Source organism: Paenibacillus macerans, from assembly GCF_050565405.1.
GTDB lineage: Bacteria > Bacillota > Bacilli > Paenibacillales > Paenibacillaceae > Fontibacillus > Fontibacillus macerans_B.
The window spans coordinates 112,863-170,533 of record NZ_JBNYYG010000004.1 but is presented as its reverse complement, the minus strand read 5'-3'; the positions used below and the strand labels follow the sequence as shown (position 1 = coordinate 170,533).

The following is a 57,671-nucleotide window of genomic DNA, read 5'->3' as shown; positions in this document are numbered from 1 at the left end:
GTATATATCATTTATTTCTTTTCATCCCGGGCTGATTCCGACCGAATTGGCCATCACGATTATCGAAGCGCGCCATCGGGTTCCGTTCCCGTCATTCATCGAAATTTTGATCCTGGAAATCTCGATCGAGATTTTGCGCGAAGCAGGGGTCCGGCTGCCCAGGCCGATCGGCTCCGCGATGGGCATCGTCGGCGGGCTGATCATCGGGGAAGCGGCCGTACAGGCAGGCATTGTCAGTCCGTTTCTGGTCATTGTCGTTTCAGTCACCGCGATCGCCTCTTTTTCGATCCCGATGTACAGCGCAGGAATTACGCTGCGTATGTTGCGATTCGTAGGTATGTTTTTTGCAGCAGCACTGGGCATATTCGGAACGATCCTGTTCTTTCTGCTGATTTGCAGCCATCTGACCAAGCTGGAAAGCTTCGGGGTGCCTTATGTCACGCCTATCTCGCCGATCCGCATCCGCGACTGGAAGGACTTGTTCGTCCGCGCGCCCCTGACGTTAATGAGACGCAGGCCCGAGATGCTGAAGACGATGCGCAAACAACGCAGATCCTAAACCGGAAGCCAGGAGGGGCTCAATTGTTTATTCGCACTAACGACAAAATTACCTCATCGCAAGCGGTCATCTTTATGACCGACAGCGTCCTGGGGGCCGGCATTCTGACGTTGCCCCGGGACATCACCGAAAAAGTGCATACCCCGGATGGATGGTTGTCCGTATTACTGGGAGGAACCGTCGTGATGCTCGCGGTGCTGCTTATGGTAAAACTAAGCCAGCAATTTCCTGGGAGCACGATCTTTGAGTTCTCCCAAAAAATCGCCGGGAAGGTGCCGGGCAGCGTGATGTCTCTGCTGCTGATCGTTTATTTTCTCCTGTTGGCCGGATTTGAGATCCGTGCCTTGGCGGAGGTAAATATCCTTTTTTTGCTGGAGGGCACTCCCATATGGGCCGTCATTATTCCGTTCATCTGGACGGCAGCTTATTTGGCGTCCGGAGGAATCAACTGCATCGCCCGATTGTTTCAAATTATTTTTCCCGTGAGCATCCTGATCCTGCTGCTCAGCCTGTTGTTCAGCATGAGGACGTTTGATATCGATCATCTGCGACCTTTTCTCGGCGAAGGCTTGCCTCCCGTGTTCAAAGGCTTGAAATCGTCGCTGCTCATCTTTACGGGCAGTGAAGTCGTCCTGTATTTGGTTGGCCATTTGCAGCATCCCGAGAAAGCGGTCAAAGCGTTATTGGCCGGCATGAGCATTCCGTTTGTTCTATATTTTTGCACCACCGTAATCGTGATCGGAAGCATGTCAGTCGACGCCGTGCTAAGAAGCACCTGGCCGACGCTCGATCTTTTGCGAAGCTTTGAAGTCACCGGTTTATTTTTTGAACGTCTTGAATTTCCGTTTTTGGTGATCTGGATGATGCAGATGTTTTGCAATTTCACCATCTATTTTTTCAGCACAACCTTGGGCGTATCGAAAATACTGCGCATCAAATTCCCTACCGCGCTCTTTGCGCTAATGCCGGTGGTTTTTATCGTCGCCCTTATCTCCAAAACCGTAAACGACGTATTTACGCTAGGCAGCGCCGTCGGGAACATCGGCGTTTCAATATTCATTTTGGTGACGGTGCCGTTAACCGTTGTTTACCTTATTCGGAAGAAAGGACTCAAACCGCATGCGTAGACGCCGTATCCTGTCCCTGTTCCTGGCCGCCGGATTGCTTGCGGTGCAAACGGGCTGTTGGAGCAGCAAAGAAATCGAAGATTTAAGCATGTACATCGGATTGGCTTTGGACGAGGGAAAACCGACGGCCGTTGAACGGGAGTTGGAGAAACAAGAAGGAGACTATCCCAAACGAAATCTGATTACGGCTACCATCCAGATCGTTCCGATGAGAACGGCAGGCGGCGACAATCAACAATCCGAAAAAGGAAAAGCGATCGAATTTCTGAACACGTCGGAAACCGGGGATTCGCTGCTTGAGATCATGCGGCAGTATTCGCTGCGCCGGGAGCGGACGGTCATCGGCCACCATCTGAAGGTAATCATCGTAGCCACCGAACTGGCCCGAAAGCAAAGCGTCGACAAACTGATGGATTTCGTGCTTCGCGATAACGATATTCGCCCGAGCTGCATCGTGCTTTTGAGCAGAGGGCTAGCGCGGGATACGCTGGAAACGGCACATCCCGGTGAAACCCCCGCCTTCAAGCTGAGGGACATGCTGCGAGGCCGCTTCAGAACCAGCAAAATCATGAAAGAGGTTAATCTAACCATGTTGGATGAGAGGCTGGGCTCCAAGCAAAGTTTTCTTCTGCAGGAGGTTGCCGCGGGCGCCAGCGAGACGAAATTTTCGGGAGCGGGGATTATCAAGGGGGAGACCGGCAAATGGATCGGTTCGCTGGACGAAACGGACGTGGAGAGCATTGCCTGGATTCAAGGCGATGTCGATGGCGGGGCTATCAAAAGCTACGATTGGCGAAACGAACCGATCACTTATGAGATTGAAGACGTAAAGAGCCAAATAACCCCCAGGATTCAGGAAGATCGGCTATCGTTTCATGTAAACATCGAATCGGAGGGGCGGCTAATCGAAAACTGGGATGCCCAGGAAGATCCGTCCAAAACCGATTTTTTGGAGAAGGCAGAGAAGGTATTCGAAAAAAGGCTAAACCAAATGCTGGAGACGGCGATGCATAAAATGCAGTCGAAGTATAGAACCGATGTGGCCGGTTTCGGCGACCGGTTAAACATCGTTCACCCTAAATACTGGAAAAAGGTTGAGGATCATTGGGACGATGTTTTCAGCAATACGCCGGTGACCTTCGACATCAAGTTTACGATAACGGATTACGGCGCATCCCGAAAATAAGCCCGGCTCTCGCGGGCCGTTAAAGCTTGTTGTTCCCTGACGAAAAGCCCCTCCTTCATCCCTTATGAACGGATAAAGAAAGGGCTCTGACGTATATGAACGACTAATCGATTTCTTCCGATTGCGTGATTTCGCTATCGTTTTCTTCTTGCGTATGCGGCTTGACGGACAACCCGCCCGCTTCGCGGATAAGGGAGAAATAATGGTCTGCCCGGACGACTTCATATTCCGGCCCAAGCGTTTCGGTCATGGCCACGACGTCCGATGGCGTCAGGCTCCAGGCCAACAAGCCCAGGGAAACGAACAGCGGCGAGTTCCCGTCCCAGTTCGCTTTGGCTTCCTCCAGAATGCGCGTGCCATCTTGGACGGTGCTAATGCCCTGGATCGTAGAGACGGGAAGCGAATCATGCAGGATTTCTACGCCATAGCGATCCTCCCAGCTCAGGAATAAACCAGGTGCTTTGTAATAACGCTCATAGGCCTTGGCATAGGATTCGCCTAGCGGTACGTTGTCGCCGTTTACCCGGTTAAGGACGTAAGGGATGCCCATGCCTGACTTTTGCATGTATTTGTAGGTTTGCTTCAGGAAATCGGCAAACGTCGATTCCGGCCAGGCCTCCGGGTAGAAATAGCCGGCTCCGGAAGGTCCGGCGATGATCAGGTCATTATCGGTAGCGGTCTGGCGGTAATAGCCCAGCATGGCCGGGGCTGCATCGTACAATAACGGGCTGGAGGTCCAGTTGATCGGAACCTGCCCGCGTGCCGGATCATCCCACAAATTCCGCATGCGATGCTGATTGTATTGGAAGTTGTCGCCTTCGCTGAAGGTGTAGGTTACATAGATTTTATTCTCCAGCTTAGGCGCGCGCGGCGTTTTTGTTCTGACCGGCTGCGCCTTAGTCCCGGAGAAAACGGTCAAGTTGCTGAACCAGTCGGCGGCCAGTACGTATACGCTGTGGTTGGACGTTACCTCCACGGAGCCGAATTCGCCGGCCACGTCGTTGCTGAACCACCCCAGGTAAGGCGTGCCCGGCTCGACGTCTTGCATGATTTTCTCGAATAAAACTTTTTGTTCCGGATCATTTACCTCCAGCCAGAACACCATCGCTTTATTGGCGACGGCATAGTCGCGCAGGTAGCCGTAAGGCTCCTTCTTCTCGGAGGACGGCGGCTGGACGTTGCCTGCAGAGACTTTATATTGGTTCCACATGACGACGGTAGCCGTCAGTTCCTGCGTACCGGCCGGCGGCGTGAACCGGTAGACGAAATACCGTCCATTATCCGCAAAGCGGTGACCGCCATCTCCGGAGGATACCTGCGAGTCCTGCCGATCGTACAAGAACGGTTCCTCTTCCGGCGTTCCGGGAATAAACTGGGCGATCGTTTGGCCGTCCGCCTTAACGACGATCTCGTGAACGGCCGAGCCCCAGCCGTCCTGCGTAAAGGCGTCATCGAAACGCAAAAATACGGAATCCCCGCCCAGATAGCGGGTCAAATCCAGATCGTAGGCCGCCTTGTTGCTTGCGTCGCGGATCTGCTCGGTTTCTTCCGCGATCACCCCAAACGATTCGGGCAATCCAGGTGGAAGGCTAACCGAGGTATTGGGACTTAATCCGATGAGCATCCGGTGCGTGGTTTGCTTCCAGAGATGCTCGTATTGCCACGTATAAGCATCCAAACGGTCCTGGAACCGGCTGCGCAGGTCGTCGAGCACTTTCAGCTTATAAGGGGCCGCCTGCAACTGGGCCGCCAGCTCCGGACCGGCAACGACCGCACTTTTTAGTCCGGCCAAGGTGGTTGCCACGTTGATCGAGTCGGGAACCTCCGGGTCGTAGATGATGATGCCTTTGACTTCACTTTTGTATTTTTTCACAAGATCCCAAACATCGTCGTGAACCGTATAGGGAACCCGCAGGTCGTTCAGCCAGGTCGTTTTGCCTTCTTCCTGGCTCTCCAGCAGATAGATTCGGGGTTCGGCCCGGTTTACGACGCCTTGCAGCGTCGCCAGCATCAGCCGGATGTCTCCGGGCGCTTCATAAACATCGGCAACATCCAGCCGCTTCACCTTAGCGAAGCTTGGAAGCGCTTGCGATTTCGGCCAGCTGATGGAATTTTTCGGCGTTGCTGCCGTTGAGGATTGTGCAGTAGCTGAGGTGGTGCCAAGGGATAAGGACAACGTGCATAACAAAACGAAACAAGTCATCGTCAGTTTTCGAATCAAGCTCGTTCACCTCGTATCCTCAAAATGGGTGCCATCGTTTTAAAGCCTGACGCGAATTCCCTCCTTTGTCGGCCGTTTGCTCGGATATAACGATAACACCTGTATAATATGTTTAATATATCCAATAATGATTGTCAAGCAAGCGAATGACATTTTCTCTAATTGACTAAATGACATAAATGATATAACGTAAATGGTATAAGAGGATAAAGATAGGAGAGCCCATATGCAAAACGAACGAAAACCGTTATATATGCAGATTCAGCAGCATTTCAAGGATTCGATCCTGCGGGGTGAGCTGAAGGAGAACGATAAAATCCCTTCGGAAAAAGAGCTGATGGAGCAATTCGACGTCAGTCGGATTACGGTGGCCAACGCGTTGATGCAGCTTGCGAAGGACGGATGGATTTACCGTATTCCCGGCAGGGGCAGCTTCGTCAGCGAAGGGATCGGAGAATTGCTTCGTCATCAAGGGCTGCCTTCGCCTGAATCTCCGTCGCGGACTCCGCTCGACGGAAGTGCGGCGCATGGAGCCGGGGCGTACGGGGGCGGTCCCGGCGATCTCTTGCCGGCGGCCGGCGAAGCGGCCTTACAGAGCGAAGCTCGGAAAACGATCGGATTGGTCATGCCGATGCTAGTCGATTATTTCGCTATTCGCCTGCTGCAGGGGATCAACAACGTCATCGAAAACAGCCCATACCGCCTGCAGATCGTGCTGACCAACAATTCCATCGAACGGGAAAAGGAAGCGATAGGCGACCTGATCCGCAAAGGCGCGGCCGGGTTGATCATTTTTCCGTGCGATGCGGAAACGTACAACGAGGAAATTTTGTCCCTCAAGCTGCGCGGCTTTCCGTTCGTCCTGATCGACCGGTACCTGCCCGGGGTGGCTACGAACGTGGCGCGCAGCGACGGTCTGATCGGAGGGCAGCTTGCCGTCGATTACCTCTGGGGCTTGGGGCACCGCGACATCGCCATTTGTTCGGATTCCCCGCTTCCGACGATTACGGTGGAGGACCGGATCAACGGGTATATGGAGGCGCTCAAGCAAAAAGAAGCGATGATTAATCCGGCGCTGATTTTAACCGATTTTAACGTGGATTACAGCGGAATCGACAAGAAGCATCCCTTGTACCGGTTCATCAAGAACCAAATCGCAACCGCCTATATTACGCTCAACGGACGGCTTGGCTTGCACATTTACTCGATATGCAAGGAGCTCGGGCTGAAGGTTCCTGAGGACGTCTCGATCCTGACGTTCGACGACCCGTCGCCGGGGCTGCACGAGTGGGGATATTTCTCGCATATCTCGCAATCGGAGATCGAAATGGGGGAAGCGGCGGCCAATATTTTGCTGCAGCTTTTCGAAAGCACCGACATTAAGGAGCCGGGATATACGAAGGTAATCCTCCAGCCCAAATTGATCGAGAGCCAATCCACAGGGCCGCTGCGCAAATAGGCAACTTAGAATCGGAGCGGAAATTTCGACGGATAAGGACGCCTGCTTGCTGACGCGGCAGGTGTCTTTTTTTGCGATATATTAGCGATAAATGATATATCCAATATCTTGACTTAAATGACATAATGCAATATAGTTAATAATACAATTTGAATTGTAACTCATCACAGTCTTGAATGGCGGAAATTAGTAAGGAGGTTGTTTGGGTTATGGAGAAAACGGCAGAACGGGAGGGAAGGGTTTCTTTCAACCGGGGGCTGGGCAGGCATAAAGACGCCATCATCGCCGCCGTCATCCTGGTACCGATGTTTTTGTTTTGGCTTGTGGTATCGGGGTTCCCGACATTGTTTGGTTTTGCTCTCGGTTTTTTCGAATGGGTAGGGCTGGCGGACACGCCCAACTTTATCGGGTTCGACAATTTTGTCAGCTTCTTTCAAAATCCGGTTTACACGGACGCCTTATGGAGATCGATCTGGCTTGGCGGACTCGTGACGTCCATCACGCTGGCTTCGGGGTTTGGGGCGGCGCTGCTGATGAACATGCCGCTCTTCGGCAAAGGTTTTTACCGTTCGATTTGGTACATCCCCGCCGTTACGGCGACGGTTGCCACCACGCAGGTCTTTAACATTTTTCTCGACACGAATAACGGGGTCATCAACAACATCTTAAAAGCGATGGGCAAAGAACCGATCGTATGGCAGTATTCCGTAGGCTGGGGCATTTTCTGGATCGTGGTTTATTCGGTTTGGAAAGGCGTGGGGGGAGCGGCGCTGATCTGGCTGGCAGGGCTGCAATCCGTAGACGTGTCGCTCTATGAGGCGGCGGAAATTGACGGGGCGGGACGGCTTGGCAAGCTGCGTTACGTGACGTTACCGGGTCTGAAACCGATTGCGACTTATATCGTGATCACCAGTCTGATCGGCGCGATCCAGATTTACGAGCAGGTGCTGTTTATCACGAACGGCGGGCCATACGGGCAGACGGAAGTGCTTGTCTTCCGCATTTACCGCGACGGCTTCTGGGATTTCAACCTCGGCATGGCCGGGGCATCCTCCCTGATCATGGCGCTGATCGTCATTGTAGCCACCGTGCTTTATTACAACCGGTCAACCAAAACCGACAGGCAAACCACGATACCGATCAAACCGGTAAAACGGGCAGGAAAGGAGAGCGGAAACCATGTCAAAGACAACAACCGCCAATTTTAAAAAGCAGTTCAAACCCGCATATCTTATTGCCCATATCTTGCTGCTTGGCATCGGTTTGATATTGCTCTACCCCCTGATCTTTATGGTGCTTGCCGGCTTCTTCACCAAAACGGAATTTACGGCCACCGTGCTGGGCATATTCCCGATTCCCAAACAACCGACATTGGAGAACTTCAAAGAGCTGATTGTAGGAACCGTGAATTCTTCGGTTGCGATGTATTTTAGAAATTCGCTTATCCGGACTCTGTATAACACGTTTTGGGCGATTTTGACTTCGTTCCTGGCCGGTTACGTTTTTGCCCGCTTGAAGTTCAAAGGCCGGGACGCGCTTTTCCTGATTTTACTCGCGACGCAAATGATTCCCGGTACGCTGGCCATCATCCCGACCTATCTGGAATTCGCCAGATTTCCGTTTGCCGGCGGAAACAACGTGTTTACCGGAGGAACGGGGATTCTGAACTCGTGGTGGGTTTATTTGATCGGCGGACCCAGCATCAATATTATGGGTACCTTCCTGGTGAAGCAGTCGCTGGAAAAAGTGCCGCTGGAAATCGACGAGGCCGCGATCGTGGACGGGGCCGGAACGTTCCGGCTGATCTTTCAGATTTTATTCCCGCTGCAGCTGCCGATTATGGCTTATGTCGCGATTACGACGGCGCTGGGGACGTGGAATGACTTTATCACGCCTTTCTTCTACACGACCAGCGACTATTTGCAAACGCTTCCGGCGGCGATCACGCGAATATCTTCCGTTGGAACAAGTCCGGGCGCTGTGATCAACTACCCGATGATCATCACGTTAAGCCTTGGCATCACGATTCCGGCACTGCTCATCTTTGCTTTTTTCCAGAAATACATTGTTCAAGGCCTAGCCAACACCGGCATCAAAGGGTAGATAAGGTAGTCAAAAAGTCATCTTTCCATCACGAAGCAACAATAAGGAGCTTAATCGACGTCGAATCTTGAATTCAGCCGGGACTTCCGTTGCTCACGTAGCCTCCAGCTACGCTCCGCTACTCAGTCCCTAAGCTTCATCCAACCTTCTCGGTGCTGCAAACCTGACTTTTTGAACCTTCATTGAAACGGTAGTTCAAAACGGTAGTTCAAATAAAATTTGATATGGAGGGGTTCACGTATGTTGTTGAAAAAAATGACTGTCCTCACTCTCTCGCTCCTGCTCACCATCGGTTTGGCCGCTTGCGGAGGCGGCAATGCAAGCAATTCGGGCAATGCCGGAGGCAATAATCAGGCTGCGGGCGATTCGGGAACAAACACGTCGACAGGAAACGATGCAGGTGAACCTGCGCCTGCGGGGGGCACGACCATTACCGTACTGAACGAAGGCGCCGTTGGCGTTGGCGTCGGTGTGCTGAATGACCTGCTGGAGAAAAAGAAACAAGCGCTGATTGCCGACGAAGCGCAAAATCCGCGGCTCGTCGCCGAAGACTTCAGCTATACCTCAGGAAGCCCATTAAAGGCCGGCGTCTTCCCGTACTTTTATCAATCGATTATGCTTGAGAAAATGCAAGCTGAAAACATCACGGTGAAAATGGAGGATTGGGGCTGGGGCGAACCGCTCATTCAAAAACAAACGGCCGGCTTCCTGGCGAGAAACATGCCCGATATCATCGTCGGGGAAACGCAAATGCCGGGCTTCGCCCAGCAGGGATTGCTCGAGCCGTTCCCGGACGACATGGCGCAAGAAATTCGCGATAATGTAGCGCCTGCGGCCTGGAAGCCGATGGAATATGACGGTAAAATCTACGGTTTTGCTTCCCAGCCGGGCGTAAGCAGCTTGTTCTGGAACAAGAAGCTGGTGCAGGAAGCCGGACTCGATCCGGACAAAGCCCCGGCGACATGGGATGAGTTGCTGGCGAACGTGCAAAAGGTAACGGAAGCGGGCAAAGGCAAGTTTTACGGCGGCGGCGTATATGCCGGACCAAACGCAGGCGGCTATTTGCGGTATGGTACGCTTATGGTTATCAATGGCGGGGGATTTGCCGATGATCAAGGTCAACCGGTCTTCAACTCCGACGCCAACGTAGAAACCGTGCAATTTATGAAACAACTGAACGGCGCTCACCCGGCCGGCCTGATGGCCAATACGAATGAAGGATCGTACTTCGACGCCTTCAAAAAAGGGCAAATCGCTTACCTGATCGACGGACCTTGGCGGGCTATCGAAAGTTCGCAAATCGGCATCGATTACGGGATGTCGCAAATTCCGTTGTCCTCGGACGGCAAGGCAGGCAACATTACGATCGGCGCAGCGTTCCATTCGGTACCGAAGGATGCGAAGAACAAGGAAGCCGCATTTGCTTACATCCGCGCCATGTACAGCGAGGAAATTCAGCAACTGATCGCCGATACGGGCGTCCGCTCGCCGGTGTTGAAAGCGATCGCCGAAACGGAAGACTATAAATCCGCGCATCCGGAAATGTATCAGCACTTTTTGGCGATGGCCGGGAACGTGCAAGGATTGCCGACGTTTGCCAAGGAAGACTCGAAGATCTGGCAAATGTTTGGCGATGCGGTAACCAAATCATTGATGACAAACGGAGATATCAAGTCGATTCTGGACGATGCGCAGAAGAAGGCGGAGGCCATAACGAAGTAAATTACATTGAAAGAGTGATGCAGCATGCCTTATGAAACAAATCCGATCATGACCCAAAAAGCGAAGGGGCGGCTTTCCAAGCTGCAAAATTACATTTATGAACCGGTATCCTCTCTTACCGTTACCGCTTGGGTAACAAAAGAGCCGGTAACCTATGCGAATCGGGAGTCCGGCAGTCGGGTCGAACTGAAGCCCCGCGACAAGTGGGGAGAGCTATGGGACTGCGCCTGGTTTCATTTTCAGGGGGAGGTGCCCGCACTTGCCGCAGGACGCAAAGTGGTGCTCTTGATCGACATTAACGGGGAATTGTGCCTGGTGGACGAAGCCGGAACCCCGCATCAAGGCCTGACGAATGTGAGCTCCGAATTCGATTACAGTTTGGGAATGCCCGGCAAACGCGTAGTGGATGTCAGCGCCGCGGCCCAGGGCGGCGAAGTCATCGATTTGTGGGGAGACGGCGGCTGCAACGATTTGTTTGGCCACTTCCGCAGCGGAACGCTTAAGGAAGCGTGCATCGCCGTATGCCATGAAGAAGCGCGCCAATTGTATTATGACCTGGAGGTGCTGATCGAGCTGGCCGAACAACTGCCGGACGCAAGCGCCAGAAAGGCGCGGGTGCTGCGAAGCGTCTATGAGGCGGCCAATTTGCTCTCCGAAATCAACGACGAAACGGTGCGGACGGCCAAGGCGAAACTCGCCCCGGAACTGGCCCGGCAAGGCGGCGATTCGGTAATAACGGTCAGCGCAATCGGACACGCGCATATCGATCTTGCCTGGTTGTGGCCGATTCGCGAAACGATCCGCAAGGGCGCCCGTACCTTTTCCACTGCGCTGCGCAACATGGAGAAATATCCGGATTACGTGTTTGGCGCCAGCCAGCCGCAGCTATACGCGTGGATGAAGGAGCATTATCCGCAGCTTTATGCGGAGGTGCAGGAGCGCGTACGGGAAGGGCGCTGGGAGGTACAGGGCGCGATGTGGGTTGAGCCGGACACGAACATATCCGGCGGCGAAGCGCTCGTACGGCAAATCATGTACGGCAAGCGGTTTTTCAAGCAGGAATTCGGCCAAGACATCAAGGTGTTATGGCTGCCCGATGTCTTCGGATATACGGGTAGCCTGCCGCAGCTGCTCAAGAAATCCGGAGTCGACTATATGATGACGCAAAAGCTGTCGTGGAGCGTCTATAATACGCATCCGCATCACAGCTTCATGTGGGAAGGCATCGACGGGACGAAGGTGCTGACGCATCTGCCGCCGGAGGACACTTACAATAGTCCGGCGGCCCCGCGGTCGCTCGCCAAAATCGAGCGGAGCTATCTGGACCGCGGCGTTTCGGAGCACGCATTGATGTTGTTCGGGATTGGCGACGGCGGCGGCGGTCCGGGGGAAGAGCATTTGGAACGTCTGGCCCGGGAGAAAAATTTGCTGGGGCTGCTGCCGGTTGTCCAGGAACCCGCGATTGCGTTCTTCCATCGGCTGGAGCGGGAGGCTTCCCGCTTCCAGACCTATCGCGGGGAGCTGTATCTCGAGAAACATCAGGGGACGCTGACCACGCAAGCGCGCAACAAACGGTACAACCGCAAGCTGGAAAAAGCGTTGCGCGAACTGGAATTCGCCGCTTCGCTGCTTTGGTCGCTGGACGGCGGGGGAAGCGCCTATCCGGCCGAACGGCTTGATTCGATCTGGAAGGAAGTGCTCTTGTACCAATTCCACGACATTTTGCCCGGCTCCTCGATTACAAGAGTGTACGACGAGTCGCTTGAGCGTTACGGCAAGCTGCTGGATGAATTGCAGTCGATGATTGCCGATACTTACGGGCGGTTAGCCGGTTTGTCCGGCGGCGCGGCCGGAGCTCCCATCCTGTTCAACTCCTTGCCATGGGGCCGGCGGGAGTGGGTGGAATACGGCGGCGTCTGGCATTTCGTGCAAGTGCCGGCGATGGGGTGGCGCTCTCTTGCGGAAGCGGAAGCAGAGCGGCCCGAAGGCCCGCTGATCGCGGAGGACTTCAAGCTGGAGAACGAACGGCTTGCGGTCCGGTTTGCCGAAGACGGCGGCATCGTATCGCTGTACGATAAGGCGGCCGGACGGGAAACGTTGCGGCCGGGAACGAAAGCCAACGTATTTACGGTCTACCATGATGACGGGGATGCCTGGGATTTCCCGCGCGACTACCGCGAGACGATCGCCGGCACGATGAAGCTGGTGCGGATGCGCGCCTATGCCTTTGGGCCGCGCGTCATCGTCGAGCAGGAGTACCGGTTCGGGGAGTCGACCCTGAAGCAAACCGTCAGCCTGGAGCAAGGCGGGGAACTGCTGCGGTTCGATACCGAGGCCGATTGGCGGGAAGCGGGCAAAATGCTGCGGGTCGCTTTTCCGGTGAATGTGGCAACCGATCAGGTCAACTGCGAAATTCAGTTCGGGGTGCTGAAGCGGCCCACGACCCGCAACAATGCCATCGAGTTCGCGCGCGACGAAATTTGCGCTCATCATTACATCGATCTGTCGCAACCGGATTACGGCGTGGCGCTGCTGAACGACTGCAAGTACGGGCACAGTGCGGAGAACGGCGTCCTGGACCTGAATTTGCTGCGAAGTCCGGCCTACCCGGATCCGAAAGCCGACCAGGCCGAGCACAAGTTCACTTATGCCCTGTATCCGCATGCCGGCGATTTCATTCAGGCCGGCGTATACCGCAAAGGGTACGAGTTGAACGTTCCGGTGACTCTGGCGGAAGCGCTCGTGCCAAGCGGCGGCGGGAAGAAAATGATTCAGCCGGCCTGTTTGGCGCAAATCGATCACCCGCACGTTATGGTAGAGGCCGTGAAAAAAGCCGAGGACAGCGATCATCTGATCTTGCGGCTCTATGAGACGGCAGGCGCCGGAGCCGAGGCCCGGCTGTCGCTCGGACTGGATTGCCGGACGATCGAAGAAGCCGATTTGCTGGAGAACCCGACGGGAATGCTGGCGGAACGGACGAATGAAGTAAGCTTGTCCTTTACGCCGTTTGAAATTAAGACGATTCGCGTGGCGTTGGCCTAGACGGAAGAAGGAGGAGTTCAATCGTGACTGGGAGATCACGGGCGGAAGAGCGGACCGGATTTCAGGAGGGCAGCGCCTTCGGGCCGGCGTACGATCTGCAGGCGGATTTCGTGATGGTATACGGCATTAACGAATCGATGCCGCGGCGGATCCGCGAATGGGCGGAGCAAGGCTACCGGGTGCACTTGATGACCGGCGTATCCTGGGGCGGTTATCAGGATTACTTGAACGGCAAGGTGGACGGCCGTTCCCACTGGGATGAAGCGCAGAAATACCACGACGGGGAAACGATCATTCACGGCACTTCGGCGGACATTCCTTACATGGTGCCCACAGTGAGCTATGCCGATTTCCTGGTAGAGCGGATTCGTCCCGCCGTGGATGCGGGCGTGGAAGCGATCCATCTGGAGGAGCCGGAGTTTTGGGTGGAAGGCGGTTATTCCGAGGCATTCAAACGCGAATGGCAAAATTACTATAACGAGCCGTGGATTCCGCCGCATGCTTCGGAGGACGCGCAATACCGCGCCTCAAAGCTCAAGGCTTACTTGTATACCCGCTGCCTGGACCGCATCTGCTCGGCGCTGAAGGAATATTCGCTGGTCCGCTATAACCGGCCGCTGCGCTTTTTCGTGCCGACGCATAGCCTGATCAACTATACCCAATGGCGGATCGTCAGCCCGGAATCACGGCTGCTCGATTTGCCCGGGGTGGGCGGCTATATCGCCCAAATCTGGACGGGGACGTCACGTACGGCCAATGTCTATGAGGGGAAACGGGCGGAACGGACGTTTGAGACGGCGTTTCTGGAGTACGGCATCATGCAGGAACTGGTACGGGGAACCGACCGGAAAATGTGGTTTCTCCACGACCCGATCGAAGACGACCCGAAACGGACGTGGGCGGATTATCGCGAAAACTACGTCAAGACGTTGATCGCCTCGCTGCTGCATCCGGCGGTATCGCGTTACGAGGTAGCCCCTTGGCCAAGAAGAATTTTTGAAGGGCAATATCCTGCGGAGGACGGTAACGGCAAAGAGGGCATCCCGGCCGATTACGCGAGCGTGCTCTTGACCGTCATGCACACCCTGGGGAACATGGAGCATGAAGATGTTCAGGTGTACGGCAATCCCGCCGTTACCGGCGTGTTCCTGGCCGATTCGGCGATGTTTCAGCGCAAGCGGATCGGGACGGAAACGGCCGGATTCATGATGAAATACGACGGCACGGGCGAAGTGGAGCTGAAGGATGAGGCCGCCGTGGAACTGTTGAGTCTTTCGGAGCTTTACGGCTTGACATTGCCGCTGGTGAAACACGGTCTTCCGGTTCGGCCGGTGCAGCTTGACAACGTGCGGAGGTTTCCGGGGTATTTGGACGCTTATCGCGTGCTCGTGTTAAGCTACGAATTTATGAAGCCGGAATATCCGGATCTGCACAACGCGCTGGCCGGGTGGGTGCGGGATGGCGGTGCGCTAGTATACGTCGGGGACGACAGCGACCCGTATCACGAAGTCCGGGAATGGTGGAACCAGGGGAAACGCCGGTACGCCACGCCAAGAGAGCATTTGTTCGAATGCCTCGGCGTAAGTCCGGGCGGGGCGCCGGAAGGCATCACCCGAGTGGGGAACGGACTTCTCGCCTATTTGCGGGTGCGGCCGGAACGGCTGGCGCAAAGCGCCGAAGCGGCGGAACGGTTCCGGGCTGCGGTGCGGGAAGCGATGGCGGCCTTGGGAAGCGTCACCGATGCGGAAGCGGCGGCTGAAACCGAGCAGTCCCAGAAGCTTCGCTGGGAAGCTTCGAACTATTACCAAATCCGCCGCGGGCCTTACGTGATTGCCTCGGTGATGACCGAGTCGGTCAGCGAAAAGCCGCTCACGCTGCAAGGTCGGTATGTGGATTTGCTTGAAGCGGGATTGCCCGTGAAAGCGCAGGTTACTGTCCTGCCCGGGAAGCAGGCGCTTCTCTATGATTTGGAATACGCCGGGCGTCAAGGCGGCGGGTTGATTGCCGCCTCGTCCCGGATCGAGGACTTTAACGAGGACGAACGCCGGATTTCGTTTACGGCCAAAGGGCCGCGTCCGATGCAGGCGGCCGCCCGTATTCGCTGTGGAGCAAGGCCGGCGGCCGTAACGGCAGGAGCGGCTGCGTTGCAATATGACTTTGATCCGGCGTCGCAAACTTTGTTGATTTTTTACGAGCATGACGACGAAGGTACGCGCATTACGATTACTAAATAAGTCCTTGGCCCGGTATATGGCCGGGTCTATATCTTTGGATCTGGAGGCAGATAACCTATGACAACGGCATTACGTCCACCGGCGGTTCCTTTGGTAACGATCGATCCTTATTTCAGCGTCTGGTCGATGGCGGACCGCCTGACTGACGACTTTACGCGGCATTGGACAGGCAAACGGAACGCGTTGACCGGATTGATCCGCATCGACGGAACCCCTTGGCGGTTCGCCGGATTAACCGAGCCTAATCCGGAAAATTACTACGCAGAGCCGGAGGCAATGCATCAAACCGGACTTCAGGTTACGCCGCTGTCCAGCATTTACAGCTTTGAAGCGGGAGGCATTGCGCTGGACGTTGCATTTACAAGCCCGCTGCTGCCGGATCGTCTGGAGCTGCTGTCGCGGCCGGCGTCCTACGTGTCCTTCCGGGTGCGTTCCATCGACGGCAAGCCGCATGACGTGCGGGTTTATTTTGACGTAACCGGGGAATGGTGCGTTAATACCAGCGAGCAAAAAGTCGTTTTGCGGCAGGAGCAAGCCGAGGGTTTGGCGATTTTGCAGGCGAGCCATGCCGAGCAAAATATTCTGAACGCCTCGGGAGACGATTTGCGAATCGACTGGGGCACCTTTATGCTGGCGGTGGAGCAGGCTCCCGATACGCAAACGTGGATGGGACCGGCGGAGGTCCGCAAGTCGTTCGTCCGGACCGGGGAGATCCGTTATGACGGCGGCGAGGCCGAGCTCAACGAGGCGCAACCGGTTCGCGATACGCAGCCGGTGCTGGCAACCGTTTGGGATTGCGGCAAGGTAGACGGAGCAGCGGAGAAATCGCATCTGATCGTACTTGCTTATGATGACGTTTATGCGATCGAATATTTTGGCCGAAAGCTGGAGGCCTATTGGAAAAAAGACGGCAAGACTACGCTGGAGATGGTAGCGGGCGCACTTCGGGAATACCCGGACATCGCGTTGCGTTGCGAAGCGTTTGACCGGCAGCTGCAGGCGGACGCGGTGCGTGCCGGCGGGGAGAAATACGCCGATATTTTGGCCTTGTCTTACCGGCAGGCGATCGCTGCTCATAAGCTCGTAATCGATTCGGAAGGCCAGCCGCTGTTCATGTCCAAAGAATGCTTTAGCAACGGCTGCATCGCTACGGTCGATGTCAGCTATCCTTCGATCCCGCTGTTTTTGCTGTACCAGCCTGAGCTGGTCCGCGGGATGATGCGGCCGATCTTCAAATACGCGTCCAGCGAAGCATGGCCTTTCGAGTTTGCGCCGCACGACGTCGGCCAATACCCGCTCGCCAACGGACAGGTGTACGGAGAGAACGCGCGGGAGGCGCAAATGCCGGTCGAGGAATGCGGCAATATGCTCGTGATGGCGGCGGCGGTCACTCTGGCCGACGGACAAAAGGAGTTTGCGGCGGTGCACCGCGAGCTGTTGTCCGGGTGGGCGGATTACTTGCTGGAGTATGGGCTCGATCCGGAGAATCAGCTATGCACGGACGACTTTGCCGGGCATTTGGCCCGCAACGCCAACCTGTCGGCTAAAGCGATCATGGGCGTAGCCAGCTACTCGATTTTGTGCGGATTGCTGGGCGATTCCGCCGAGGCGGACCGTTACCTGCAGGCGGCCAAGGAGATGGCCGGACAGTGGGCGGAACTCGCGGCGGAGCCAAGCGAGGGGAGCGCTCATACCAAACTGGCGTTTGGCGGGGAAGGCACCTGGAGCTTGAAATACAATTTGATTTGGGACCTCATTTTCGGAACGCATGTCTTCGACGAGGCGATCATTCGCCGGGAAACCGCCTGGTATCAGGAACAGCAAAACCGCTATGGCGTACCGCTGGATAACCGGAAGTCTTACACCAAAGGCGACTGGCTCGTTTGGGCCGCCGCGTTGGCGGAGGAGCAAGGGGACTTCGAGCGGATCATCGCGCCGCTGTGGGACTTCCTGAATGAAACCCGCGACCGCGTTCCGTTCTCGGATTGGTACGATACGCATACCGCCAGACAGATCGGGTTCCAGCACCGCAGCGTGGTGGGCGGGATGTTTATCAAGCTGTTGAAGGACCGGGGATTGAGTCAAGCTAAGCCGCAGTAATATTCAAAGGTCGTCCCTTCGCGGGCCCGTTGGTTCAGGGCCACGCGATGCGGTCGGCCTGTTTTTATTCATTTGCGGTGCGGAGGAGGGGGGAACCGTATCACGGCGGCGCTAACGAATCTGAGAAACGCTAAGTAGCTTCAAATGACGACTCCCCAATTGCAACGAACCTTGGCAACCTTATTGGCCGCTAAACTGCTCCAAAGCGCCGCATTTTAGCCAAATAGCGATATCTGGATTCTTTACATCGAGAAACGCCCTAATACGAGGGGATTAGCATGATCAGGGTTCGTTGCGAACACCGTTACATGCCGCAGTATCCGGGTCCTTTGCTACCTTCGGACAAATGCAGGTCGACGCTCTGGAAGATCCGTCACGGTCTTGTCCCAGACCCCGATATGAAATCTTTTCCGAATGTGATACCCTGAAAATAATACCGAAAGGAGTGTTGAGGTTTGGGGCAAATCATTCCGGAAATTACGCTAAATGACGGGCTTAAGCTGCCTGCGGTCGGTTTGGGCACCTATACGCTTCGCGGCAGCGAAGGCGTGCAGTCGATCGTCGGCGCGATCGGCTCCGGTTACCGACTGATCGATTCCGCTTATAACTACGAAAACGAAGGGACGGTCGGCGAAGCCGTAAGACGTTGCGCAGTACCGAGAGAGGAGCTGATCGTCGCTTCGAAGCTGCCGGGCCGCTACCACACGTACGACAAAGCGGTGAAAGCGATCCAGGAGTCGTTGTACCGGGCCCAGCTGGATTATTATGATTTGTACCTGATCCATTGGCCCAATCCGATCCAAGGGCATTACGTGGAAGCCTGGCAGGCGTTGATCGACGCGAGAAAATGGGGGCTTATCCGCTCGATCGGCGTCAGCAATTTCCTGCCGGAGCATCTGGAGCGCCTGGAACGGGAAACCGGCGTGACGCCAAGCGTGAACCAAATCGAGCTGCACCCGTTCTTCAACCAGGCCGAGCAGCGGAAATGGCACGAGGAACACGGGATCGTCACGGAATCGTGGAGCCCGCTAGCCCATGGCAACGATGTGTTGAACGACGAGACGGTCCGTCAAATCGCCGAACGTTACGGGAAGTCGGCGTCCCAGGTTATTTTGCGCTGGCATTATCAGCTGGGGGCCGTTTCCATCCCCAAATCAGCGTCCGCCGCACGGCAGCTGGAGAACCTCTCGATTTTCGATTTCGCTTTGGACGAAACGGAAATGGGCCGGATCTCCGGTTTATCCCGCCCGGACGGCCGGTTAAGAAACCAGGATCCGGCGGTGTACGAGGAGTTTTGATGAAGTTTCCATAAGCTTAATGAAAGCCAACCTGCCAAGGTTGGCTTTTTAGCATAGGTAGCCGCCAACCCGAATAAGGGCATGAAGTGCCTGTTATTTTACACGCCCGGAAAGGCGCAGCGTATGCCGTCGAACGTCGCCGTACAGGTTGGCAGGAGAGGTGGAGCAGGAATAGGCGAGCTTGCCGCTCAAATCAAGCAGGGTCAGGCGCTGGCCGTGCTTGGCTCCGGTGTCGATGCCGAGGCGGCCGGCGGCGGACCAGACGTCTCCGGGCCCGGCACCCAGCTTGAAGGTGGGCGTATGGCCAAACACGACGGCATAGCCGCAATCCGGCACCGCAGACCAGAACTCGTCGCGGATTCCGGTGAGGTCATCGGGCGTTTGGCGGTCTAACGGTACTCCCGGGCGGAGTCCGGCATGCACGAACAGCCAGTCGTCTACGATGGCGTAATAAGGCAGCGCGCTTAACCAATCCAGCCGGTCCGCCGGAACAAGCCGCTCGGCGGTGCCATTCGTTTTCCGAAGAAGGCTTACCTCGAGATTCCCCAGTAAGGCGGTGGCTCCCCCCTCCGTCAACCGCTGAATCAAATCCAGCGTGCCCCAGGTATAAGGATCGGCGTTGATATAGTCGCCCAGCAGGACCAGCCGGTCTCGCTGAGGGCTGTATCCTGCTTCGGCCAGCAAGAGCTCTAGCCCCCCGCTATGGCCGTGGATATCGGAAACCGCCAGTAAGCGCGGCGGATTGTGGGTGATGTTCATGTGGCAGTACCCTTTCGCTCTTCAATGTCTCTTGCCGCGTAAATGAAGGCAGAGGCCGTAGGCAAAACGACCGTATGCCGGGAGTTCGCCGGGAGCGGCCCCGAAGCCAGCAGATGCAGCGTGCGTCCTTCGTCCGTTTCGGCCATCGCACGCCAGCGCGTGCCTTCGAAGGTGCAGTAGACGATGCGGACGGATAAGCGGTTCGCCTGCGCCTCCGGAGACGAAGCGGCATCGGACGAAGCGGCATCGGACGAAGCGGCGAGTTGCAGCTGTTCGGGCCGAAACAGCAGCTCGGCTTCGGCGCCGTCCGGCAGTCCGGCCAAGTCCGCTCCGCCGACGCCGCAAACGCGCTCGGCCCCGATGCGGATCGCCGCGGAGCCGCTGCCGCGAGCCCGCTCCAGGCGGCCGGGTAGCCGGTTGATCGCACCGAGCAGCGACGCGACCCAACGGCTGGCCGGCCGGGTGAAGCATTCCTGCGGCGTTCCGATCTGATCGACCGCACCGTTCCGTAAGATGAGCAGCCGGTCCGCCATCGAGAACGCCTCCTCGGGGTCGTGCGTGACATGGAACACGCTCATGCCCAGCTTGCGGAACAGATAGGCCATCTCCGTGCGCATCTCGATCCGCAGGCGCATGTCCAGATTGGACATAGGCTCATCCAGCAGGATCAGCCCCGGCCGGGTCGCCAAAGCGCGGGCGATGGCCACGCGCTGCTGCTGTCCGCCCGACAATTGCGGCGGCAAGCGGTGCTCCAGGCCGCTCAGTTGCAGGAGATCGAGCAGTTCCCGCACGCGGGCGGCTTTTTCCTCGCGTCCGATCCTTTTCAGTCCGTAAGCGACATTATCGAACACGGTCATATGCGGCCATAGCGCATAATCCTGGAACACCATGTTTACGTTTCTTTTCTCGGGCGGGATCATCGTTTTGATGGAGGCGATCGTTTGGCCCCTCAACCGGATTTCGCCGCCGTCGGGACGGGCGAGTCCGGCAACCAGCTGCAGCAGGGTCGATTTCCCGCAGCCGGAGGGGCCAAGCACGCTGATGATCTCCCCTTCCTTCATGTCGAAAGACACGCCGGATAAAGCTTGAAACGAACCGTATTGCTTGATGAGTCCGCGAATTTCCAATAATGCGGGAGTATTTTTGTCAATGGTTTCCATAGTTTGCCTCCTTACGTCGAAGCAGGATTTCCAGCAGGATCATCATGAGCACGACGAGGCCTCCGCCAAATACGGTTGCGGCCGAAGCATAACCGAACCGCATATCCTCGAACGCTTTGTTGACGGAGATCGGATAGGTGATGAAGTTCGGCGGGAACAAAATCGAGTTGACCGCCAAGTCGAATACGCTGGAGCCAAACGCCGCCAGCCCGGCGGATAACAGCGCCCCGTGAATGAGCGGTGCCAGCACGCTGCGCATTCGGCCCAGCCATGCGTCCCCGTTCAGTTGGGCGGCATGCAACAGGCTGCCGGGCACCTTGGCCATCGCGCCGATGAGAACCCGCGTAATGACCGGGATCGCTCCGGCGATGGCGGCGAGTACGAGGATGGCCGGTTTGCCGTAAAGCAGCAAACCGATAGAGTCCAGCCAGCGCTGGTTCCAAACGAAGATGTAGCCGATCCCCAGCACGACGCCGGGCACGGCCAGCGTCACCAGCGACAACACTTCGATGCCGCGCTTGAAGCGAAAAGCGGAATAATTCAGCACGTACGCCACCATCAACCCGATCAACAGCCCCAGCATGGCGGCGAGCAGGGCGATGGCGAGCGAACGCCCAAGCCCGGTCAGCAGCTCGGACCCGTTTTGGAACAGGGAGCGGTAGTGCTCCCAGGTCAGATTATCCGGCTGCAGCCCGCCCGCCTGCGTTTTTAGCACGGACAGCAGAACGTTCGAACCGATGGGAATGCCGATGACCACGGACAAAAAGGCCACGTTTAGCAGCGCGAGCGGCCCTGTCAGGCGCCCGGCCGGTTTCGGGGCCGCCGGCACGGCGCGGGCCGACAAAAAGTCGAACCGCGAGCGGCGAAGCGCATAAAATTGCAGCAGCATGGCGAGCCCGATCAGCACGACGAGGTAAAACGACAATACCCCGGCCATATCAAAGCGGATCGGCGACGTGTACAGCGCCGAATAAATCGAATAGGGCAACGTCGGAAAACGATAGATGGCGGCGATCGAAGCCGGGAGCCCGAAATCGCCAATCGTGTCCATGAATACTAGAGCTGCACCCGCAAGGAAAGCCGGGAGCAGCAAAGGGGCCTGGATCGTACGCCAGACGCGAAAAGGGGATGAGCCGCTGAGCCTCGCCGCATCCGAGAGTTGTTCGACTTTCCATTCCATGGCCGAGCGCACGCTTAAGTAGGCCAGCGGAAATTTGCTGAGCGTCATGACGACGATCAGTCCGGCCGGCTGAAACACCGCTTGGGTGATCCAAGTCCAGCCGAGCAGCTGCACGGCGAGTCCGCCGCCGGCCGAGAACATGACCCAGCCTTGCGCCAAAATGAAGGAGGGCATGATGAGCAATACCCAAACGGCGGCATCCAGCAGTTTGGCGGTGGGAAAATGCCAGCTCGAACGGATCGTCGCCAGAATGCCGCCGAGCAGCGTAGCGAGAACGGTCGTCCCGCAAGCGAGGACGACCGAATTTTCCAGCGACTTTTGCCACAAGGGCCGGCGGAAGATTTCCAGCAACAGGCGCAAATCCCCGATTTCCCAGTGACCGAAAAACACGCCGGGCAGCAGCACCTGAATGATTACGGCCAGCAGCGGATACAGGACGAGCACGAACATTAGCAGACTGACGGACCAACCGAGGCGGTCTTGGGTAAGTCGAAGCATATCGTTATTTTACCGCTTTATCGGCGAACCACTGCTTGATTTCCGCCTCATGCTCGGCTGCCCAAGCGGCATCGGCGGCAATCAGCTTGGCGTTAGGGTCACGGTTTTCCTTCGGTTTGGCGCCAGCAGCCGACGGTTCGAAGTAGGCCTCTTCCCCTTTGTTGATCAACTGCTGCTGCGTGCTCGGATCCAGCAAAAATTCGATGAACGCTTTGGCGGCGTTCGGGTTTTTCGTGTCCTTCTGGATCGCGGCCACCCGTACGGAAGCCGGTGCGCCTTCCTCCGGCCAAACGATGCCGATCGGTTCCCCGGCGGCCAGCATACTGTATGCGTTGGACTCCTGCAGGGCGGCTGCCTTGACCTCGCCGGAGGAAAGGGCTTGAACGACCTGCGGATTTTTCGGGTAGACGCGCAAACCGTTGTTGAACCAAGAATCGAACAGCGCCTTTCCGCCGCCCATGCCTTCCTTCTCAAAGAATTGAGCGACGAACGGATAAGCCGGCGCGGCGATGGCCGGGTCTGCGGCGGCAATTTGGTCCTTGTATTCCGGTTTGGCGAAATCGGACCACGTCTTCGGTGCCTGTTCTTCCGTAAAGCTGTCTTTGTTGTATACGATCACGCCGGCCGCATGCGCACCCGTCGGATAATACGACTGGTTCTCCGGTACGTAGCTGCGGTAGGCTTCCGTCAGATTGGCCGCGTTGTTCGGCGTCCAACCCTCGAGCAGCTGGCCTTGCTTGCCAAGCGCGTTGATCGACGGCATCATATCCGCCCATACTACGTCCCAATGAGGATTCCCTTTTTCCGCTTCGATCCGGGACATGATTTCCGCCCCGTTCCCGGTGACCAGATTTACCTTATACCCGGTGGCTTGTTCAAACATGTCCGCGATGATATCGTCAAAATCGTTCAGGTATACCGTCAGCGTTCCTTCGTCTTTCGACGCGTCCGCCTGCGGGGTCCCGGAATCGCCTTCCGCCCCGGCGGTTCCCGCATTTCCGGCCGATCCGGCATTGGCATTGGCACTGGCGTTGGCCGCCGTGTTCTGCCCGCCGCTTGCGCTGTTATCCCCCGCTCCTCCGCAGGCGCTCAGCACAAGCGTCAAAAGCAGCGTTAACAGCAATACGCCGATTTCTTTTTTGGCTTGGTTTCTCATTTTCTTGCTCCCTTCGCATTCAGGATGGTCGATAGGTTGAAAGACTTCCCGCTTTTCAATTTAGCAACGAACGGTCAGCGAAATGTTAACGGAGCGCATGACATTTGTTAAATAATGTTTATATATATTGATATTTGCATAGATATCATCTATATTTTGGCAGGAGGAGGAGTTGCATGAACATCCAACAGTTGAAGGTGCTGCAGGAGATCGGAGCCGGCAAGACGCTGGCCGAAACGGCGGAGAAGCTTGGCTTGAAGCAGCCTACGGTGAGCTTTCATTTACATAAGCTGGAGGAGGAATTGGGGCTGACGTTAATGCAGAAATCGGCGCGCAAGCTGCGCCCGACCGAAGCGGCCGCCGATCTGCTGCCTTATGTCCGGCGCATCGTCGCGCTGACTTCGGAGATGGAGGAGCGAGCGGCGGAGCATCGCGACGGCACCTCGGGCAAGCTTCGGCTTGGAGCCAGCTACACGCCGGCAACGTATTTCATGCCCCCTCATTTTGCCGGCTTTCAAAAGCTCTACCCGCGTATCCAGCTTCAACTCTCGGTCAAAAAAGCGGATGCCGTGCTGGCCATGCTGCGCAGCTACGAAATCGACGCGGCCATCGTATCGCTGCCGGAAACCGCGGAGAAAGACATGACGATCGTTCCGCTCGTGGCGGACGAATTGATGCTCGTGCTGTCGCCTTCCCATCCCTTGGCAAGAAGGGAACGGCTGGAGGTCGAGGATCTGCGGCGGGAGACGTTTCTGCTGCACGAACCCGGGTCGACCTCCCGTAGGCTGACCGAGCAGTGGGCCGAGAAGGTCGGACTGCGTTTGTCCGCGGCCATGGAGCTCGGAGCGATCGAAACGATGAAGGAAGCGGTGAAATGCGATATCGGGATTGCCGTGCTGCCGCGGCGGAGCATAACGCGGGAGACGTTGTCCGGCGAGCTTCTGCAGCGGGATCTCCCCGGGTACACGAACAGCCGCCGGATATGCCTCGTTTATCGGGAGGAACAATCGCTGTCCTCCACCGTTCGGAAGTTCACTCAATATATGGAGAAGCAGATCCAAACGGGAGGATAGTCCCTTTCGGAGCCGATGAAGAAAAAGCCCCTTCTCCGGTTAGGAGAGGGGGCTTCGGCTTTCGGCGAATGGCATGCGTTCAACCTTTTCCACTCAATAGGATCTGTCGGATTTGTTGCTGATGAAGCCGTTCGCCGAGCACAACCACCATCGCGTCGGCGGTCAGAAGCACGTCGGCTCCCGGATTGATGTGTTTGGTATGGTTTTTTTCGATAACGGCGATAATGGTCGCCCCCGAACGCTGACGAATCCGTAGATCCCCGATCGTTTTGCCGATCGCTTTGAAATTCGGTTCAAGTTTGTACCATTCGATAATCAGATCGCCGAGCGCCACTTCGATGTTTTCCAAAGCGGTAGGCTTGTAAGTTACGCCTCCGATAATGGCCGACACGTATCTCGCCTCGTCATCGTCCAAAGTGACCATGGAGATGCTGTCATCGGGATTGTCGTGTTCGAAATGATACAGCTCGCGCCGGCCGTCATCGTGGAGGATAATAGCCAGTTTTTCGCCGCTGCGGGTTTGAACCGCGAACTTTTTACCGATTCCCGGCAGATCTGTTTCTTTGAGATTCATTTGAGTCAAGCCTCCAGTATTTAGGGTCGTCTTCGATTTTTGGAAATTGCGAAACAAGCCTGATTTCCCGCAATAAAAAATGGGCATCGGGCCGCAGAAAATAAAGCCAGAGAGGTTTAAGCCACGAACATACTCGTAAATTTGATGGGTAATAACAACAGCCGCTTTAACAGCAGGCAAAACAAAGGGCGGAAACGAACCCACGGCGCCATCAATAAAAAGGAGGCCGTTACGGGTACCGTATCCAGGTGATGCGGGGTTCTGTCGATAAACAGCTTGCCGTGAGGCGTAGACGAATTCAGTCGCAAAGGGATCTTGTGGGAGCGATGATAATCCGTTTCGTAGGCATCCCGTTCTCCCGTCCCAGCCTGGGCGGGAAGAGAAGAAAACGCCGGGAGAAGGAAAACCATGAATAACGCCAGGATAAAAGCAGCCAGCAAGCGGCCAAACCGGAAACGCGTTTTCATGTCGGATCCCTCCCCCCGGAATAGTAAGTTACCTAAAGGATAGCATAACGCCGGTTTTTTCTCAAAAGAAGGAAACATAAGCGCCAAAGATCGCGAAGTTTACTTCGGCTTAGATTAGGAAGTAACGAATCACAATATACGCGCTGGAGAGCACGATCGATAATATCATTAACGGGAAGCCGTATTTAAGGAAGCGCATGAACGAAATCGGCTCGCCTTCTTTGGACGACATGCCCGCAGCGATCAGATTCGCGCTGGCACCGATCAACGAACCGTTGCCGCCGAGACATGCGCCCAGAGCCAAGCTCCACCACAATGGCTCCAAGTTGTCGATGCCCATGGCACCCATATCCTGTATCATCGGAATCATCGTTGCCACGAACGGGATATTATCGAGGAACGAGGACGCGATCGCGCTGAGCCAAAGAATCAGCATGGAGGTCGTCAGCGGATCGCCTCCGGTCAAGTCGATGGCCCATTCGGCCAGAAGCTTGATGGTGCCGGTCTCGATCAAACCCCCTACGAGCACGAACAATCCCACAAAGAAGAAAATCGTTGGCCATTCTACGGAGCGGAAGGCTCTTTCCATGACATGTTCCCCCGTGAGGAGGAGCAGAAGGAAAGCTCCTGCCAAAGCGACGGTAGCCGATTCCAAATGGAATGTTTGATGCAGGAAAAAGCCCAGTAAGGTTAGGCCCAATATAATGAGGCATTTGATGAGTAACTTTTGATCCGTGATCAAGCCGTTTAGGCTGATGTTCATGATACTTTTCTGATTTTCCGGCGTTGCCTTGATGCTTTTACGGAAAATTATCACAAACAGCGGCAGGGTGGCGGCCAAAATCAAGACGGCGATCGGGGCCAGATTCTGAAGGAAAGCGACGAAGGTCAATTCCTTAACGGCGCTGCCGATCATGATGTTGGGCGGGTCACCGATCAAGGTGGCCGTCCCGCCAATGTTTGAAGCGACGATCAGCGAGAAAATATACGGAAACGATTTGACTTTCAACTGGCGCGTGATGCTGAAGGTTACCGGAACCATCAGGATAATCGTTGTGACATTGTCCAGGAATGCGGAGCCGATCGCCGTAATAAGCGCGAGCAGCCAAAGGATCGTCACGGGGTTGCCCTTGGCTTTCCGGGCCGTCCAAATACCGATGTATTTGAACAGACCGGTTTCCGCCGTCGTATTAACGATGATCATCATCCCGATCAACAGGCCTAGCGTATTGAAATCAATGTGGTGAATCGCCGATTCCTGATCGATGATACCCAGTACGATCATCAGGACCCCGCCGACCATGGCGAGCAGCGTGCGGTGAATCTTCTCCGAAATAATGAGTGCGTAAGTCAGCAAAAAAATGCCGATCGCCCAGATGGCTTGTTGCTCCATGAATTACTCCTCCTCAGTAGTGTGCAATGACGCGAGGTATCATTAGATTACCATGCGCGGGCGAATTTATGCCCTGAAAGCCCTTAAAAGGCAAAAAGAGCCCGCTACATGGCAGGCTCCTCCGATAACTGTCATTTTCTATTGTTTATAATGCCTACATCATTATATTATTGGACCTTTCAAAAGTAAAGAACTTGATTGGCATGGAGGACGGCTTCCCGTTATACCCGTGGGCTGAGCGCGTCCTCGACTTAGGTCTAGGTTGAAAAACCGTCCCCGGTCCGTTTTGGGAAACTCGGATTCCACCTAGAATAGAGACATAAGGTTGATCCAATGAGAGGCGGTGATAAATCAATGAGAACAAATCGACCGAATGTATTCGCTATTGTACTTATTGCCCTGGGCGCTTTGATTTTGCTGGGCAAACTAACTCCATTCCTGGGCAGCTTGTTCGGACTGGTGGTCGCGGTCGTGATGATCGGTCTGGGTTACTACGGCATTCGCCGGGGGAACGCGTTTTTCGGATGGCTGGTGTTGATCTTCGGGGTCATTTCCCTTATCTCCAAGCTGGCCTGGCTGATCGTTCCGGTGCTTGGTATCGGGTTAATCGTATACGGTATCTCCTCCCTGCGAGGAAGACGGGGTTACTGATTGATAGCATACATGTTCAATAACTTGAAATGAGGACCGAAAGGTTAGGAGGGAAGGGTGTCATGAGTGTATTTCGTCGGGTACGGGATATTACGGTAGCCACTTTGAACGAAAAATTGGAACAATCTCAAGATCCGGTCCGATTGATCGACCAGTTTCTGATCGAGACGCGGCAGGAAATCGCCGAAGCCGAGAAGCTGCATTATCAATATGCCGGACATGCAAAACAACTGAAGCAGCAAGTGGATCAAGCCAAAGTAATGCGCGATAAGCGGGAAGAGCAAGCGCTGCTCGCCCTGAAAGCGGGCGAAGAACATCTTGCCAAATTAGCCCTGCAAGAGAAGATGCTGTACGAAGAGAAGGTCGAGCAGTATTCCGATCTCTACACGCAAAGCCTTGAATCGCTGCAGGAGCTGGAAGCCCAATTGAACGAACTGAAGACCGAATATCAGGTCGTCTACAACAAGCGTCAATATTATTACGCCAGAATGGAGACGCTCCGTTTGCAGCAACGGATGAACCAGCGGATGAGCGGCTACGGCGTGCAAGACGTGCCGAAGATGTTCCACCGTTTGGAGGATCGGGTGTCCGATATGGAATGGGAAGCCCGCAGCCTTCGCGATTTGCGGAAAGCAGGCCAGGACTTTGTGAATCAGGCCGGCTCCGTCATTCAATCGACTCTGGAACAAGAGCTCTCCCGTTTGAAGCAGAAGCTGAATAACCAAGGAGGGGAGTAATGAGCATGGGAAGACTGTACCGTTCCAGACGAGATCGCTGGATTAGCGGGCTGATCGGCGGGCTGGGCGAATATTTCGGGATCAATACCACCGTGCTGCGGTTGATCGCCTTGGTCAGCATCGTGTTCACGGGCGGAACGACGATTTTCATCTATTTCATCGCCGCCTTGGTCGTTTCCAAGGAGCCGTATCCGCCGCAGGATCCGTACTATAACGGCGGATGGCCGGGCGGCGGTTATCAGCAGCCTTACGGGTCGAAGCGCCGGGACTACTACGAGGATCCCCGCTTCAGCGGGCGGCCTCCTTACGGAAGCAGCAACGGAAATGCTTATGGAACCCCGCCGCAGCCGCCGCAATACGGCGCCGGCGCTCCGGGTGCTCCGGGAGCCGGTTTCAACGCCGCCGGAGCATCCCATCTGGATTCCATGATGGAAGATATCGAGAAGAAAGCCATGAAAAAAGAACTGGAAGAGCTGCGCAAGAAGCTCTCCGATTACGAGAAGGGAGAAGTGTAAAACATGGGAGTATTCAAAAGAATTAAGGATATTACAAAAGCATCGGTTAACGATATGTTGGATAAGGTGGAAGACCCGATTGTCATGCTGAACCAATACCTGCGCGATATGGAGGCTGAAATCCGCGACGCCGAAGTGACGGTGGCCAAGCAAATGGCCAACGAACGCCGGATGAAACAACGCTTGGACGAAGCGGCCCGCATTTCCGCGCAGCGGGAAGCGCAAGCCGAAGTCGCTTTGCGGAACGGCCAGGAAGAAGTCGCCCGCAAAATGCTGGAAGAGAAAATCCACTACGATCAGAAGCAAACGGAATTCGCCGAGCTGCACGCTCAGTCGGAAGCTCAGGCTGCCGAACTGAAGAACCAACTGCATGAAATGAAAGACGAGTTCTACAAACTGCGCAACAAACGCAACGAGCTGGTCAGCCGGGCGCAAATGGCCAAAGCGAGAAAGCAAATGTCGCAAATCAGCAGCCTGCATACGATCGAAAGCGGCAACGCGTCGCTCGGATTCCATCGCATGGAAGAGAAGATCATGCAATTGGAAGCGGAAGCTGAAGTGGCCGGCGTAGTCTATCGCGGAACCTCTTCCTCCACTTACGTCAGCCCGGCGGACGCCGAGAAACAGCTGAAAGTGGACGCGCAGCTGGAAGCGCTGAAATCCAAGCTGAACGCCCCTGCAACCCGCGAGGAAGACAAGGAATAACGCTACACGTCCATCGGACAATGTGGTATTCTAAATACTGGTGAAGCCATGCGGTATGGGGTCCCATACCGTTATGGCTTTTCCGACTCTTTGAACCTACACAGAGGAGGTGCGGCATGGATAAAAGGAAAAGGTTCTTAGCCATCGCTTTGATTGGACTTGGGGTTCTGATGATTTTCGGGAAATGGCTGAGCTTCTTTACCATTGTCGCCCTCTCTTTATTAGCATTCGGGGTTTATAAAATCCGCCAGGGAGACCGGGTCAAAACCGGTTACATTCTGCTTGCGGTCGGCGGCGGGATGATCCTGCTCGACCATTTCATGCTGGTGGTGGCGATTCTGATGATTTCGCTCGGCTTTTATTACGCCAAAATTCGCAAAACCCATCCTCAAGGCAATTATATGCAGAAGCAAAACATCACCTCCAGCATCCATTGGGACCGCGATCCGTGGAGCTTACGAAACACGAGCATGTGGCATGTGTTGGGCGAGCTCGATATCGATCTCTCGCTGGCGATGGTGGAAGGGGGGCATAACGTCCTGATGTTCCAAGGAATCGTCGGCGACGTCGATTTGGTCGTCCCGGAGGATTACGGCGTGGAAATCGAAGCGTTCGTGCTGTTCGGGCAAATCGACTTCGGCCAGGAAAAAGAAACGGGCATGCTCAACCGGCTGTATTGGAAGTCGCCGAATTACGAGCTCCGTGACCAAAAAGTGAAAATTATGATTTCCTACCTTGTAGGAGATGTCGATATACGTTTAACTTAAGACAGGAGGAACGTCCCGCATGAGAAAAAGAAAGCCGAGCAATATGGTATCCCGCAGCATGCGCGGGGGTATTCTCCTGTCTGTCATTATGATGGCGGCAACCTTTTACGTGCTGTATACATACGGGTATTTCCATCCCCAAACGTCCTGGAGGACGGGGGTCAAGACAGGCATCACGCTGCTGTCGCTGTTGGTCATCATCGGCGCGGCCTACGGTTTATTTCAGGGCTATCGTCCCAAACGGCAAATCGATGGGCTGCGCGATGCGTTGCTGCAATGGGAGAAAGGCAATCAGACCGGTACGGTTCCGAAGCTGGGCGAAGATGAGCTGGGGCGCCTGGCGGAACAGCTGGAGCGGATCGGCAAACGATGGGAGGAGCAGGTGTCCTCGCTCCAGCGCTTGTCGACGCATAACGCCCAGTTGGCCGAGCAGGCCCGGGTCTCGGCGATCGTCGAGGAGCGGCAACGGCTGGCCCGCGAGTTGCACGATGCCGTTTCGCAGCAGTTGTTCGCGATCTCGATGACCGCGACGGCCGTGGGCCGGACGCTGGAGAAGGACTTCGACAAAGCTCAGCGCCAGGTGGAGCTGATCGAGGAGATGGCCTCGGTGGCCCAGTCCGAGATGCGCGCGTTGCTGCTGCATTTACGTCCGGTTTATTTGGAAGGCAAGGAATTGTCCCAAGGCTTGAAGGATCTTGTACGGGAACTCAAAACCAAGGTACCGATGGATCTGACCTTGGAAATGGACGAGGATCTCAACCTTGGCAAAGGGATCGAAAACCATCTGTTCCGCATCATCCAGGAAGCGATGTCTAACACGCTGCGCCACGCCAAAGCGGATAAGATGGAAATCCGCATCCACCGGCGCGGCGAAGCGGTCAAGGTGACGCTGCGCGACAACGGCATCGGGTTCCAGCTGGATGACAAGAAGCAGGCTTCCTACGGTTTGTCCACGATGCAGGAACGCATTCATGAAATCGGCGGATCGATTCAATTTATCACCGCGCCCGGCAAGGGAACGCGGATCGAAATGACGGTACCATTAATCAATGAGGAAAGCGGGGGGGAGATCAGCGATGGAGATGGAAGACAAGGAGATTAAAGTGCTGCTTGTGGATGATCACGAAATGGTAAGGATCGGCCTGGCGGCGGTATTGGGCACCGAAGACGGCATCGAGGTGGTCGGGGAGGCGAGCAGCGGGGAAGAAGGCATCCGGCTTGCCCAGGAATATCGGCCCGACGTCGTGCTGATGGATTTGGTCATGGACGGGATGGACGGGATCGAAGCGACCCGCCAGCTCCTGTCGCTGCACCCGGAATGCAAAGTGATCGTGCTGACGAGCTACCTGGACGATGAGAAGATGTACCCGGTCATTGAGGCGGGCGCTTTCAGTTATCTGCTCAAGACCTCCCGCGCTTCCGAGATCGCCGAAGCGATCCGCGCTGCGGCCCGCGGACAGTCCGTGCTCGAATCGCAGGTCGCTTCGAAGATGATGAACCGGTTCCGGCAGCCGAAAGCGGAAACGCCGGCCCATGAGGAGTTGACCGAACGCGAAATGGACGTCCTGCGGCTGCTGGCCCAAGGGAAGTCGAATCAGGATATTGCCGACGACCTGATTATCGGCATCAAGACGGTCAAATTCCACGTGACGAACATTTTGGCGAAGCTGGGGGTCGAGGACCGAACTCAGGCCGCCATTTACGCATACAAAAACGGTTTGGCGGAGTGATTTGCTCCGTCAAACCGTTTTTTCATTTGCCGGGCAATTTATAGGAGGTGGAGTGGGCAATTTCGACTTCCGCATTTACCTCCTCCAGCCCCAACCGCGAAATGCACGGCTTGCCGCCGGCGCAAATGCGCTTCCAGCGGGCTTGATCATAACGGTAAAGCTTTTCCTCCAAATTGTAGATATCGATGTTTTTTGACTTGGCGGCCGCAAAAGAACGCCTGATATCCTCTTCGATCTTCTTTGCCGCCAAAGCGCTAATGTCGGCGGCGGTGGCCCTGCTGGAAGCTCCTATCTCCGTGATATAGGCTTTGAGGCGGACCCGGATGCGAACGTCATTGCCTGTTCCTCCCTTTCCAATCCGAATGTCTCTCTTGGGGCTGCCGATGCTGAGCGTAACCGGCGAGCCGTCGTTCAGCGTCAGCGTGAGCGGATATTTGCTCATTCTTTTGAACGAGACGTATCTGGCCCCTTGCAGCATCGTTTGATCGACCACCCCCCGGTTACGTCCTTCCGCTATGGCGTAGGCGCCGGTCAGCTTCACCTGCGGAACGGGTTCGCCGTTCTCCTCCCATACTTCGTCGGTCCAACTGATCTGGGGAAGCAGCGCCGTAACGGCCGGTTCCTTGACGCCATCCATAAATTTGATTAACCGGATCGGCTCGGCGAAGGAATATTGCCTGAATATCTCCTTGGGTTCAAGCAACAGTGAATTTAAAACCGATTCATTGAGCAGAGAAACGCTCGAAAAAACGGTCGGAATATCCTTGTCGGTGCCGAATACCCAAGGCGTGTACCTCAGGTCCCGCGAACGGATCAAGCCGTTGAGCGCGCCTTTCAGATGCTTGTCAAGCAGCGCTTGGGAGAAGACGATCGCCCGGACATGCGTCCAAAGCGTTCGTTGCTGAGAGGCGGGATACAGCGAATTCAACGCCTCGGTGACCGTCTTCCCTTCCCCTTTGCCGATCCAAACTTTCGCGTTCCCCGTTTCGACGGTACCTTCCTGTTTGGCTATCTCCGCAAAGTCCAGCAATTGCGCGTAGATGACATAGCGGCCGTCGTCGTAATCGACGCCCAGCGCGGTCACGAAATTGACATTCTGCGCTTCCTTCAAATCCCAACAACCCGTCAGCACTAGGATGAGCGCCAAGATGGCTGGAGTTGCTCTCAAGGGTTGTCCCTCCTTGCGGTTTTGTCGAACGGACGAAGGATGCGGGACCTTTTCTTGAGGGTGGTCGACGGCTTCATCATCACGGCTTCGGCAAAGTCGCCTTTGGTGAACGGGGAGAGCGGAGACAGGTAAGGCACGCCGTAAGACTCCAGCGAGGAGAGGTACAAGGCCAGGGAGATGAAGCTGACCAAAAAACCGAACATCCCGAAGGTAGCTGACAGGAGCAAAATGACAATGCGAAGATGGGCCGACGTACCGCTTAATGCCTGGTTTTCCAAAGTTGAACTGGACACGATCGCGATCGCGACGGCTACGATGATAGTCGGCGACGTGATCCCCGCCCGAATGGCGGCATCGCCGATGATCAAACCGCCGACCACGGTTATCGTCTTTCCAATGGACTGCGGCAGCCGCCTGCCGGCCTCGTTGAAGATTTCGAACAGGAACAGCATGATAAAGGTTTCAAATGGGATCGGAAAAGGCAAGCCGTGCCGCGAATTGCTGATGGTCGCCAGCAACGGGAGCGGGATTTGCTCAAGATTGAAGCTGCTCAGCGCTACGTAAAAGCCTGGCAAAAACAACCCGATCGTTAGTCCAAAGATCCGCAGCACTTTTTGCACCGAGACGATGTAAAAAGGCGTATTGGCATCCTCCGGAGAGATCAGCAAATTCATGAGCGTAACGGGAGCAATGGTGGCGATCGGGTTTCCCTCGACCAAGACGGCGAAACGCCCGGCCAGCAGCGCATCGGCAATGTAATCCGGCCGTCCGGAGTAATCGGTCAACGGGAAAATCGCTTTTCTTCGGGAGCCGGTCACGACGGCCTCCACGAACGAGGTTCCGATGATCGCATCGGTATCGATTCCGTGCAACCGCCGGCGGGCTTCCTCAAGAATGTCCGGGTTGATGACGTCCCGGATATAAAAGAGCGCGATTCTCGTTTCTCCGCGTCTCCCCTTGACGATTTCTTCCACGCATAGCGATTGGGTCCGCAGCCGCTTGCGGATCAAGCCGATATTGGTCGTCAAATTTTCCGTGAACCCGTCGCGGGCTCCTTTGACCGCGGCTTCGGTACTGGCTTCCTCCGGGGAACGGCCCGGAGGATTGGAGATATCGAAGCTGAAAAAGGACTGCTTGTCCTCAAAATAGATCGCCAGCAGGCCGGAGTAGACCAGATGCGAAATTTGATGCAGCAGATCGGGCCCCTCGATTCGGTCCAGCGGCAGATGGCGGTTGCGTTCAATCGCCTCGATTCCCGGGTTGTCCTGTTCGCGGAACAGGTCGGCCAGGCGGGGCATGACGAATTCGTTCAACTGTTTGATGTCGGCCATGGGCTCGCAGTAGATCAAGGTTACGGGTTGGCTGTATTTCATTCCCGCATCGAACCGGTGAAATTTGACGTCGGCCGAATGCCGGAAATACTTCTTCAGAAAGGGCGTGTCAATAGGGCCGGCCGGCCGGTCAGACACGGAGTCGCTGGGATTCATGAAGATCGTCCTTTCTTCTTTTTCTTAACAAGGCAGCAGCGGCAACGATTAGGGTCATGCCAAAAATGAAATAGGTATTCGCAGGAAACACGTAACGAATCATCAGGTGCTGGAACGCGATGTCAGTAATGGTATAGCAGCTGAGCGGCACGAGAATCACGGCAAGGGTGGCGAGCAGAGACGGCCTCCAACGGGCGGAGCGCTTCTTCCACATGTCGGCAATGACGATCAGCGCAAACGAAATGCGGATGCAGCTGCCGGACAACCATTGGTAGATCGAAAAAAAGTCGGTTTGTGAAACGTATTTGCCGAAACCGGCGATTCTCCATTCTTCGTAAGCCGGATAACGCTGGATCGCCGCTTCGAACGGGTTGAATTCGGCGATCGCGCCGGTTAAGGGCCCCAGGGTCAAGCCAAAAATGATGAACCCGAACGCGATAAAATGTTTTTTGGCCAGAGGTGCTTTCAGATAGGGCTGGATAAAGAAAACGAAGAAAAGTTCGAATAAACCCGAGCAAGCATACACCATGCCCCGCAAAACCGGGACCCACCCATGCTCAAACACGGGAAACAGCAGGCTGTAATCCTTGAATTCCACGTTGACGATGGCGACGTAAAATCCGAGCAGCACTACGAACGGAAGCAGGATTCCCGAGGTGATGGCGATCGTTTTCATGCCTTTAAGCGCGCCCGCCAGGCATAAAAGCATCAAAACCGTCGAGGTGGCGAGGATCGGAGTATACGGCAGGAAGGTCACCTTCATCCACATAATGGTATCGAATAAACTGAACCAGGCCGTAGCGAAGAAAAATGCCGTGATGAGGCATTGAAACAAAAAAGCAGGAAATCGGCCGAACCGGTGGCGAATCAAATCGGGAAGGGCCATCGTTCCGATCCGGGAAGAGGCGTATAGGATCAGGCACAGCAAAAGCGCGAAGGGCAGCGCCCCGAGGAGGACGGAAATCCAGGCATCGCGTTTGGCGATTTGCAGCAGGGCGGGTATGATGAACACATGGTTCGTAATCCCGATCGTAAGCATTAACGTCATGACGGCCTGCAATATGGTGGGTTTTGGCGAGCTGATCATAGGACTTCTCCCGTCTTCAGGCTAGAGTGGACGCGATTATTATTTCCAACCAAGATGTGGCTATACAGGCATAGATCGCGGGTGTTGGTCGCAATCAATCCAGGAAGGAATTGTCAGACTTGGCGGATTTCAAAAAAAAATCGGAGGGGATACGCATGCCGAATCGCAAGTTATGGAGTTTCAGTCTGGTCATCCTCGTTTGCGCGGTACTGCTGGTCGGTTTGCAGCGCGTCAACCGTAACGTTCAGGAGGAGCCTTCCGCGGTAAATCCAGCGGAAGCTGCGGCCCGGCAACTGGCGGCGCTTCACGCGATGGGGGAGGCCGCGACGGAAGACCCGTTCCAAATCACAGTGAAATGGCAGGGAGAATGGTCCACGTTGCTGTCCCCGGAGGAGGCGGCGGGGGTACTGTCCAGCCGATTGGGATTATCTGCGACGGAGCGGCAACTTGTCCAGAATCATGACGTTTACGGCGCGGAGGGTCCGTTAGAGGGGCTTCCCGCCAAACTGTCGGTGACCGCGCAGGCGGAAAACAACTATTATGTCGTGTTGCGCATAGAGAGCATGGGCGGAGAAGCGGAGTCGCTAAAGCTGCTGACGGAAGCCCAGCAGTTGGCCGGCGATTCGCTGGCCGACGAAGGGGTGGAAATCGGCTGGAACGCGGCATTGCAGGGGATCGCCTGGCCGGCGACCGCAGCCCTGAACGCGGAGGCCTCCGGAGGGGAGCATGCTTTATCCCGAACGCTGGACAGCCTGGAGCGAAAAATACAAGCTTTGCCGAAGCTCAAGCTCAAAAAGGTGGAAGGGTTTGCCGACGAACTGACCGTGAGCCAATCCTATGCCGTGACGGGACTGCCGATTACCGCTCGGAGCGGCGACCATCAAGTGGCGCTGCAATTGGCCGTTCACCGCAATGCGGAAACCGGCATGGATGAAATCGCGATCGGTTCGCCGCTGCTGACCGTCGAATATTAAAGCGGCGTTCGATGGGACGGGACGACAAGGGGGATTCGGGTTTGCAGACCATACTGTTTCACAAACACAGCCCATACGCCGAGATCACGGTTTACGAAACGGACGAGTTGTACGGCGAGAAAGGCGTTTTTCGCGTCTTGCAGTTTGCGAACGAGGACGTGCAGGGCGCTATGGATATGAATCGGCCGGATCGGATCATACTAGAGTATCCGCGGGCCATGCTCCATTTACTGAAGCTGAACGCCCCCGCAGGTGAACGGTTTTTCATGGCGGGGCTCGGAACGGGGATGTTGCCGAAGCATTTGATGAGTGCAGGCGCCAAGGTGGTTGTGGCTGAGATCGATGAAATGGTGGCGGAGATTTGCCGGACTTTTTTTCGATGGTGCCGAGCTTCAGGTTCGCGTTGGCGACGGACGGCGCGTGCTGGAAGAAGAGCTCCCGGGCATTTACGACGGCATTATCCTAGATGCGTTCTCTGAAAAGGGAACGCCCCGGCATCTCGTATCCCGGAGCTTTTTTCGGTTGGCCGCGGAAAGGCTGCATTCAGGCGGCCTGATCCTCTTGAACGTGTTTGGCAGGGGAGCGGGGGACGGACTGGTTGCCGCGATCGCTACCACCCTTCTGGAGGAGCTTGATGATGTGCGGGTTTTTTCGCTGCCGGCCGAGCCGCCTCATGAGTTGCGGAATATGATCATAGCGGGCAGCCGCCGGCCGATCTCCTATCAGGGGCGGCAGATGGCCGGTTTCGTTGAGGTTCGGCCACCGGAAGGTTATATCATCGCGGAGGACGAGGAAGAATAAGGCCAGCAGGTCATGAAATCTGCATGAAAGACCGATGAATGTTAGCTGAAATTTCTGAAAACCCCTCTTTTTATGAAATTAATGTGATGGCATCCTTTGGGCGAATATGCTAAAATGGCATCACATCTCGTGATGCCGCGTAAATTTATGGCCTTGATGAATGATTGAATAAAAATACACTATATTACATAGAAAGAATGAGGAGCCATGGCTGAAAATCAAACTCAGGGAACTGTTCAGACACCAGGGGCGGTATTTTTCATTTTCGGAGCAACCGGTGATTTAGCGCGGCGCAAGCTCTTCCCCGCCATCTATTCATTATATCGCGAAGGCAAGCTGGCGGAAGATTTTGCCGTAATCGGCGTGGCCCGTCGTCCGCGTTCGGAAGCGGAGTTCAGGGAAGACCTGTATCGTTCCATCGAAGAGTTCTGCCGATATAAAATCGAGGATACCGAGCACTGGGCTCGTTTTGCGGAGCATTTCTCCTATAAATCGCTGGACATCAACAACATCGACGGTTACCGCGAGCTGCGGGAATTGACCGAATCCGTCGAATCGCGGTTCGGCATCCCCGGCAACCGATTGTTCTATCTGGCGTTGGCGCCGGAGCTGTTCGGCAGCGTGTCGTTTAACCTGCAGAAGGGGGGCATGCTGAGCAGCGGCGGTTGGCATCGCCTTGTCATCGAGAAGCCGTTCGGTTACGACCTGCAATCGGCACAGAAGCTGAACGAAGAGCTGAACCAGGTGTTCAAGGAAGAGGAAATCTACCGGATCGACCACTATCTCGGCAAAGAGATGGTGCAGAATATCGAGGTAATCCGCTTTGCCAACGCTTTTTTCGAGCCGTTGTGGAATAACAAGCACATCGCCAATATTCAGATCACACTGAGCGAAACGGTGGGCGTGGAAGAGCGCGGAGGTTATTACGACCATGCAGGCGCGCTCCGCGATATGGGTCAAAACCATATGCTGCAAATGCTGACGATGATCGCGATGGAGCCGCCAAGCCGGTTGTTCCCGGAAGATATCCGGGACGAGAAGGTGAAGGTGCTGCGTTCGCTGCGGCCTTATGAATCGGCTCAGGAAGTCAAAGAGAATGTCGTGCGCGGCCAGTATGCGGCTGGGGAAAGCAAGGGCAAGGAATTGCCGGGTTACCGCGAAGAGGACAAGGTGGATCCGAACTCCAATACGGAAACGTACTTCGCGGCCAAGGTGTTCGTCGATAACTTCCGCTGGGCCGGAGTACCTTTCTATATCCGCACCGGGAAGCGGCTGCCGGTCAAGACGACGGAGGTCGTCGTGGAATTCAAGCAAATGCCGACGAACGTGTATCTAGGCCAAAAGCACAAGCTTGAGCCTAACCTGCTGGTCATCCGCGTGAATCCGATGGAGGGCATTTACTTCAAGATCAACGCCAAGAAACCGGGCTCGGAATCGCAAATCGAACCGCTGGCCATGGAATTTTGCCAAAGCTGCCTGGTGGGCATCAACTCGCCGGAAGCCTACGAACGGTTGATCCACGATGCGGCCCAAGGGGATTCGACCTATTTCACCCGCTGGGACGAAGTAGCGACGGCCTGGGCATTCGTCGACCGGATCGCCGCGGCCTGGGCGCAAAATCCGTCCGATATCAACACGTATCCCGCAGGCTCCTGGGGCCCGAAGGAAGCGTACGAACTGCTGGCCAACGACGGCTTCCACTGGTGGCCGGTGAACGGCCAAGAGGAAGACAACGTCGTATGGGTCAACCCGAATTGAAATCTTGTGCGCCGATCGTCACCGATGGGGACGTTTGCCGAATAAGATATAGGAAACGGAAAACACCTTCATGTCCCGCAAGGACGTGAGGTGTTTTTGCGTAACTGAGGGCCCTAAATATGGTACAATAGAGAACGTGAATTTGTGAGAACGAGAGGAAAGTGAGCATGAGCAAAGCATTGGACCAAGCGCTGCAGCAGGAAGTGGACAAACGGCGCACGTTTGCGATCATTTCCCACCCGGACGCCGGGAAGACGACGCTGACCGAGAAACTGCTGCTGTTTGGCGGCGCGATTCGCCTCGCCGGATCGGTCAAAGCGCGTAAAGCAAGCAAACACGCGACGAGCGACTGGATGGAAATTGAAAAGCAGCGGGGGATTTCCGTCACTTCTTCGGTGATGCAGTTTGATTATAACGGCCATCGGGTCAATATTCTGGATACGCCGGGCCACCAAGACTTCAGTGAGGATACGTACCGGACGCTGACCGCCGCGGACAGCGCCGTGATGCTGATCGACGTGGCCAAGGGCGTCGAGGCGCAGACGATCAAGCTGTTCCAGGTTTGCGCCAAACGCGGAATCCCGATTTTTACGTTCATCAACAAACTGGACCGGGAAGGCCGGAGTCCGTTCGAGCTCATGGAGGAGATCGAGCAGGTATTGGGCATCCGCTCCGTGCCAATGAATTGGCCGATCGGCATGGGCCGGGAATTGTCCGGCGTCTACGATCGGATGAAAAACCAGGTCGAGTTGTTCCAAGGCGATGATCACTCCACGATCCAGGTAAAGAAGGTAGAAGATTATCATGACCCGGTCATCCGCGATATGGCCGGCGAATATCTCCACGACCAGCTGTGCCAGGATCTCGAGTTGCTGGACGTAGCCGGCGACCCGTTTGATCTGGAGAAGGTGATACGCGGCGAGTTGACCCCGGTCTTTTTCGGCAGCGCGGTCAACAATTTCGGCGTGCAGACATTCCTGGAGAATTTCCTCCAGCTGGCGCCTAAGCCGGAGCCGCGCCGGAGCACGTCAGGCATGATCGAGCCGACGAACGAGAAATTCTCCGGTTACGTGTTCAAAATCCAGGCGAACATGAACCCGGCGCATCGCGACCGGATTGCGTTCCTGCGCATCGTGTCGGGCAAGTTCGAGCGCGGGATGTCCGTTAAGCATGTGCGCGCAGGCAAAGAAATCAAGCTGTCCCAGCCGCAGCAGTTTTTGGCCCAGGACCGCGATATCGTCAGCGAGGCGTATCCGGGGGATATCATCGGGCTGTTCGACCCGGGGATTTTCCGGATCGGCGACTCGCTCAGCCAAGGCAGCGAAATCGTATTTGACGAACTGCCGACGTTTTCGCCGGAGATTTTCGCCAAGGTGACGGTAAAGAATGCGCTGAAGCATAAGCAGTATCAGAAGGGCATCGACCAACTGACCGAAGAGGGCACGATTCAGGTGTTTACGACGGTCGGTTTCGAGGATACGCTGCTGGGCGTCGTCGGGCAGCTCCAGTTCGAGGTGTTCGAATACCGGATGAAAGGCGAATACGGCGTGGACGTGCAGTTGCAGCGGATGCCGTTCCAGTTCGCGCGCTGGATCGTGGGCGACAAGATCGACCCGTCCAAATTCCGGATCAATTCGACCTTGGTGAAAGACAAGAAGGGCAATTTTGTCGCCTTGTTCGAAAACGAATATGCGATGCGCACGGCGATGGAGAAGAATCCGGACGCCAAGTTTCTGGAGACCGCGCCTTAATCGGACCACCGCCACGCTGAAGGGGTTCGGCCGCCCTATTTGGGGCCGCTTTTTCGATGAGCAAAGCTGCGATTCGTTTTGTGCATCCTATTGATCGGTTGCGGCAAAGCGGCTGCCCAGTCCAGCGTACCGGCTTCGTCAGCTGAGTTATAAAAACTTCCGTGAAGGGAAAACGTTGCATTTAGTACAACAATGAAATCGGATCCAGGATTTGTGGGCCGGATTGTTGTAAAAAGTACAACAATGTTGCGGCTGCAGGCCAAAAATAACCCCAGATTATTGTACTAAATACAACAATCTGGGGTTATTATGCCTTTTTGCGCCTCCAATGTTGTATGAAATACAACATTGGAGCGGGTGGAGCTTCAAGCGGCGCGGAATATTCAACGCGTTTCGGATCAATCGGAGAAGTAATCTTAGCGGCCTTCCGTCCGTCTGAGGACGGGCAGAAGGCTCGCTTGTTTTTTTCAGGGCAGATTTATTTCAATGGCGTGAGGCTGGTATGATCCACTTGCTCTTTGAGCACGGACAGGAGTTCGTTTTGCTCGGCCGCATCAATATGCTTCCACATGACTTCAAACACGACACCTAGTCCGGGCAGCGCCGCCTCCTGGGCGTCGATCGACCCTTCGATCATTTCCCGCAGCCCTTGCTCATCCTTGCCGTGGATTTTGTGCATCACCGCTTGGCGCAAATCGAGTGTAATCGATGGCATGCCTTTTCCCTCCTTGAAATGTTACTTTCCCAGCCTTAATGTACCCGATCCTTTAGGCGAAAATTCAGGGTCATCTATTTATCACGACTCCTGCGGAAGCATACGCTTCGGTGCTAAATAGCTGACTTTTTGAACCGTACTTTTAAGGTGTGGTATACTAAATCGAATGGAAATTGTTTCGGGTGGTGAAAATATGGCACAAACAGCCAAAAAACAGTTTGCCGTCATCGGTATGGGCCGATTTGGATTAAGCGTGGCAACGGCACTCAGCAAAATGGGCTTTGACGTTTTGGCTATCGATGCGGACGAGCATAACATACAGGCCGTAGCGAATCTGGTCACGCACGCCGTCTCGGCGGATTCCACCGATGAGGATGCGCTTCGCGCGCTCGGGATCCGCAATTTTGACGTAGTTGTCGTGGCGATAGGCGAAGATATACAAGCAAGTATTTTGACAACCTTGATTTTGAAGGATATGGGCGGCCCCCTGATCGTGGTTAAGGCGCAAAACGAGCTGCATGGGAAGGTGCTGCAAAAGATCGGGGCAGACAAAGTCATTTTTCCGGAGCGGGACATGGGACTCCGGGTAGCGCACCACTTAACCTCGCCCAACATTTTGGATTACATCGAACTCTCCGAAGAGTACAGCATCGTGGAAATGAGCGTCCCCCGGGCAATGGTCGGCAAAAACCTCATCGAGCTCGACATTCGCGCCCGTTTCGGCTGCAACGTAATGGCGATCAAACGGGGCAGCAAAATGAACATTTCGCCTGCCGCGACCGATCGATTGACGGAAGAAGACGTGCTCGTCATCGTCGGGGAGAAAAACGATTTGATCAAATTGGAGCTGGCCTACGCGGAAGCTTAGCCCGCTTGATCTCATATAAGTCTACTTTAATTTTAAGGATGAATCAGGCATGGATATTTTATCTCCGCAGAATTCCCGCGTGAAGGAATGGGCGGGACTGCTCGAGAAGAAAAACCGGGACAAGCAAGGCAAATATTTGATCGAGGGCCTTCATCTCGTACAGGAGGCGCTGCAGGCACGAGCCGACGTGGAATGCGTCTGCTACGACATCGGCGGCGGCATTCCGCCCGAGCTGCAGGCGGCGGCATCCGCCGGGCTGGATGTCGATTGGATCGGCGTATCCGCCGCCGTCATCGCCAAATGCAGCGATACGAAGTCGCCGCAGCCGGTGTTCGCGGTCGTCCGCAAGGACCGCGGGACGGTGGCTCCGCTCCTGGCAAAGGTGCGGAGTTTGGTGGTTGTGCTGGACGGCGTGCAGGATCCCGGCAACGTCGGCACGATCATCCGCAGCGCCGACGCGGTCGGTGCGGACGGGGTGATCGTCGGCGCGGGCTGCGCCGACATCTACGGGCCCAAGGTGCTGCGCGCCACGATGGGCTCGGTGTTTCATTTGCCGGTGGTGCACGGCAAATTGGCGGAGGTGCTGCCGCAGGCGAAGCAGCGGGGCATCCGGCTCGCCGGTACCAGCCTGCAAGCGGCGGAGAACTGCTTCGCCTACGACTTTACGCAGCCGGTGTGGCTGCTGTTCGGCAGCGAAGGCAGCGGCCTCAGCCCGGAGGTCCGCGCACTGATGGACGACGGCCTGCTGATTCCGATGCGCGGCAAGGCCGAATCACTTAACGTGGCGATGGCTGCTTCGGTGCTGCTGTACGAAGCGATGCGGCAGCGGCATTATGCCCCGCCGCCGGGATCGCCGCGCGAATTGTGAGTTAGATAACCAGATGGCAGCAAAACCTTTGTATAACAAGGCTTTGCTGCCATTTGTCTTTTGTAGGGTTTCAGTTATCAATTGCTTAAACTGCCGCTAAATCGCAACTTTACGCCCTCACAAGTAAATTCATTCTGCTGCCTAACCACTTTATTCTTATATTGCAAATGTTAAATCTATCAACTGTTCACTAAGGGCCCAAAGTCGATCGGCCGCTTCTGGATCGACTGCGTATGGCATTACGCCGGAATCCGTTAATGTTGAATTGTTGTCCAAATGATATTCTGACCCGGCATCCTGCCCAAGAGGGGCAATATCACAGTTCTCGCAATAGACGCCACCCATATTGTCAAGCTGTGGACTAGTCGCGCACCATACGCTGGTAGCAGCCCCTTGTCCTACCGTCTTAAGATTTTTCGACGGGTCGAGGACCGGCAATCCGTTCTCGTCGATGACGCCCGACAATTGTAGTTCCTCCCTCGAAAGATGCTTTTCTAGACCAGTACCAACGATACTTCCCGGATGAAGGGAAAAGGCGCGTACCCCATCGGCCAGGCCGCGTTTGTCGAGCGTGAGCGAAAAGAGAATGTTGGCCGTCTTCGACTGACCATAGGCTTCCCACCGGTCATAGTCGCGTCGTTCGAAATTGGGATCATCGAATACGACTGGGGAAAAGTGATGCCCCCAGGAAGAAACCGTGACTACCCGCGCGCCGTTCGCCTTGCGTAGTGCTGGCCAAAGCCGCGCTACAAGCTGAAAATGGCCCAGATGGTTTGTCGCGAATTGCGATTCATACCCACGTGAATCGCGGGTCAGGGGAGATGCCATAATGCCTGCGCTGTTTACCAGGATGTGCAGCGGCCGGCCAGAGGCAAGGAACTTTTCTGCAAAGGCATCGATCGAGGCTGGGTCCAGCAAGTCCATCACTTCAATTTCGATGCCATCGATGTCCGCAAGCGCGGTCGTAGCTTTGTTGCGGTCACGCGTCGGGACTATGACCTTGGCGCCAGCAGACCGCAGAACACGCACAGTCTCAAGACCGAGTCCGGAATAGCCGCCGGTTACAATGGCAATTTTGCCTGCCAGATCGATACCCTTGATGACGTCTTCGGCTGTCGAGGAAGCTCCAAAGCCGGAGCCGATGGGTTTTTGCTTAGTTGTCATAATAAATTCTCCTTTAAATGTATTAAATAAGTGCGATTTCACGTTTTCACAGTAACTCCGCTTTCACCCTCCAGCATTGGACTTACTGCGCACCGATGGATGTGTAAGTGCTTTGCTCAATGTTCTTAAGGTTGAAAAGTGCTAGATCACCGAATTTCAAAGCCGGCCGTCTGTTGATAATCCCTAAATGAGTTGTAGTGGGTTGGGTATCATATGGTTGTCTTCATAATGATCGAGCTCCCTTTTTAATTCATATTTAGACAAAATTCAAATACTGTCTATATGTCTATAATATACAACTAGACAATGTTTGTAAAGTGTATAATAATGAATTTATGGACGATAAAAAGAAGCTTCATATACTATCCGTAGCATTGGACGTGTTCTTCAAGTATGGCTATAAGCGAGTGTCAATGAATGAAATTGCAGAGGCAGCCGGTATTTCGCGTGCGGGTCTTTATTTGCAATTCAAGAACAAGGAGGAAGTTTTTAACGCAACGATTCTCCATTATGGAGACACACTTATTAAAGAAATAGTGGAAGGACTTTCTTCCAAGAAAACGCATGAAGACAAGATTTTATATGCATTCGAGGTATGGTCGATAAACAATTTCAATCAATCGTTAAACTCGCCAGAGATGAAAGAAATAACCGACAGCTCTTTCGTATTTGCTCAGGAGGCACTGGATGCGAGCTACAATAAGCTTGAGGTCGTTTTGATCTCTATTTTGAAATCGAGGTCCGAATCCTGTGGCAACCCAAACAGTTTATCACCAGAAAAATTGGCGCATCTTTTAACAAGCGCCATGCGTGGTTTTAAAATCGTCGCCAGAAATTCGTCGGAGCTTCGACAAATGATCGAAGACTTACTTCGAATTACTCTTAATTATTAGGAGAGAATGGTTCATCCTCTTGATGATTGCACCCGAGATAGTTATACAAATTGAAGTGTGCGTCGCTGGAGATGGCGTTTTATTTTCCGTGAGGCTGAGCCGTTTTGGCTCAAGCGGGAGAATAACGCCTTTTTTATTGCTCATTTCCGGGAATTGGCCAAAGCCTGGGAGACGATTCGCCATCCGGATCGGCGGAACGGGCCTGACGATAATGAAGGGGCGAGCAGCCCATTTCCTTTTTGAACATTTTGGAGAACAGCAGAGGATCCTCGTAGCCTACGGAGCGGGCGATATCGCCGATGCTCAACAGGGAGTTGGCCATCAGCCCGCAGGCTTTCTCCATGCGGTAACGGATGAGGTACTCCTGGATGCTGCTGCCGATCCGCGCTTTGAATACCGCGGTCAAATAGCTGCGATCCAGGCCCACGAATTGGGCGATTTGCCCGATGTTAATGCGGTTGGCATAGTTCGTTTCGATGAAGCGGACGACCTTCCGCACGTACAGGTCACGCCGGTCGCTAGTATCAGATTGCCGGGAAAGCGGGAGCGGAGCGTTTTCGGCCAAATGGGACAGCAGCATATACAGATGAGCATGCAGGCGCAGGTCCCGTCCGCCGGCCATATTCCTGGTTTCGGCCATGCGCTCGATCTGGCGGCTGACAAATTCCGGGTGAATGGCGGGATGGATCGGGGCTTCGCTGGATAACCCCGCTTCTCTTAGATAATGCGTCGAATGCACTCCTTCGAAGCCAACCCAGCAATAATGCCAGGGTTGCCGTTCGTCGGCTTGATAATACGTGACGTTCTCCGGGCAGATGAGGAAGGCTTGGCCCGGCTGAAGCGGGTAGGACTGTCCACCGGCTTCGAACCGGCCGAAACCTTCGAGCACGAAGTGGATCAGATAGTGGTCGCGGACTGCCGGTCCGTGGTCGTGCAAAGGAGGACACTGCTGAATCCCGAACTGCGTCATCTGCAAATCCCGGTATGGGGTGTGGTTGGCGAAGTATTCTATCATCATGACATCATCACCTTGTTTAGAAATTGAGGAAATAAGGAGTAGTACGAACTCATCTATCATTATGCCATATTTTCAAAGGAATGTTCCATTTACGCTCCGCGATGGCGGACAGTAAGATGTAGGTGAATCGGACGGCATAACAATTAAAGATAACGATGCGAGGAGAAAGGAACCTTATTATGACGATACGCGTATATGAGGAGCAAGGAATCTTTCATTTACAGTCCAAAGATACCAGCTACATCTTGCAATTGGTTAACGGTTATCCCGCGCATGCTTATTGGGGAAAGCGGCTGGCCTTTGAGGAGAAGCCGCACAACTTCATTGATCCGGCGGGCAATTTGTCGCTGGACCGTTTGCCGCAGGAATATCCGCAATACGGAACCGGCGATTTTCGCAGCCCGGCCTATCAGGTGCGGTTAAGCGACGGCAGCCGGATTACCGAGCTGGTTTACAGCGGCTACCGGATCACGAAGGGGAAACCTCGGCTGGAAGGGCTGCCGACGGTGTATTGCGAACATGAGTACGAAGGGGAAACGCTGGAGCTTGAGCTCCGGGACGCGTACAGCGGTCTGATCGTGAAGTTAAGCTATAGCGTATTCGCCGATTCGGCGGCCGTCGCCAGATCGGTGCGTTTTGAAAATCAAGGCGAGCGGCCACTGCAACTGCTGCGTGCGCTCAGCGCCAGCGTCGATCTGCCGCGTGCGGATTTGGACGCGGTGTACCTGGCCGGCACCTGGGGTCGGGAAACCCATTTGCAGCGTCGCCCGCTCGGGCCCGGCGGCACTACGCTGGAAAGCCGTCGAGGCGCGAGCGGCCATCCGCTGAATCCGTTTATCGCCTTGGCTTCGCCCGGCACGGATGAAGATCAAGGAGAGGTCTATGGCTTCAGCCTCGTCTACAGCGGCAGCTTCTTTGCCTCCGCCGAAGTCGATCCTTTCCGGACGACGCGGGTGAGCCTGGGCATTAACCCGTTTGATTTCAACTGGCAGCTTGCGCCTGGCGAAGCGTTTCAGACGCCGGAGACGGTGATGGTCTACTCCTCCGGCGGCTTTGGCGAGATGTCGAGAACCTACCACCGGCTGTACCGGACCCGGCTGTGCCGCGGCGTCCATCGCGACCGCGAGCGCCCGATTCTGGTCAACAACTGGGAAGCGACCTATTTTGACTTCAATACGGACAAAATCGAATCGATTGCCAAAGCGGGCGCGGAGCTGGGAATCGAGCTGTTCGTCCTGGACGACGGCTGGTTCGGGCGTCGCGACGACGACCGCTCCTCGCTGGGCGACTGGACGCCGAACCTGCGGAAATTGCCCGGAGGTTTGACCAGCCTGGCGGATCGGGTGAACGCGCTTGGCTTGCAGTTTGGGCTGTGGGTCGAGCCCGAAATGATCTCTCCCGACAGCGAGTTGTACCGCCGGCATCCCGACTGGTGTCTTCACGTGGAGGGGCGGCGCAGGTCGGAAGCAAGATGGCAGCTGGTGTTGGATTACTCCCGCCAGGAGGTGCGCGATTATATCTATGAAACGCTGAGCAGTATTTTCAGCACCGTGCCGGTGGCTTACATCAAATGGGACATGAACCGGAATTTAACCGAAATCGGTTCGGCCGCCGCTGATCCGGAACGTCAGTTGGAGATCGCCCACCGCCACATCTTGGGCTTGTACGAGCTGTTGGAGCGGCTGACCGCCCGCTTCCCAAATATTTTGTTCGAAAGCTGCGCGAGCGGTGGCGGACGTTTTGATCCCGGTATGCTGTATTACATGCCGCAGACGTGGACGAGCGACGATACCGATGCCGTGGAGCGCTTGAAAATCCAATACGGAACGAGTTTCGTCTATCCGGTGAGCGCCATGGGGGCCCATGTATCGGATGTGCCGAACCATCAGGTCGGGCGAGTAACTCCGCTGAAAATGAGAGGCGAGGTGGCGATGTCCGGCAACTTCGGCTACGAGATGGACCTGACCCGATTCAGCGAAGAGGAAAAGGAGCTGGCCAAGGAGCAAATTCGGCGATACAAGGAGATTCGCCGTTTAGTGCAGCAAGGGGAGCTTTACCGGCTCGTCAGCCCGTTTGCCGGACAGGAAGCAGCCTGGATGTTCGTTTCCGATGACCGGAGCGAAGCGCTGGTGTTTTACTTCAAGGTATTGGCGGAGCCCCATGCGCCCGAACGCAGGCTACGTCTGAAAGGGTTGGATCCGGAGCGCACGTACCAAGTCGAAGGGAGCGGTCTCGTGCTGCGAGGCGACCGTTTGCTGGCCATCGGCTTACCAATCCCGTCTCAGCAGGGCGATTACGTGAGTGTATCGTTTAGTCTGAAGGCTCTATGTAATTAAGAGGCAAACCCCCCCGAAACCAATCCACTGTGGTTATCGGGGGTTTTACTACGTATAGCTGCCGCTCTCTTGGCAACCCAGCCTGAAGTGCAGCGCTTTTTGGTTTAGCTCCAGGTCCTTTAAATAATTGTTGATTTTTGAGGCCAATTGATCGATGAGAATCGTTTGGATTTCCTCGATGTGCTCCTCCCGGCAGAAGGCGGAAACCATCAGGATACCGTCGGCATAGGATTTCGTTTCATGAATCGCCATGTTCAGCTTTTCTTTATACAGCCTCTTGACCGATCCGTGCATGGGCTTGATCTCGTAATAACGGTTCGTTTCGATGAGCAATTTCCACGGCGTTATCTTGAAATGAAGCTGATCTTTCTGTAATTCTCCGGTGACTTGGTACAGTGTTTTCAAGCTGTTCATGATGTTGATCCCCTTGTATATTTATACATGACATTGAATATTATATCACAAATCATGAGAGCTATTGAAGGAAATCACGGGCCTATATATCCAAAAAAAATGGTACTAAAGTACTATAAATCAAATGGATATGAAAAATCAAGAGACAAATCACACATGTTTCCGTTCCACCAGCGCGTCCTTCTTTTTTTGCCCAGTCCTGCATAACTTGTAGAGAAGTTTGACCGCAGCAGGGGGGGCTAAAACATGCGGATACGACGCGGATGGCGAAGCCGGAAACGAAGACGTCCGGGCAGCAGGCGGAAGCTTTGGATCGCTATCGTGATCATCGCCGTCATCGGAATCATTCAATTCTTTCAATATGTCGAACGCCGGATGACGGAACCGATCGTTCATCTGGCGCAGATCCGTGTCAAGCAAATCGCCACGGATTCAATTAACGACGCGATTAGCGCGCAGGTGGCAAACCAGCATCAGGTCGGGGAGCTGATCGATTGGAAAACCGATAATACCGGAAAAATTACCGGCTTTATGCTGAACTACTCGGCTCATATGAAGGTGACTTCCGAAACGATCCAAACGGTGCGCCACACGCTGGAGGAGGTGTCCCGGCTGTCGGAGTCCATCCCGCTGGGGCAGGCGCTCGGCAGTCCGATCCTCGCTTCCTTCGGTCCGAGCATTCCGATCAAGATCGAGCCAAAAGGCGATGTCAAGGTGGATTTGAATACGCGGCGGCAGGATGCCGGAATCAACATGATTTTGGTGGAGGTGTTCCTACGGGTCAAAACGGAATTGGCCGTCGTCGTTCCCTTCGACATGGAGTCTCAGGCGGTGGAGACGGAAATTCCGGTATCCTATTTGCTCGTTGTCGGCGACGTGCCGATGTATTATTACGACAGCAAAGGCAATCCGGTAGGGAGCCAAGCGGGTGCGCCGAATATCGCTCTTCCGGCGCTGCCTGGGGGCGATGAGGCAAATGAGCGATCCGACGAACCGGAAAGCGGCCTAATTCTGCCGGGTTCCGTGAACGATTCAGGCGAAGCAGGCACGGATGCAGTCGATCCGAATGAAGGCACGGGTACGGGAGAATCCGAGAACACGGGAGCGAACGGGGATGGCGAGCATAAATAAAGAGGCGTCTGCTATTTGGACGCCCCTTTATTTTTGTTGGAGCGATCGGCTTGCTCCCATTTCCTCAGCAGCGGATAAGGGTCGAAGGCCCACTCTGTGTTCCCGGTATCCCGATAGATGCCATAATGCAGATGAGGCGGGAACTTCCCTGCCGTTCCTGGCGGGCCGTAACCACTGTTGCCGACCCAGCCGATGGTTTGGCCCGGCTCTACGAAATGGCCAATCTCGATGCCTTTTTCATACCCTTGCAGGTGCGCATAGTAGTGATATCGGTTGTTAATGTCCCGGATACCGATCCGCCAGCCGCCGTATGGGTTCCAGCCCTTGGTTTCGACGATGCCGTAGCAGACGCTGCGGACGGTTACGCCCATCGGGGCGAACAAATCGGTTCCTTCATGGGTACGAAGGCCACCCCAGCCGCGGCGGTCTCCCCAAGTATCGCGGTAAGTATAGGTGCTGCGCAACGGAAGCGGGAAGGCGCTGTCCGACAGATTCAGCCGGTTGAAATTTTTATATAGTTTGGCGAACTGGCGGATGCGCTCCACAGCCGAGTCGCTCTGGTAATAGCGCCACAGTCCGATCCGGAAATCATCTTCCTTGTAGCCGAAGCCCAGCAAGTACGAAGCCATCGTGAACAAGGCGTCCCGGTCGTTATTCGGATCGGCCTCGCCGTCGGAGGTGGCGTCTTTGCCGATGCCGCCAAATAATCCGATCGTAGCCGGATTCCGGTCCGCGGGATCGGGATTTAACGGACCCGACCAGAACGCTTCCCTGAAGCGAAACCCGGTCAAACGATCGTCCTGCTGCTGCTCCTTGCGGGGCGTGATCGTGCGTTCGTACTGATCGACCGCGGCGAGCCAGTACCAGGGGATTTGCGTCAGAATTTCCATTTCCTCATATAAGCTGCGCCGCAGCTCGTAAACGCTTTTGGCAGCGTCCGCGGCCGGTTTTCCCGGAGCTTCCGCATAGGCGGCGCCAAGGCCGGGGACCGTCCACGAAGAAATCAGCAGGCCTAAGCATGCTAAGCACCGGAACCATTTGCCGCGGGTAAGCAGATGAGACCTCAAGGTAAGAATTCCTCCTTCACCGGGTTTTCTTGCACGTTATTAGTGCCTCCTTAGGTTGGAGCAAAGGCTGTGTTTTTATTCCATCTCGCGAAGTAGGTTTTTCCAGCGGATTCATGGTATAATAAAGGGCGCTACGGCTTATTTCAAAAGAAAGAGGGTCTTGTGCCTTGGCAAAACAAATCCAGGAACCGAAACCGGATTGGATCCGTATCAAGCTAACTACAGGCGATAACTATCAGGACATCAAAAATATGATGCGCTCCAAAACCTTACATACCGTGTGCGAGGAAGCGCGTTGTCCGAATATATATGAATGCTGGGCCAATCGCACGGCCACGTTTATGATTTTAGGCGATATCTGCACCCGTGCTTGCCGCTTCTGCGCGGTCAATACCGGCCTGCCGACCGAATTGGATCTTCAGGAACCGCAGCGCGTCGCCGAGGCCGCGGAGCAAATGAATTTGCGGCATTGCGTCGTGACGAGCGTAGCCCGCGATGATCTGAAGGACGGCGGGGCCAGTATTTTTGCCGGCACGATCGCCGCGTTGCGCGAACGCCTGCCCCTTTGCAGCGTCGAGGTGCTGATCCCCGATTTTCAGGGCGATGAAGAAGCTTTGCGCATCGTGATGGAAGCCAAGCCCGATATTTTGAATCACAATATCGAAACGGTCGAACGGCTGTCCGACCGCGTGCGGGCCAAAGCGAAATATCGGCGCTCCCTGGAGCTGCTGCAGCGGGCCAAGGCCATGAAGCCGGACATCCCGACGAAGTCGAGCATTATGCTGGGCGTCGGCGAGGAATGGGACGAGATTCTTCAGGCGATGGACGATTTGCGGGCTGTGGACTGCGATATCTTGACGATCGGCCAATATTTGCAGCCCTCGCCGCAGCATCTGCGCGTGGAGAACTATTACAAGCCGGAGCAATTCGCCGAACTGAAGGAAGAGGGCATGAAGCGCGGCTTCAGCCACGTGGAATCCGGACCGCTCGTTCGCAGTTCCTATCATGCTCATGAACAGGTCAACTCGGCCAAGAGCAAAGCAAGCCAGCCGGCTTCAATGTCATAAGCGAAGTTTGCAAAGGAGGAAGCGCCCTTGATTCAAATCGGCGGCAGAACTTATGAACTTATCCAGAATTACAAGGATGCCTGGGATCCGGAGGCATTTAAGCAACGATACAGCGAAGTGCTCGACCGCTACGATTACATTATCGGCGACTGGGGTTACGAGAAGCTCCGCCTGAAGGGCTTCCTGCGGGATAATCACCCGAAGGCGAACCGGGATACGGCGTATTCCGGTATAACGGATTACATCAACGAGTACTGCAATTTCGGCTGCAAATATTTCGTGCTGCAGAAGACGAAAGACAATCATGCGGAAACGGGGGCGGCCCACGGCACGAACCACAAGTAGTCTACAAGTAGTCCGCAAGTGTCCACAAGTAGTTGCCTGCGTTCGAGGTTGGGGAGGAGACCCGGGTTTGTAGGGCGGCGTATGTTGAAATTCCTGCAAAAATGCAGGTTTTTTCAGCCTCGAGCCCATTTTGCGTTGATAAGCTCCAAATACCTGTACATTTGCAGAAATTTGTAGGGAAAGCATGTTACCGGAGGAAACAAGCTGCATTCTTGCAGGTTTTTCCGCGAGTTGGCTGTATCTCACTGGAACATCTGCGCTTTCAAACTTACTTTCCGCATCTTTCTTCCCCCTACCCTCTTCTTCCTCTGTCCTCACTCCCCCTATCCTAGCTAGCTTTCTATATTGCGCTTCCCGCTCCCGTATTCCGACATCCGCACTTTCTGCCCCGCATTTCCTGGGTTCTCATATCCTGTTTTCCAGTCGGCATTCATCTTCTCTGCATTTCTCTCCCCACTTCCAACCGTTACTTCCCATATCCGCATCCCTCGTATCGTATTCCTCTGTCCGAATTCTTCACATCCGTTCCCGCACCCCTGTATACTTCACACCTCCCATCTACGGTTGTTCTTGTTTTGAATGAGTTCGAACGTTTATGGATTGTTATGATTGATTTTAATAGATAATATGATATTATAGAAGCGGATGGAGGATGAAAATGCTTACAGAAGAAAGATACGAATTAATTATCAAGCGCTTACAAGAACGTGGTGTCGTAAAGCTCCAGGAGCTGGTCGAGCTGCTTGACGCTTCGGAATCAACCGTGAGGCGCGATCTTGTCGACCTTGAGGATCGGAAACTGCTGAAGCGGATTCATGGCGGTGCTACTCTGGTGAATCAGAAAAGATGGGAGCCGGGTATTGAGGAAAAAACGTTCAAAAACATTCAACAAAAAAATCTCATCGCCCGTTTGGCAGCAAACCAGCTTGTGGATGGCGAATGCATTTATCTGGATGCCGGGACCACCACGTTGGCTATGATTTCCTTTATTGAAGCTAAGGATGTAACCGTCGTAACGAATGGTCTGTCCCATGTCGAAGCGCTCGTAAGCAAAAACATCAGAAGCTATTTGCTGGGCGGGATGATGAAGATGCATACCAAAGCCGTTATCGGCAGCATAGCGCTTCAGAACATGGATAATTTTCGGTTCGACAAATGTTTTCTGGGGACGAACGGAGTTGATGCCGAGATGGGGTACACTACGCCCGATCCGGAGGAGGCTCTCATTAAAAGACGAGCTCACCAGCTTTCCGGCCGCACCTATGTGCTAGCCGACTCGAGCAAGATCGGCGATATCGCGTTTGCGAAATTGTTCGATCTGGAGGAAGCGGTTCTCATCACCGAATCGCTGCCGGACTCCTGGCGCGGGCCGATAACCGAGAAAACAAAAGTAATCAAGGGATAACCATGTCAGAACGCAACAGAGCTTGATAGATCCTTTTAGAGGAGTGTGTACCATGAGAATTACGGACCTGATGATCAAAGAAACGATGATTATGGATTTACAGACCGAGAGTAAAGAGGCAGCGATCAACGAGTTGATCGCCAGCCTGGCGGCAAGCGGCAGAATCAATGATTCCGCGAAGTTTAAAGAAGCGATCTTCAAACGTGAGGAACAATCAAGTACCGGCATCGGCGGGGGAATTGCCATGCCTCATGCCAAGACCGTGGCCGTGAATGAACCGACCGTCGTATTCGCCAAAAGCCGCAAAGGGGTGGATTTCGATTCCCTGGACGGCGAGCCCGTTCATTTGTTCTTTATGATCGCCGCCCCGGAAGGCGCGGGAAATCCCCATCTTCGCACACTGGCCGCACTTTCCAGGCTGTTGATTGACGGTGATTTTATCGCCAAGCTGAAGGACGCGAAAACACCGGATGAAGTGGCGGCTTTATTTGACGCCAGACAGAACGAGGAAGAGGCGGCCAAGCAGGCGGAGGCGAATGGTGCCGCTGGGAACAGCGGCGATAGCATCAATGAGACCGGCGGGGATGCCGTTAGGAACGGGGCGCAAACTACCGACAAGACCAGCGGATCAGTGGACGCGGAGCCGTTCGTTGTCGCGGTTACCGCCTGTCCGACAGGGATCGCCCATACGTTCATGGCCGAAGATTCATTGAAGAAAAAAGCCCGGGAGATGGGGGTGCGCATTCGCGTCGAAACCAACGGTTCTGAGGGTGCGCAAAATGTGCTGACTGCCGATGAAATCCGCCGCGCCAAAGCCGTTATTGTAGCGGCTGACAAAAACGTGGAGATGGCCCGGTTTGACGGTAAGCCGGTATTGCAAAGATCGGTCAGCGACGGCATCCGCAAGCCTGAGGAGCTGATTCGGAAAGCGGTGAACGGGGAGGCGCCCATCTACCGCAGCGAAGGCCGTGCGCCTTCGGAAAACGGAGCTGGCGGCCCAAGCGGGCGCAGCAAAATTTACAAAGACTTGATGAGCGGAATCTCTCATATGCTGCCTTTTGTCGTAGGCGGCGGGATCCTGCTCGCGGTCTCCTTCCTGATTGAGCAGGTTGCCGGGGAGAACAGCCCGCTGTTCCAACTGCTGCAAACGATCGGCGGCGGAACCGGAGCCTTCCATTTCCTGATTCCGATCCTGGCCGGCTTCATCGCTTTTAGTATCGGCGACCGTCCGGCCCTGATGCCGGGGATGGTCGGGGGTCTGATGGCGGTCAACTCCAACGCTGGCTTCCTTGGGGGCCTTGCGGCTGGTTTTCTGGCCGGGTATGTGGTGATCGGGCTGCGCAAGGTTTTTGCCGGATTGCCGAAAGCGCTTGAAGGCCTGAAACCGATATTGCTGTATCCTATATTCGGCCTGTTGATCGCGGGCTCCGTCATGTTCTTCGTAATCGATCCGATCTTCAGCTACATCAACCTTGGACTGATTGATGCGTTGAATCACCTGGGTACCGGAAATATGGTCCTACTTGGACTCGTCTTGGGCGGCATGATGGCGATCGATATGGGAGGGCCTTTTAATAAAGCGGCCTACACTTTCGCGATCGGGGTGTTTACGTCGAGCGGAAACACCAACGGATTGATGATGGCGGCCGTCATGGCCGGAGGGATGGTTCCTCCGCTGGCGATCGCTATGGCGACTACGTTCTTTAAGCGCAAATTTACAGAACAGGAGCGCAAATCCGGGTTGACGAACTACGTACTGGGCCTTTCCTTTATCACGGAAGGCGCCATTCCGTTTGCCGCTTCCGACCCGTTGCGCGTGCTGACTTCCTGTATTCTCGGCTCGGCGATCGCGGGAGGGCTGACCCAGCTGTGGAAGATTAACGTTCCTGCGCCGCATGGCGGCATTTTCGTTGCGGTTCTCGCCAATCATGCTTTACTGTTTATGCTCGCGGTGTTGATCGGCTCGGCCGTTTCCGCGCTTATCCTTGGAGTATGGAAGAGAACTTTGGTGGCGAATTAAAGAAGACTGTAATAACGAGGTACACAAAAACGCCTGCGGAACGAAGCATTCCGCAGGCGTTTTTTAAGTTGGCTTTTCGCACCGACTGATTATGATTTGAACGATAATTTCAATTGGCCTTGCGTATAACTCCAACTCACATTCGGCACTTTCTTCTGGAATTCATGCAGCTCGAGATAAGATTCGTTGTCTACCAGCTTGACCGTTTTGCCAGCTACGGTAAAGCCGGATGGCTTGCCGTTGCCGTCCGTGATCGTCAGCTTTTGCAAGCTGGAAGACCAGGTCGGCGTACTCTTCGCCAAGGCGGCCAGCATGCGGGCCGGGGCATAAATTTTGTTGCCATTTTGGATCACGTCGATATATCCGGGGAAGGCCGTGCCGTTGATCTTCAAGGTCGCAGGCCCGCCGCTGACTTCCATATGCCTTACCCCCGCTTGATACAAGCCCGTAATCAGTTGGGCAGCCGCGTTATTGTCGATTTCAATGTCCGGCTTCAGCCCGACGTGATTAAAATCCTCCATATTCGGCGTCAGGTAGGCTTGCACGGTCAACTTCAGGGAGCTTCCGTTGGATAGGTTGAACACGTTTTGGATACGCGCTTTGCCGTACGTTTGCGATCCGACAACAGTGGCGAGATCGTTGTCCCGCAACGCCCCCGTCAAGATTTCCGAGGCGCTGGCCGTGAGCGCGTTGGTCAGGATAACGACAGGCATGCCCATATCTTCGCCGTTCGTGATGGTTACCGGCTGCAGCTCCTCGCTTTGGTCGGCGGTGTACATCAGGATGCCTTCCTTCATGAAATGTTTGGCAATATTGGCCGCTGATTCCACATAGCCGCCCAGGTTATCGCGCAGATCCAGCACAAGCGAGCCGATCCCTTTCTGGCGGAGACTCTTCAATGCGTCCGCAAACTCCTCG

Annotated in this window: 49 protein-coding genes (2 of these 49 cut by a window edge); 32 read left to right on the top strand and 17 right to left on the bottom strand. The window is 55.0% G+C overall.

Annotated features, from left to right (window positions below):
- The 3 genes in view from ACQ4N8_RS05475 to ACQ4N8_RS05465 are tightly spaced (at most 23 nt apart) and all read left to right on the top strand, a layout consistent with a single transcriptional unit that may run on beyond the window.
- Window positions 1-559 carry the final stretch of a spore germination protein gene (locus ACQ4N8_RS05475; protein WP_430703337.1) on the top strand. Its footprint begins 1,127 nt before the window's first position, so the window shows 559 of its 1,686 coding nt (coding positions 1,128-1,686); its start codon lies off the left edge, out of view; it ends in the stop codon at window positions 557-559.
- A 23-nt stretch (window positions 560-582) separates the two neighbouring features.
- Window positions 583-1,686: a GerAB/ArcD/ProY family transporter gene (locus ACQ4N8_RS05470; RefSeq protein ID WP_430703336.1), complete on the top strand. Its 1,104-nt coding sequence runs from the start codon at window positions 583-585 to the stop codon at window positions 1,684-1,686.
- Window positions 1,679-2,872 (top strand): Ger(x)C family spore germination protein, encoded by a 1,194-nt coding sequence (locus ACQ4N8_RS05465; protein WP_430703335.1) that lies wholly within the window; start codon window positions 1,679-1,681, stop codon window positions 2,870-2,872. Before ACQ4N8_RS05470 ends, ACQ4N8_RS05465 begins: the two co-directional genes overlap by 8 nt.
- A gap of 103 nt (window positions 2,873-2,975) precedes the next feature.
- Here ACQ4N8_RS05465 and ACQ4N8_RS05460 read toward each other — a convergent pair whose 3' ends face one another.
- Window positions 2,976-5,093 carry a GxGYxYP domain-containing protein gene (locus ACQ4N8_RS05460; protein ID WP_430703334.1) on the bottom strand — a complete coding sequence of 706 codons (2,118 nt, stop codon included), beginning with the start codon at window positions 5,091-5,093 and terminating at the stop codon, window positions 2,976-2,978.
- Window positions 5,094-5,319: 226 nt separating this feature from the next.
- Between ACQ4N8_RS05460 and ACQ4N8_RS05455 the strand changes: the two genes are divergently transcribed.
- The 8 genes from ACQ4N8_RS05455 to ACQ4N8_RS05420 all read left to right on the top strand — a co-directional run bounded on the left by ACQ4N8_RS05455 (window position 5,320) and on the right by ACQ4N8_RS05420 (window position 19,051).
- Window positions 5,320-6,552 (top strand): GntR family transcriptional regulator, encoded by a 1,233-nt coding sequence (locus ACQ4N8_RS05455; protein ID WP_430703333.1) that lies wholly within the window; start codon window positions 5,320-5,322, stop codon window positions 6,550-6,552.
- Between the two features lie 209 nt (window positions 6,553-6,761).
- Entirely contained in the window at window positions 6,762-7,760 is a 999-nt protein-coding gene (locus ACQ4N8_RS05450) for a carbohydrate ABC transporter permease (RefSeq protein WP_430703332.1), read from the top strand.
- Window positions 7,732-8,655, top strand: a complete 924-nt coding sequence (locus tag ACQ4N8_RS05445; RefSeq protein ID WP_430703331.1) for a carbohydrate ABC transporter permease — start codon at window positions 7,732-7,734, stop codon at window positions 8,653-8,655. The genes ACQ4N8_RS05450 and ACQ4N8_RS05445 overlap by 29 nt, the downstream gene beginning before the upstream one ends.
- Window positions 8,656-8,895: 240 nt before the next feature.
- A complete protein-coding gene (locus ACQ4N8_RS05440) occupies window positions 8,896-10,377 on the top strand; it encodes an extracellular solute-binding protein (RefSeq protein WP_430703330.1) in 1,482 nt (493 codons plus the stop codon).
- 24 nt (window positions 10,378-10,401) lie between these two features.
- Window positions 10,402-13,419 (top strand): alpha-mannosidase, encoded by a 3,018-nt coding sequence (locus ACQ4N8_RS05435; RefSeq protein WP_430703329.1) that lies wholly within the window; start codon window positions 10,402-10,404, stop codon window positions 13,417-13,419.
- Between the two features lie 23 nt (window positions 13,420-13,442).
- A complete protein-coding gene (locus ACQ4N8_RS05430; protein ID WP_430703328.1) occupies window positions 13,443-15,653 on the top strand; it encodes a hypothetical protein in 2,211 nt (736 codons plus the stop codon).
- A 57-nt stretch (window positions 15,654-15,710) separates the two neighbouring features.
- The gene (locus tag ACQ4N8_RS05425) at window positions 15,711-17,753 is read left to right on the top strand and encodes a glutaminase domain-containing protein (protein ID WP_430703327.1); all 2,043 of its coding nucleotides are present in this window, start codon (window positions 15,711-15,713) and stop codon (window positions 17,751-17,753) included.
- Window positions 17,754-18,208: 455 nt separating this feature from the next.
- On the top strand, window positions 18,209-19,051 hold the full coding sequence (locus ACQ4N8_RS05420) for an aldo/keto reductase (protein WP_430703326.1): 843 nt from the start codon (window positions 18,209-18,211) through the stop codon (window positions 19,049-19,051).
- 93 nt (window positions 19,052-19,144) lie between these two features.
- Here the strand turns inward: ACQ4N8_RS05420 and ACQ4N8_RS05415 are convergent, their stop codons facing one another.
- The 4 genes from ACQ4N8_RS05415 to ACQ4N8_RS05400 are packed head-to-tail and all read right to left on the bottom strand — an operon-like array spanning window position 19,145 to window position 23,804.
- Complete coding sequence (locus ACQ4N8_RS05415) at window positions 19,145-19,810, bottom strand: metallophosphoesterase (protein ID WP_430703325.1); 666 nt, start codon at window positions 19,808-19,810, stop codon at window positions 19,145-19,147.
- Window positions 19,807-20,970, bottom strand: a complete 1,164-nt coding sequence (locus tag ACQ4N8_RS05410) for an ABC transporter ATP-binding protein (protein ID WP_430703324.1) — start codon at window positions 20,968-20,970, stop codon at window positions 19,807-19,809. The genes ACQ4N8_RS05415 and ACQ4N8_RS05410 overlap by 4 nt, the downstream gene beginning before the upstream one ends.
- On the bottom strand, window positions 20,957-22,648 hold the full coding sequence (locus tag ACQ4N8_RS05405; RefSeq protein ID WP_430703323.1) for an ABC transporter permease: 1,692 nt from the start codon (window positions 22,646-22,648) through the stop codon (window positions 20,957-20,959). Before ACQ4N8_RS05405 ends, ACQ4N8_RS05410 begins: the two co-directional genes overlap by 14 nt.
- A 4-nt stretch (window positions 22,649-22,652) precedes the next feature.
- Window positions 22,653-23,804 carry an extracellular solute-binding protein gene (locus ACQ4N8_RS05400; protein WP_430703322.1) on the bottom strand — a complete coding sequence of 384 codons (1,152 nt, stop codon included), beginning with the start codon at window positions 23,802-23,804 and terminating at the stop codon, window positions 22,653-22,655.
- Window positions 23,805-23,980: 176 nt separating this feature from the next.
- Here ACQ4N8_RS05400 and ACQ4N8_RS05395 point away from each other — a divergent pair, with 176 nt between their 5' ends.
- The gene (locus tag ACQ4N8_RS05395; protein WP_430703321.1) at window positions 23,981-24,877 is read left to right on the top strand and encodes a LysR family transcriptional regulator; all 897 of its coding nucleotides are present in this window, start codon (window positions 23,981-23,983) and stop codon (window positions 24,875-24,877) included.
- Between the two features lie 79 nt (window positions 24,878-24,956).
- On the opposite strand, the gene ACQ4N8_RS05390 is transcribed toward ACQ4N8_RS05395, so the two are convergent.
- From ACQ4N8_RS05390 to ACQ4N8_RS05380, 3 genes are all read right to left on the bottom strand, one after another.
- The gene (locus ACQ4N8_RS05390) at window positions 24,957-25,451 is read right to left on the bottom strand and encodes a cation:proton antiporter regulatory subunit (RefSeq protein WP_430703320.1); all 495 of its coding nucleotides are present in this window, start codon (window positions 25,449-25,451) and stop codon (window positions 24,957-24,959) included.
- A 116-nt stretch (window positions 25,452-25,567) separates the two neighbouring features.
- Window positions 25,568-25,918, bottom strand: a complete 351-nt coding sequence (locus tag ACQ4N8_RS05385) for a hypothetical protein (protein ID WP_430703319.1) — start codon at window positions 25,916-25,918, stop codon at window positions 25,568-25,570.
- A gap of 109 nt (window positions 25,919-26,027) precedes the next feature.
- Window positions 26,028-27,311: an ArsB/NhaD family transporter gene (locus tag ACQ4N8_RS05380; protein ID WP_430703318.1), complete on the bottom strand. Its 1,284-nt coding sequence runs from the start codon at window positions 27,309-27,311 to the stop codon at window positions 26,028-26,030.
- Window positions 27,312-27,665: 354 nt separating this feature from the next.
- On the opposite strand from ACQ4N8_RS05380, the gene ACQ4N8_RS05375 reads away from it, so the two are divergent.
- From ACQ4N8_RS05375 to ACQ4N8_RS05345, 7 genes are all read left to right on the top strand, one after another.
- On the top strand, window positions 27,666-27,962 hold the full coding sequence (locus ACQ4N8_RS05375) for a hypothetical protein (RefSeq protein ID WP_430703317.1): 297 nt from the start codon (window positions 27,666-27,668) through the stop codon (window positions 27,960-27,962).
- Window positions 27,963-28,024: 62 nt separating this feature from the next.
- Window positions 28,025-28,699: a PspA/IM30 family protein gene (locus tag ACQ4N8_RS05370; protein WP_430703316.1), complete on the top strand. Its 675-nt coding sequence runs from the start codon at window positions 28,025-28,027 to the stop codon at window positions 28,697-28,699.
- Between the two features lie 5 nt (window positions 28,700-28,704).
- A complete protein-coding gene (locus tag ACQ4N8_RS05365) occupies window positions 28,705-29,214 on the top strand; it encodes a PspC domain-containing protein (protein WP_430703350.1) in 510 nt (169 codons plus the stop codon).
- A 3-nt stretch (window positions 29,215-29,217) separates the two neighbouring features.
- The gene (locus ACQ4N8_RS05360; RefSeq protein WP_430703315.1) at window positions 29,218-29,919 is read left to right on the top strand and encodes a PspA/IM30 family protein; all 702 of its coding nucleotides are present in this window, start codon (window positions 29,218-29,220) and stop codon (window positions 29,917-29,919) included.
- A 116-nt stretch (window positions 29,920-30,035) separates the two neighbouring features.
- Window positions 30,036-30,686 (top strand): cell wall-active antibiotics response protein LiaF, encoded by a 651-nt coding sequence (liaF, locus tag ACQ4N8_RS05355; protein WP_430703314.1) that lies wholly within the window; start codon window positions 30,036-30,038, stop codon window positions 30,684-30,686.
- Between the two features lie 19 nt (window positions 30,687-30,705).
- Window positions 30,706-31,788: a sensor histidine kinase gene (locus tag ACQ4N8_RS05350; protein ID WP_430703313.1), complete on the top strand. Its 1,083-nt coding sequence runs from the start codon at window positions 30,706-30,708 to the stop codon at window positions 31,786-31,788.
- Window positions 31,763-32,416 (top strand): response regulator, encoded by a 654-nt coding sequence (locus ACQ4N8_RS05345; RefSeq protein ID WP_430703312.1) that lies wholly within the window; start codon window positions 31,763-31,765, stop codon window positions 32,414-32,416. The genes ACQ4N8_RS05350 and ACQ4N8_RS05345 overlap by 26 nt, the downstream gene beginning before the upstream one ends.
- A 22-nt stretch (window positions 32,417-32,438) precedes the next feature.
- On the opposite strand, the gene ACQ4N8_RS05340 is transcribed toward ACQ4N8_RS05345, so the two are convergent.
- From ACQ4N8_RS05340 to ACQ4N8_RS05330, 3 genes are read right to left on the bottom strand one after another with little or no spacing between them, the layout of a single operon-like run.
- Complete coding sequence (locus tag ACQ4N8_RS05340; protein WP_430703311.1) at window positions 32,439-33,584, bottom strand: Ger(x)C family spore germination protein; 1,146 nt, start codon at window positions 33,582-33,584, stop codon at window positions 32,439-32,441.
- Window positions 33,581-35,071 (bottom strand): spore germination protein, encoded by a 1,491-nt coding sequence (locus tag ACQ4N8_RS05335; protein WP_430703310.1) that lies wholly within the window; start codon window positions 35,069-35,071, stop codon window positions 33,581-33,583. Before ACQ4N8_RS05335 ends, ACQ4N8_RS05340 begins: the two co-directional genes overlap by 4 nt.
- Window positions 35,046-36,158 carry a GerAB/ArcD/ProY family transporter gene (locus tag ACQ4N8_RS05330; protein ID WP_430703309.1) on the bottom strand — a complete coding sequence of 371 codons (1,113 nt, stop codon included), beginning with the start codon at window positions 36,156-36,158 and terminating at the stop codon, window positions 35,046-35,048. The genes ACQ4N8_RS05335 and ACQ4N8_RS05330 overlap by 26 nt, the downstream gene beginning before the upstream one ends.
- A gap of 155 nt (window positions 36,159-36,313) precedes the next feature.
- Between ACQ4N8_RS05330 and ACQ4N8_RS05325 the strand changes: the two genes are divergently transcribed.
- The 4 genes from ACQ4N8_RS05325 to ACQ4N8_RS05310 all read left to right on the top strand — a co-directional run bounded on the left by ACQ4N8_RS05325 (window position 36,314) and on the right by ACQ4N8_RS05310 (window position 41,442).
- Window positions 36,314-37,132: a YwmB family TATA-box binding protein gene (locus tag ACQ4N8_RS05325; protein ID WP_430703308.1), complete on the top strand. Its 819-nt coding sequence runs from the start codon at window positions 36,314-36,316 to the stop codon at window positions 37,130-37,132.
- A gap of 327 nt (window positions 37,133-37,459) precedes the next feature.
- Window positions 37,460-37,933 carry a fused MFS/spermidine synthase gene (locus ACQ4N8_RS05320; RefSeq protein ID WP_430703307.1) on the top strand — a complete coding sequence of 158 codons (474 nt, stop codon included), beginning with the start codon at window positions 37,460-37,462 and terminating at the stop codon, window positions 37,931-37,933.
- A gap of 207 nt (window positions 37,934-38,140) precedes the next feature.
- Entirely contained in the window at window positions 38,141-39,691 is a 1,551-nt protein-coding gene (gene zwf / locus ACQ4N8_RS05315) for a glucose-6-phosphate dehydrogenase (RefSeq protein ID WP_430703306.1), read from the top strand.
- 167 nt (window positions 39,692-39,858) lie between these two features.
- Complete coding sequence (locus ACQ4N8_RS05310; RefSeq protein WP_430703305.1) at window positions 39,859-41,442, top strand: peptide chain release factor 3; 1,584 nt, start codon at window positions 39,859-39,861, stop codon at window positions 41,440-41,442.
- A gap of 478 nt (window positions 41,443-41,920) precedes the next feature.
- Here ACQ4N8_RS05310 and sspI read toward each other — a convergent pair whose 3' ends face one another.
- Complete coding sequence (gene sspI / locus ACQ4N8_RS05305; protein WP_430703304.1) at window positions 41,921-42,157, bottom strand: small acid-soluble spore protein SspI; 237 nt, start codon at window positions 42,155-42,157, stop codon at window positions 41,921-41,923.
- 193 nt (window positions 42,158-42,350) lie between these two features.
- Here sspI and ACQ4N8_RS05300 point away from each other — a divergent pair, with 193 nt between their 5' ends.
- Both ACQ4N8_RS05300 and ACQ4N8_RS05295 read left to right on the top strand, forming a co-directional pair.
- Window positions 42,351-43,025, top strand: coding sequence for a potassium channel family protein (locus tag ACQ4N8_RS05300; protein ID WP_430703303.1), 675 nt, complete (start codon window positions 42,351-42,353; stop codon window positions 43,023-43,025).
- Window positions 43,026-43,074: 49 nt separating this feature from the next.
- Complete coding sequence (locus ACQ4N8_RS05295; RefSeq protein ID WP_430703302.1) at window positions 43,075-43,893, top strand: TrmH family RNA methyltransferase; 819 nt, start codon at window positions 43,075-43,077, stop codon at window positions 43,891-43,893.
- 156 nt (window positions 43,894-44,049) lie between these two features.
- Here the strand turns inward: ACQ4N8_RS05295 and ACQ4N8_RS05290 are convergent, their stop codons facing one another.
- Window positions 44,050-45,057 carry an oxidoreductase gene (locus ACQ4N8_RS05290; protein ID WP_430703301.1) on the bottom strand — a complete coding sequence of 336 codons (1,008 nt, stop codon included), beginning with the start codon at window positions 45,055-45,057 and terminating at the stop codon, window positions 44,050-44,052.
- Between the two features lie 335 nt (window positions 45,058-45,392).
- Between ACQ4N8_RS05290 and ACQ4N8_RS05285 the strand changes: the two genes are divergently transcribed.
- Window positions 45,393-45,950, top strand: coding sequence for a TetR/AcrR family transcriptional regulator (locus tag ACQ4N8_RS05285; RefSeq protein WP_430703300.1), 558 nt, complete (start codon window positions 45,393-45,395; stop codon window positions 45,948-45,950).
- Window positions 45,951-46,083: 133 nt separating this feature from the next.
- Here the strand turns inward: ACQ4N8_RS05285 and ACQ4N8_RS05280 are convergent, their stop codons facing one another.
- The gene (locus ACQ4N8_RS05280; RefSeq protein WP_430703299.1) at window positions 46,084-46,968 is read right to left on the bottom strand and encodes an AraC family transcriptional regulator; all 885 of its coding nucleotides are present in this window, start codon (window positions 46,966-46,968) and stop codon (window positions 46,084-46,086) included.
- A 179-nt stretch (window positions 46,969-47,147) separates the two neighbouring features.
- Here ACQ4N8_RS05280 and ACQ4N8_RS05275 point away from each other — a divergent pair, with 179 nt between their 5' ends.
- On the top strand, window positions 47,148-49,304 hold the full coding sequence (locus ACQ4N8_RS05275) for an alpha-galactosidase (RefSeq protein WP_430703298.1): 2,157 nt from the start codon (window positions 47,148-47,150) through the stop codon (window positions 49,302-49,304).
- A gap of 48 nt (window positions 49,305-49,352) precedes the next feature.
- Here ACQ4N8_RS05275 and ACQ4N8_RS05270 read toward each other — a convergent pair whose 3' ends face one another.
- Window positions 49,353-49,718: a hypothetical protein gene (locus tag ACQ4N8_RS05270; RefSeq protein ID WP_430703297.1), complete on the bottom strand. Its 366-nt coding sequence runs from the start codon at window positions 49,716-49,718 to the stop codon at window positions 49,353-49,355.
- A 246-nt stretch (window positions 49,719-49,964) separates the two neighbouring features.
- On the opposite strand from ACQ4N8_RS05270, the gene yunB reads away from it, so the two are divergent.
- Window positions 49,965-50,849: a sporulation protein YunB gene (gene yunB / locus ACQ4N8_RS05265; protein WP_430703296.1), complete on the top strand. Its 885-nt coding sequence runs from the start codon at window positions 49,965-49,967 to the stop codon at window positions 50,847-50,849.
- Window positions 50,850-50,860: 11 nt separating this feature from the next.
- On the opposite strand, the gene ACQ4N8_RS05260 is transcribed toward yunB, so the two are convergent.
- Complete coding sequence (locus tag ACQ4N8_RS05260; RefSeq protein WP_430703295.1) at window positions 50,861-51,916, bottom strand: M23 family metallopeptidase; 1,056 nt, start codon at window positions 51,914-51,916, stop codon at window positions 50,861-50,863.
- A 167-nt stretch (window positions 51,917-52,083) separates the two neighbouring features.
- Between ACQ4N8_RS05260 and lipA the strand changes: the two genes are divergently transcribed.
- From lipA to ACQ4N8_RS05240, 4 genes are all read left to right on the top strand, one after another.
- Window positions 52,084-52,983, top strand: coding sequence for a lipoyl synthase (lipA, locus tag ACQ4N8_RS05255; protein ID WP_430703294.1), 900 nt, complete (start codon window positions 52,084-52,086; stop codon window positions 52,981-52,983).
- Between the two features lie 27 nt (window positions 52,984-53,010).
- On the top strand, window positions 53,011-53,328 hold the full coding sequence (locus tag ACQ4N8_RS05250) for a YutD family protein (RefSeq protein WP_430703293.1): 318 nt from the start codon (window positions 53,011-53,013) through the stop codon (window positions 53,326-53,328).
- Window positions 53,329-53,986: 658 nt separating this feature from the next.
- Window positions 53,987-54,733 carry a DeoR/GlpR family DNA-binding transcription regulator gene (locus ACQ4N8_RS05245; protein ID WP_430703292.1) on the top strand — a complete coding sequence of 249 codons (747 nt, stop codon included), beginning with the start codon at window positions 53,987-53,989 and terminating at the stop codon, window positions 54,731-54,733.
- A 52-nt stretch (window positions 54,734-54,785) separates the two neighbouring features.
- Window positions 54,786-56,753 carry a PTS fructose transporter subunit IIABC gene (locus tag ACQ4N8_RS05240; protein WP_430703291.1) on the top strand — a complete coding sequence of 656 codons (1,968 nt, stop codon included), beginning with the start codon at window positions 54,786-54,788 and terminating at the stop codon, window positions 56,751-56,753.
- Between the two features lie 89 nt (window positions 56,754-56,842).
- On the opposite strand, the gene ACQ4N8_RS05235 is transcribed toward ACQ4N8_RS05240, so the two are convergent.
- A protein-coding gene (locus ACQ4N8_RS05235) for a S41 family peptidase (protein WP_430703290.1) crosses the window boundary here: on the bottom strand, window positions 56,843-57,671 show its 3' portion. It continues 656 nt past the right edge of the window; the window shows 829 of its 1,485 coding nt (coding positions 657-1,485); the start codon falls outside the window, past its right edge; its stop codon occupies window positions 56,843-56,845.

What these genes read in the sequence shown, in the direction of transcription:
- ACQ4N8_RS05380 (WP_430703318.1), bottom strand. Translation starts at nt 27,311, where the DNA reads ATGGAGCAACAAGCCATCTGGGCGATCGGCATTTTTTTGCTGACTTAC.
- ACQ4N8_RS05240 (WP_430703291.1), top strand. Translation starts at nt 54,786, where the DNA reads ATGAGAATTACGGACCTGATGATCAAAGAAACGATGATTATGGATTTA.
- ACQ4N8_RS05350 (WP_430703313.1), top strand. Translation starts at nt 30,706, where the DNA reads ATGAGAAAAAGAAAGCCGAGCAATATGGTATCCCGCAGCATGCGCGGG.
- ACQ4N8_RS05295 (WP_430703302.1), top strand. Translation starts at nt 43,075, where the DNA reads ATGGATATTTTATCTCCGCAGAATTCCCGCGTGAAGGAATGGGCGGGA.
- ACQ4N8_RS05465 (WP_430703335.1), top strand. Translation starts at nt 1,679, where the DNA reads ATGCGTAGACGCCGTATCCTGTCCCTGTTCCTGGCCGCCGGATTGCTT.
- ACQ4N8_RS05395 (WP_430703321.1), top strand. Translation starts at nt 23,981, where the DNA reads ATGAACATCCAACAGTTGAAGGTGCTGCAGGAGATCGGAGCCGGCAAG.
- ACQ4N8_RS05270 (WP_430703297.1), bottom strand. Translation starts at nt 49,718, where the DNA reads ATGAACAGCTTGAAAACACTGTACCAAGTCACCGGAGAATTACAGAAA.
- ACQ4N8_RS05370 (WP_430703316.1), top strand. Translation starts at nt 28,025, where the DNA reads ATGAGTGTATTTCGTCGGGTACGGGATATTACGGTAGCCACTTTGAAC.
- ACQ4N8_RS05245 (WP_430703292.1), top strand. Translation starts at nt 53,987, where the DNA reads ATGCTTACAGAAGAAAGATACGAATTAATTATCAAGCGCTTACAAGAA.
- ACQ4N8_RS05290 (WP_430703301.1), bottom strand. Translation starts at nt 45,057, where the DNA reads ATGACAACTAAGCAAAAACCCATCGGCTCCGGCTTTGGAGCTTCCTCG.
- ACQ4N8_RS05440 (WP_430703330.1), top strand. Translation starts at nt 8,896, where the DNA reads ATGTTGTTGAAAAAAATGACTGTCCTCACTCTCTCGCTCCTGCTCACC.
- ACQ4N8_RS05410 (WP_430703324.1), bottom strand. Translation starts at nt 20,970, where the DNA reads ATGGAAACCATTGACAAAAATACTCCCGCATTATTGGAAATTCGCGGA.
- ACQ4N8_RS05310 (WP_430703305.1), top strand. Translation starts at nt 39,859, where the DNA reads ATGAGCAAAGCATTGGACCAAGCGCTGCAGCAGGAAGTGGACAAACGG.
- yunB (WP_430703296.1), top strand. Translation starts at nt 49,965, where the DNA reads ATGCGGATACGACGCGGATGGCGAAGCCGGAAACGAAGACGTCCGGGC.
- ACQ4N8_RS05385 (WP_430703319.1), bottom strand. Translation starts at nt 25,918, where the DNA reads ATGAAAACGCGTTTCCGGTTTGGCCGCTTGCTGGCTGCTTTTATCCTG.
- ACQ4N8_RS05455 (WP_430703333.1), top strand. Translation starts at nt 5,320, where the DNA reads ATGCAAAACGAACGAAAACCGTTATATATGCAGATTCAGCAGCATTTC.
- ACQ4N8_RS05435 (WP_430703329.1), top strand. Translation starts at nt 10,402, where the DNA reads ATGCCTTATGAAACAAATCCGATCATGACCCAAAAAGCGAAGGGGCGG.
- ACQ4N8_RS05275 (WP_430703298.1), top strand. Translation starts at nt 47,148, where the DNA reads ATGACGATACGCGTATATGAGGAGCAAGGAATCTTTCATTTACAGTCC.
- ACQ4N8_RS05415 (WP_430703325.1), bottom strand. Translation starts at nt 19,810, where the DNA reads ATGAACATCACCCACAATCCGCCGCGCTTACTGGCGGTTTCCGATATC.
- ACQ4N8_RS05325 (WP_430703308.1), top strand. Translation starts at nt 36,314, where the DNA reads ATGCCGAATCGCAAGTTATGGAGTTTCAGTCTGGTCATCCTCGTTTGC.
- ACQ4N8_RS05280 (WP_430703299.1), bottom strand. Translation starts at nt 46,968, where the DNA reads ATGATGATAGAATACTTCGCCAACCACACCCCATACCGGGATTTGCAG.
- ACQ4N8_RS05390 (WP_430703320.1), bottom strand. Translation starts at nt 25,451, where the DNA reads ATGAATCTCAAAGAAACAGATCTGCCGGGAATCGGTAAAAAGTTCGCG.
- ACQ4N8_RS05450 (WP_430703332.1), top strand. Translation starts at nt 6,762, where the DNA reads ATGGAGAAAACGGCAGAACGGGAGGGAAGGGTTTCTTTCAACCGGGGG.
- zwf (WP_430703306.1), top strand. Translation starts at nt 38,141, where the DNA reads ATGGCTGAAAATCAAACTCAGGGAACTGTTCAGACACCAGGGGCGGTA.
- ACQ4N8_RS05375 (WP_430703317.1), top strand. Translation starts at nt 27,666, where the DNA reads ATGAGAACAAATCGACCGAATGTATTCGCTATTGTACTTATTGCCCTG.
- ACQ4N8_RS05360 (WP_430703315.1), top strand. Translation starts at nt 29,218, where the DNA reads ATGGGAGTATTCAAAAGAATTAAGGATATTACAAAAGCATCGGTTAAC.
- ACQ4N8_RS05445 (WP_430703331.1), top strand. Translation starts at nt 7,732, where the DNA reads ATGTCAAAGACAACAACCGCCAATTTTAAAAAGCAGTTCAAACCCGCA.
- ACQ4N8_RS05285 (WP_430703300.1), top strand. Translation starts at nt 45,393, where the DNA reads ATGGACGATAAAAAGAAGCTTCATATACTATCCGTAGCATTGGACGTG.
- ACQ4N8_RS05335 (WP_430703310.1), bottom strand. Translation starts at nt 35,071, where the DNA reads ATGAATCCCAGCGACTCCGTGTCTGACCGGCCGGCCGGCCCTATTGAC.
- sspI (WP_430703304.1), bottom strand. Translation starts at nt 42,157, where the DNA reads ATGCCATCGATTACACTCGATTTGCGCCAAGCGGTGATGCACAAAATC.
- ACQ4N8_RS05345 (WP_430703312.1), top strand. Translation starts at nt 31,763, where the DNA reads ATGGAGATGGAAGACAAGGAGATTAAAGTGCTGCTTGTGGATGATCAC.
- ACQ4N8_RS05425 (WP_430703327.1), top strand. Translation starts at nt 15,711, where the DNA reads ATGACAACGGCATTACGTCCACCGGCGGTTCCTTTGGTAACGATCGAT.
- ACQ4N8_RS05300 (WP_430703303.1), top strand. Translation starts at nt 42,351, where the DNA reads ATGGCACAAACAGCCAAAAAACAGTTTGCCGTCATCGGTATGGGCCGA.
- ACQ4N8_RS05400 (WP_430703322.1), bottom strand. Translation starts at nt 23,804, where the DNA reads ATGAGAAACCAAGCCAAAAAAGAAATCGGCGTATTGCTGTTAACGCTG.
- ACQ4N8_RS05405 (WP_430703323.1), bottom strand. Translation starts at nt 22,648, where the DNA reads ATGCTTCGACTTACCCAAGACCGCCTCGGTTGGTCCGTCAGTCTGCTA.
- liaF (WP_430703314.1), top strand. Translation starts at nt 30,036, where the DNA reads ATGGATAAAAGGAAAAGGTTCTTAGCCATCGCTTTGATTGGACTTGGG.
- ACQ4N8_RS05365 (WP_430703350.1), top strand. Translation starts at nt 28,705, where the DNA reads ATGGGAAGACTGTACCGTTCCAGACGAGATCGCTGGATTAGCGGGCTG.
- ACQ4N8_RS05330 (WP_430703309.1), bottom strand. Translation starts at nt 36,158, where the DNA reads ATGATCAGCTCGCCAAAACCCACCATATTGCAGGCCGTCATGACGTTA.